This is a genomic window from Streptomyces sp. NPDC016851, from assembly GCF_055562795.1.
In genome coordinates this window covers 1-57,671 of the sequence record NZ_JBVHEP010000015.1, presented here as the reverse complement: position 1 = coordinate 57,671, position 57,671 = coordinate 1, and the positions used below count along the sequence as shown (strand labels likewise).

Genomic DNA, 57,671 nt, shown 5'->3' with positions numbered 1-57,671 from the left:
TACCCGAGGTAATACATCCCATGACGAGCATCCCTGCCGTCGCTGTCCGGACCTCAACTCCCGCGCCATCAGGGATTGACCCCGCCTACACTCTCCTAATACATCCCACGTATTGGAGTCCTGGGCACCGGCTACGCCGGGGGCGTTCCGACGGGGAGCGGTTCGCTGGAGCGCAGGTGTTCCCTCAGCCACTGCTCGGTGTTGCTCACGTGGAGGAGCGCTGCGGCCTGGCTGAGGGCGGCGTCACGGGTGGACAGCGCGTTGAAGATCGCCTCGTGCTCGGCGAGAGTGCGGCCCGCGGCCTTGTCGTCGACCAGACCACGCCAGATGCGGGCGCGCAGGGTGCGGCCGGAGATCCCTTCCAGGAGGGTGAGGAGGCTCTCGTTGCCCGTGGCCGAGACCACGGCGCGGTGGAAGGCGGCGTCGTGGGCGTTGAGCTGTTCGACGTCGTCGCGGGCCTCGCGCATGGCGTCCAGGTGCCGCTTCACCTCGGCCAGTTGGGTGTCGGAGATCCGGGTCGCGGCCAGCGCCGTGGCGACCGGTTCCAGGAGCCGCCGTACCTCCATGAGGTCCTGCAGGGCGACCGAGTCGCCCTGCAGCAGTTCCACCGCGCCTCCGAGGCCCTCCAGCAGCAGGCTCGGCTGCAGGCTGGTCACATACGTGCCGTCGCCCCGTCGGACCTCCAGGACCCGGGCGACGGCCAGCGCCTTGACGGCTTCGCGGGCGAGGTTGCGGGAGAGGCCCAACTGGACGGCCAGGTCCGGCTCCGGAGGGAGCTTGGAGCCGGGAGGCAGGGCACCGGTCCGGATCAGTTCACGGATCTGCTCGATGGCCTTGTCCGTCAGAGACACCGCTCGCCCCTCCCCCCACCGTGCCCATGAGCACGTCCGACCTGATCAGCGTGACGCTGATGATACTGGGGCGCGGGTGCGAGGCGGCGATCGCCCAGACATGAAGCACTGCGAGACATGCCATGTCTGGTGATCGTAACACTCGCCACATCACCGCAAATCAGTCAACTCACCTTAGGCAATGGCCACTTTCATCCCTGCGCACTGGTTGACATCCCATGGCGGCATGACCGACCTTCATGCGTGGCCCTGCGTTCCCCCTGCCCCTTCCGCATCAGGGATGTGTCCATGTCGAGCTCGATCAACAGACGCCAGTTCGTGGCCTCCGCAACCGGCGTGGCCGCGGCGGCCGTTGCCGGAGATGTGTGGGCTGCCGGTGCGGCCGAGGCGGCGCCCCGCGCCTACACGCCCGACTGGGAATCGGTCGACCGGCACCCGCCGGCCCCGGAGTGGTTCCAGGACGCGAAGTTCGGGATCTACTTCCACTGGGGTGCCTTCAGCGTCCCCGCCTTCGACAACGAGTGGTACCCGCGCAGCATGTACCAGGCCGGGAGCTCGCCCAACAAGCACCACACCGCGACCTACGGCCGGCCGGCGGCGTGGCCGTACCACAACTTCATCGACGGAGCGAAGGACCTGGCGGGCAACGCCGTGAAGTTCGCGCCGAAGCTGAAGTCGGCCGGCGGGAAGTTCGACCCCGAGGAGTGGGTGCAGTTGTTCGTCGACGCGGGTGCCAGGTTCGCCGGTCCGGTCGCCGAGCACCACGACGGCTTCTCCATGTGGGACAGCCAGGTCAACGAGTGGAACTCGGTGAAGAAGGGCCCCGGTCTCGACCTGCTGCGGCTGTTCTCCACGGCCATCCGCGCCAGGGGCCTGAAGCTGCTGGTGGCCATGCACCACGCGTACAACTTCACCGGCTTCTACGAGTACGCCCCCGCCCAGACGGATCCCGGCCTCAAGAAGCTCTACGGGCAGCTGGGACCGGTCGCACAGAACCAGCTCTGGTTCGACAAGCTCAAGGAGGTCATCGACCGCGCCCGGCCCGACATCCTGTGGCAGGACTTCAACCTGGACGAGGTCGACGAGAAGCAGCGTCTGAACTTCCTGGCCTACTACTACAACCAGGCGGACAGCTGGGGCCGTGAAGTCGTCGCCACCTACAAGGACGGCATGAACGGCAAGGGCGCGGTCTTCGACTACGAACGCGGCGGCCCGGCCGATCTCACCACCCCGTACTGGCTGACCGACGACAGCATCTCCAGCAGCAGCTGGTGCTACACCCAGGGCATCGGCTACTACACCACCCAGCAGATGCTGCACTCGTTCATCGACCGGGTCAGCAAGAACGGCAACGTGCTGCTGAACATCGCGCCGATGGCCGACGGCACCATCCCCCGGGCGCAGCAGGACATCCTGCTCGGTATCGGGGACCACCTGAAGCGCTTCGGCGAGTCGGTGTACGCGACCCGCGCCTGGACGGCGTACGGCGAGGGCCCGACGAAGATGGGCGGCGGTTCGTTCACCACCCCGCACGCCGGTACCGCGCAGGACATCCGCTTCACCCGCAACAAGGCGAACGACGTCCTGTACGCCACGGTCCTGGGCTGGCCCGGCAGCTCTCTGACGATCAAGACTCTCGGCTCGGACCGGATCAACCTCTCCTCGCTGACCTCGGTGAAGCTCCTCGGCGCCACCGCCGGCACCTACATCGACCTGCCCACGCCGGCCCAGAGTGTCTCCGGCCTCAAGGTCACCCTGCCGTCCTCGGCGCCGTACCGCGCCGACGCCTACGTCCTCAAGCTCACCTTCTCCGGCACGATCCCCGGCCTGCGGCCGCTCGCCGGAGCCGTCGCCTTCACGGACGTCCGTTACACCGGCGGCTCCGCCGTCCTCACGGTCGGCGACTACACCGCGGCCGACCTGTCCGCCGCGGGAGCGGGCCCGCGCACCCTCTCCTCCCTCCGGCCGGCACCGGGTTACCAGGTGGTCGGCTACTCCGAGGACGACTTCACCGGCACCTCCTGGACCTTCGCCGCCGACAACCCCGACCTCAGGGACACCGGCAACAACGACCAGATCACCTCGCTGCGGGTCCAGTTCAACCCGGCGACGTACTTCCGGATCACCAACGCCACGAACGGCCTCGCCCTGGACAGCGGGGGCGACGTCGCCTCCGGCTCCGACCTCAAGCAGTGGATCTGGGACGGAAGTTCGAACCTGCAGTGGCATGCGGAGGCTGTCGGAGGCGGCTATTACAGGCTGGTCAACCGCACGAACGGCATGGTCGCCGACGGCTGGGGCGCCACCGCCGACGGCTCCTCCGCCCGGCAGGCCCCCTGGAACGGCGGGACCAACCAGCAGTGGACCCTCACCCACCGGGGCGGTGACCGCTATTCGATCGCCAACCGCACCACCGGCCTGGTCCTCGACGGCGGCGGCAACGTCCCCTCGGGGTCCCTCACCAAGCAGTGGACCTACGGCAACAGCACCAACCTGCTGTGGACCTTCACCGCGCTGTAGCCCGCAGCGCGGCATGGCATGCATATGACAATCGAGGCCGGAAGGCATACGGGGCCCGCCCCGGCCGGAGCGCCGGGGCGCACAAGCCGACCTACGCTGGAAGCTGCGGCTGGAAACCGGTCCTGACGGGCCCAGGGTGTCCGGACGGAGGCGAGGCGCGTGGACATGGCCGACGAGCAGGACGTCCGCGCCGCCGCGCTCGTGGTGGACCCGGACGGTGTGGTGAGCGGCTGGAGCGAGAGCGGGCGGCTGCTGCTGGGCTGGACTGCCGAGGACGCCGTCGGGCGCCCCGTGACCGACCTGCTGGCCGCTCCCCCGCCGCCCGGTTTCCCCGAGAGCTGTGGCAGCGGCCCCGACCACACGGCGCTCATCCCCCTGCGCCACCGGGACGGCTCCACGGTGGACGCCCTGGTGTCGGCTCACCCGCTGTCCGGCGCCGACGGCCGGGCGCTGGGCCATGCGGTGACCGTCCAGCGCTGGGAGCGCCGCCCGGTGATCGCCGACCTGGCCTTCGAGCAGAGCCCCTTCGCTCTGGGCGTCTACGACCCTGAGCTGCGGTTTCTGTGGATCAACGCCTCCTCGGGCCGGGTGATCGCACACTCCGAGGAGCAAGTGCTCGGCAAGAAGTACCGCGAGCTGTTTCCCGAATTCGACCGCGAGCTGTTTCCCGAGAGGGACGACAAGCCCTACACCGACCAGCTCGCCGAGGTGGCGAGGACGGGCAAGCCCGCGCGTCTCATCACCGTCTTCCGGCCGCTCGGCAGCAACTACGCCAACGCCTGGGCGACCAGCATCTGGCCCGTCCGGGATGCCGAGGGCAGGGTCCGCGCGGTCGCCAACTGGGGATTCGACATGAGCGCGGAGTACTGGGCCAGGCAGCGCCTGCTCATGCTCAACGAGGCCAGCCGCGGCATCGGCCTGACGCTCGACGTGATCGGCACCGCCCAGGAACTGGCCGGGACCTCCGTGCCGGGATTCGTCGACTCCGTCACCGTGGATCTCTTCGACGAGGTGCTGCGCGGAGAGGAACCGCCTCTCTCCCCCGCTTCCGCCTCCGGCGAAGCCGTCACGCTCAGCCGCGCCGCCCACCACAGGGCGAAGGGTGACACCGACCGGGCTCCCGGGCCCCCGATGCCGGTCAGTCACGCTTCCGGTTCCGTCGCCGTCCGCTGCATGGCCACCGGCAGGTCCACGGTCCAGCTCGCCGTCGAACCGGGCGAGGGCGGCGAATGGGCCTTCGGGCCCGGGCTCGCCGCCGACCCGGCCCACTGGCCGCCGGGCAATCCGTTGATCGACGATTCGATCGCCGCGGAGGGGCTGACCGGCCGGATCACCGTGCCGCTCCGGGCCCGCGGCGCGCTGCTCGGCGTGGTCGCGTTCTCCCGCAGCAACCGGCCCGAGGCCTTCACCGCCGACGACCTGATCCTCGCCGAAGAGCTGACCGCCAAGGCGGCCGTCGCCATCGACAACGCCCGCCGGTACTCGCGCGAGCGCACGACCGCACTGACGCTGCAGCGCAGTCTGCTGCTGCAGCAGCTGCCCAGCCAGGAGGCGCTCGAGGTGGCCTCCCGCTACCTGCCCGCCGGGACCGGCGCGGAGGTGGGTGGTGACTGGTTCGACGTCATTCCGCTCTCCGGCGCGCGGGTCGCCCTGGTCGTCGGCGATGTGGTCGGTCACGGTCTGCACGCCTCGGCCAGCATGGGCCGGCTACGCACGGCGGTCCGCACGCTCGCCGACGTGGACCTGCCGCCGGACGAGTTGCTGACCCACCTGGACGACCTGGTGATCCACCTCGCCAGCGACCTCCAGCCCGTCGGCCATTTCCAGCCGACCGGCGAGTTCGGGGCCACCTGCCTGTACACCGTCTACGACCCGGTCTCCCGGCGCTTCACGATGGCGAGCGCCGGGCATCCGCTGCCCCTGATCATCTCCCCGGACGGCACCTGGACCCCGGCGCCCGCGCAGCCGGGCCCACCGCTCGGCATCGGCGGGCTGCCGTTCGAGTCCGCCGAACTCGAGCTGCCCGAGGGCAGCCTGCTCGCCCTCTACACCGACGGACTGGTGGAGAGCCGTGAGCGCGACGTCGACGAGGGGGTCGCCGAACTGCTGCGGGTCCTGAACCATGCGGTCACCTCGCTGGAGGGCCTCTGCGACACGGTGATGGACGCCCTGCTTCCCGAACGCCGCACCGACGACGCCGCCCTGCTGCTCGCTCGCACGCGCGCGCTGGATCCCCAGCATGTCGCCGACTGGGACGTCGAACCCGACCCCGAGCAGGTGCCCCGGGCCAGGAAGTTCGCCCTGGAGCAGCTGAACGCCTGGGGCCTGGAGGAGGCGTCGTTCGTCACCGAACTGGTGGTCAGCGAACTGGTCACCAACGCCATCAGGTACGGCGAACCCCCGATCATGCTTCGGCTGATCCGCGACTCCTCCCTGATCTGCGAGGTCTCCGACGCCAGCAACACCGCCCCGCATCTGCGCCGGGCGCGCGCCTTCGACGAGGGCGGCCGGGGCCTGCTGCTCGTCGCCCAGCTCACCCAGGGGTGGGGCACCCGGCACACCACCGACGGCAAGACGATCTGGTGCGCGCAGAGCCTCTAGCCGTTCCCGGACACGGCCGACGGCACGCGGCCGTCGAAGCGCTTCGACTCTGCGCCTGGCCCTTGCGGACGTCAATGGTCCGGCAGAACTAGGTGTTCTGCGGTAGCGGCCCTTGTTTCGGATGAAAATTGTCCGTTACCTTGCGCCTGGGAGTGAAGCGCTTCGACAGCCAGCCGCCGCCGAAAGGGCCGACATGTCCAGGGAACGTCAGCCGGGCCGTCTCCGTCTGGACGCCCGGCACGGCCGAGCTGAGCCTGACCCTGCCCACCGTGCCGTCCGCCGTGCTGCTCCGCATCACCCTCACGGACCCGGCCGCTCCCTGAACCGAACCACCCCACGCCCGCATCACGCATCGACGAGAGGACCATCGGGTGCCCCCTCTGCATCAGCCGGACGGACGCGTCGCCGGCCCCGTGAACCCCGTGATCCCCGGCTTCCACCCCGACCCCAGCGTCTGCCGCGTCGGCGACGACTACTACCTGGCCTGCTCCAGCTTCGAGTACTTCCCCGGGGTGCCCCTCTTCCACAGCCGGGACCTGGTGCACTGGACGCAGATCGGCAACGTGCTGGACCGGCCGGAGCAACTGCGTCTGCCGGCCTCCATGCCGTCCTCCGGCGGGATCTACGCCCCCACCCTGCGCCACCACGACGGCCGTTTCTGGCTGATCGTCACCAACTGCAGCGAGGGCGGCGGCAATCTGATCGTCACGGCCACCGACCCGGCCGGACCGTGGTCGGACCCCATCCGGGCGCCGGGTGTCCCCGGCATCGATCCCGACCTGGTCTGGGACGAGGACGGCACCTGCTGGTGCACGGTCGCCGGAGTCTCGCAGGTCCGCCTCGACCCGTCCACCGGGCAGACGTACGGAACACCGCACAAGCTGTGGTCCGGCGGTCCGGGCGCCAAGGCCCCGGAGGCGCCGCACCTGTACCGGATCGGCGACTACTGGTACCTGCTCATCGCCGAGGGCGGCACCGAACGCGGCCACGGTGTCTCGATCGCCCGCGGCCGAACGCCGGGCGGCCCGTTCGAGCCGTGTCCGGCCAACCCGGTCCTCACCCACCGCGGCACCGACCACCCCGTCCAGAACACCGGGCACGCCGACCTGGTCCAAGGCCCCGACGGCTCCTGGTGGATGGTGCTGCTCGGCGTACGGCCGGGCGGCGGCACGCCGGGCTGGCACGTGCTCGGCCGGGAGACCTTCCTGGCCCCCGTGACCTGGGTGGACGACTGGCCGGTCGTCGGCGAGGTCGCCCTGGACCTGCCCGAGCTCCCGTGGCCGCTCTCCCCGGGCCCTGCCGAGGAGCACCGGGACGACTTCGAGCTCGCCGAACTGCGGCCGTACTGGATCTCCCTGCGTGACCGGCCCGCCGAACTCTGCACCACCAAGGAGCGCCCCGGATGGCTGACGCTCCGCGCGCGGGGCGGCTCCCTTGACGAGCCCGACGTGGTGTTCACCGGCCGGCGCCAGCGACATCTGTCGTGCCGGGCGCGCACGCTGGTCGATGCCGCGGAGGGCAGCGGTGGCCTCGCCGTCCGGCTCGACGAGCGGCACCACTACGAGATCGAGGTGTCCGGCACGCGGGTGCGGGTGGTCGCGCGGGTCGGCTCCCTGCGCACGGTCGTGGCCGCACAGTCCGTGCCGACCGGGCCGGTGGTCCTCGCCGTCACGATCACGCAACCGCCGTCTCCGCACGGGCCGTGCACGGGGCCCGACGTCGTGTCCCTCGGCGTCGAGCAGCCCGACGGCACGTTCAGCGAACTCGCGACGCTCGACGGCCGCTACCTGTCGACCGAGGTCGCCGGCGGCTTCACCGGCCGGGTCATCGGCATGTACGCGGCGGCAGGCACCGTCCACTTCGACTGGTTCGACTACGAGCCCCTCGACGGCTGAACCAGGCCCCTCCCGCTCGGCACGTGAAGGAGACGAGCGGGCACCTCAGCGGTTCCTCACGCGCGGGTCCACTTCTGGTTGGCCTGGCCGTTGCAGGTCCACAGCACCAGCGGCGTTCCGTTGGAGGTGCCGGCCCGGTCGACGTCGAGGCACAGCCCGGCGTGGACGTTGCGGACCGACCCGTCGGAGCCGACCGTCCACTTCTGGTTGTTCTGGCCGTTGCAGGGCCAGGTGACGACCCGGGTGCCGTTGGCGGTGCCCTGGTTGCGGGCGTCCAGGCACTTGTCGCCGAAGACGCGGATCTCGCCGCCGGCCCATGTGGTCCACAGTTGGTTGGCGGCCGTGTGGCAGTCCCAGATCAGGACCGTGGCCCCGGCCGCGGTGGAGGCGTTGTCCACGTCCACGCAGCGGCCGGACGCGTTGCCGCGCAGCCGCGAGGTGGTGGCGGCCAGCGGGCTGCCCCCGCTCACCCGGAACACGGCCACCCCGTGCGCGGGGACGTTCGCCGAGATCTGCCCGGACGTGCTCGACGTGCCGCCGGTCCACAGGTCGGTGAGGGTGAACGACCCGCCGGACAGGCCGACTTGCGCGGCCGTGGTCGTGACCGTCGCCGTGCCGCCGCCCCGGTTGAACAGGCCCACCGCGACCGAGCCGTCGGACAGGGGTTTGGCGAACACCTCGGTGTTGCCGTCGTCGCGCACTCTGCGTCCGCCCGCTCCCAGCGGGTCCTGGTTCACCGCCAGCAGACGCGGGTTGCGCAGGATCGCGCTCACGTCGGCGGACATGGTGCGGATGTCGTTGCCGGCCATGAGCGGTGCGCTCAGCAGCGCCCACAGGGCGAAGTGCGAGCGGGACTCGGTCAGGGACAGGCCGGGACGGCCGACGACCAGCATGTCGGGGTCGTTCCAGTGCCCCGGGCCCGACTGCGCCGCCAGGGGCGCGGTGACGTCCAGGACGTTGCCGACGCCCATCGGATAGCTGTTGGTGTTGCCGTTCTGCCAGATGTCGAGCAGGTCCTCGGTCGTCCGCCACAGGTCGGCGACCTCGCCCCAGTTGTAGGTGGAGCCGGTGATGGCGTGGAAGCTGTTGGGGTTGATGCTGTAGACGATCGGCCGGCCGGTGGCGCGCAGGGCGTCGCGCATCAGCTTGAAGCGCGCGACCTGCTCGTCACGGGTGCCCTCGGAGGAGCACCAGTCGTACTTGAGGTAGTCGACGCCCCACGAGGCGAACGTGTTGGCGTCCTGGACCTCGTGCCCTCTGCTGCCCGTCGCCCCGGGATAGGCGCCGGTGGTCTGCGCGCAGGTGCGTTCGCCCGGCACCTGGTAGATGCCGAACTTCAGGCCCTTGCTGTGGATGTAGTCCCCGAGCGCCTTCATCCCGCTGGGGAACTTGGTCGGGTTGGCCCGCAGGTTGCCCGCCGCGTCTCGCTGCGGGTCGAACCAGCAGTCGTCGACCACCACGTACCGGTAGCCGGCCTCCCGCATGCCCGAGGACACCATCGCGTCGGCGGCCTGGCGGACCTGGGCCTCGGTGATCCCGCAGCCGAAGCTGTTCCAGCTGTTCCAGCCCAGCGGTGGGGTGAGGGCGGGGCTGCCGGGCGCGGCCGAGGCGGTGGAGTGAGCGGAGGCCGTCACGGACGCGGTGATCGTCAGCGCGACGGCCGCGAGGAGACGGGGCAGTCGTCTGCCTGATCGTCTGGGCACGGTGGGCTCCTTTTGTCGGCAGGCCGACACAAGACAGGGGATGACTGGTGCGATGGTGCCGGACCTTGGCAGGCACATGACATTTTCAGTCATTCGAAATTTCGGCCTGCTTTCGGTTCGTCGATCCCACGGATACTAGGGAGGTAGCCGAGCATGTCAACTCCCCCGACCGTTCGCGACCCCAGGTTCGCCGAAAGCTTTCGGGATCACCTACGAATGATGCGAAACGTATTGACGGGAGCTCTGAACCCCCTAGCATCCAGGATGCTCACCAGTCGACAGCCATTCGCCATCTCGAACACCACAGAGGGAGCGACACATGGAAATGTCATGCCCTCGTCACATCATGGGGCGCCGCCGGGCGCTGGCCGCCGGCACCGGCCTGGTCGCCGGTGCCTTCCTGCCGCTGGCCGGAGCCTCCCGGACCGCCGCGGCCGCCCCCGCGTACACGAACCCGGTCATCTGGCAGGACTTCGCGGACATCGACGTCATCCGCGTCGGCGCCACCTACTACGCCTCCGCCTCGACGATGCACTACTCGCCGGGCGCTCCCGTCCTGCGCTCGTACGACCTGGTGAACTGGGAGATCGCAGGTCACTCGGTGCCCGTCCTCGACTTCGGCGCCAAGTACGACCTGAGCGGTGCCCGTGGCTATGTCAGAGGGATCTGGGCGTCCTCGCTGGCCTACCGGCCGAGCAACAGGACCTTCTACTGGCTCGGCCAGATCGACTTCGCCAGGACGTACGTCTACACCGCCACCGACGTCGAAGGCCCGTGGAGCCGGCTCACGACGATCAGCACGCCCTACTACGACGCGGGGCTGCTCGTCGACACCGACGACACCCTCTACGTGGCGTACGGGAACACCACCATCAGCGTGGCCCAGCTCTCGCACGACGGCCGCAGCCAGGTCCGCACGCAGCAGGTGTTCACCACGCCGTCCAGTGTCGGCACGCTGGAAGGGGCGCGCTTCTACAAGATCAACGGCCAGTACTACATCTTCCTGACCCGCCCCGCGAACGGGCAGTACATCCTGAAGTCGTCGGGCGGCCCCTTCGGTCCGTACACGATGCGGCAGGTGCTCCTCGACCTGCGCGGGCCGATCCCGGGCGGTGGCGTCCCGCACCAGGGCGGGCTGGTCCAGACGCAGAGCGGCGCCTGGTACTACATGGCCTTCGTGGACGCCTACCCCGGCGGCCGGATGCCCGCCCTGGCGCCGGTCACCTGGACTCCGGACGGCTGGCCCGTCGTGCAGCTGGTGAACGGCGCCTGGGGCACCTCGTATCCCAGCCCGGCCGTGCCCACTCCACCCCGCCAGGTCACCCCCATGACCGGCGTCGACACCTTCGACGGCACGCGACTCAAGCCGAGATGGGAGTGGAACCACAACCCCGACAACACCAAGTGGTCCGTCGGCAACGGGCTGACCCTGCGGACCGCGACCGTCACCAACGACCTGTACTGGGCGCGCAACACCCTCACACACCGCATCCAGGGCCCCACCTCCACGGCGACGGCCCTGCTCGACTTCTCGGCCATGCGGGACGGCGACCGGGCCGGGCTCGCGCTGCTGCGTGACTCCTCAGCCTGGATCGGGGTCAAGCGCGACGGCGGCGCGACGCGGGTGGTGATGGTCAACGGGCTGACCATGGACGGCAACTGGAACACCACCGGCACCGGCACCGAGGTCGCGAGCGCGCCCGTCTCCGGCGGCCGGATCTGGCTGCGTGCGAGCGCGGACATCCGCCCCGGCGCGGCCCGCCCCGGCACCTTCTCCTACAGCACCGACGGCACGAACTTCACCCGCCTCGGGCCCGCCTTCTCCCTGGGCAACGACTGGCGGTTCTTCATGGGCTACCGATTCGCCCTCTTCAACCACGCCACCCGGGCGCTCGGCGGCGCGGTCCGCGTCTCGCGGTTCGAACTGTCGACGCCCTGATCCGATCCCACGCACCGCACCGCACCACCCAACCCCCCACCGATCACGAGGAGAAGCATGAACCCGCTGAAACGGCTCGGCCGGCGTCGAGCGTCGGTGTTGTCCCTGCTGGCCTTGGGCGCCCTGGTGACGCCCGGTGCCGCGACCGCCGCGCCCGACGCATCCAGCGCACCCAGCACGTCCGACGCCGTCCGGGCCTCCACGCTCGGGGCCCAAGCAGCCCAGTCCGGACGGTACTTCGGGGCGGCTGTGGCGGCCGGGCGGCTCGGTGACGGCACGTACACCGGCATCCTGGGCCGCGAGTTCAACTCGGTCACGCCCGAGAACGAGATGAAGTGGGACGCGACCGAGCGGTCCCGCGGACAGTTCACCTTCGGCGCCGCCGACCAGATCGTGAACGGCGCGTCGGCCCGCGGTCAGCGCGTGCGGGGCCACACGCTGGTGTGGCACTCCCAGCTGCCCGACTGGGTCAAGGGCATCAGGGACGCGAACACGCTGCGCGGCGTGATGAACAACCACATCACCACGGTGATGAACCGCTACAAGGGCCGGATCCACTCCTGGGACGTGGTCAACGAGGCCTTCGCCGACGGCGGCAGCGGCCAGCTGCGCGGCTCGGTCTTCCGGGACGTCCTGGGCACCGGCTTCCTCGAGCAGGCCTTCCGCACCGCGCGGTCGGCCGACCCGGCGGCCAAGCTCTGCTACAACGACTACAGCATCGAGAACTGGAACGACGCCAAGACCCAGGGCGTCTACCGCATGGTCCGCGACTTCAAGGCCCGCGGCGTGCCCATCGACTGCGTCGGCCTCCAGGCCCACTTCGGCGCCGGCGGTCCCCCCGGCAGCTTCCAGACGACGCTGGCGAACTTCGCCGCGCTCGGCGTGGACGTCCAGATCACCGAGCTGGACATCGCGCAGGCGTCGCCGAACGCGTACGCGAACACGGTGCGGGCCTGCATGAACGTGCGGCGCTGCACCGGCATCACCGTCTGGGGCATCCGCGACAGCGACTCCTGGCGCAGCGGGGAGAACCCGTTGCTGTTCGACCGCAACGGCAACAAGAAACCGGCCTACCAGGCAACGCTCAACGCGCTGGGCGGATCGGTCACGGCGAGGTGATCCGCGCCGGCAACGACCAGACGCTCACGATCCCGGCCTGAAAGCTGCAGTACCTGTGCCAGGGCAAGGATCCCAACGCCGGCGGAGGTGCGCGAACTTGTTCGCGCCAAGGGATCCCATGTGTTGACGCATGAAGGAGTCCGGCACCGGAAGGTCACGGTGCCGGCGGGTCGCGCAGCAGGTCTTCTCCGTCTGAGCACCACGGAAGGGACACTCTCCCCATGTGGGAACCAGTCATGATGCGGGAACCAGTCATGCGTCTTGTCATGTGTCTTGTCGAAGGGATGGTGCGATCGTGAGCCGGATCCTGGTGACCGGTTCCGCGGACGGCCTGGGACGTGCCGCGGCCGACGCGCTGTTGTCCGCGGGTCACGAGGTGGTCGTGCACGCCCGGAACCAGCAGCGCGCGGCGGGACTCGACACGCTGGTCGACCGTGGGGCCCACCTCGTGGTGGGCGACTTCGCGGAGCGGGACGCCGTACGGCGCATCGCCACGGAGCTGAACGACGCCAAGCCGCTCGACGCCGTCATCCACAACGCCGGCGTGTGGAGCGGACCGGCGGTCATGCCGGTCAACATCATCGCGCCCTACCTGCTGACGGCCCTGCTGCGCGGACCGCGCCGGCTGGTGTACCTCAGCAGCAGCTCGCATTTCGGCGGGCGCCCCTCGCTCGACGGTGTCGACTGGCGGGGCAGGAGCGCGGGCTCGTACGCCGACAGCAAGCTGTTCGTCACGGCGCTCGCCGCTGCGGTGGCTCGCCTGCGCCCAGAGGTGTTGAGCAATGCGGTCGATCCGGGCTGGGTGCCGACGAAGATGGGCGGACCGGGCGCACCGGACGATCTGGAGCTCGGCCATCGGACTCAGGAGTGGCTCGCCTCCAGCGACGAACCTCAGGCGCTGACGAGCGGCGGCTACTGGTACCACGGCGAGCGGCTGCAACCGCACCGCGCCGTCCACGACGAGGCGTTCCAGGACCTCCTGCTGCGGACGCTGGCCGAGGAAACGGGCACCGCGCTCTGAGCCCTTGCCGGCCGGCGGCGACGCGGTTCACTTCAGCCAGGAGTCGACCAGCGTCTTGTTCTCACCGATCCACTCCTTCGCTGCTTCCTGCTCATGGCCCGGGCCCTTCTTCTGCAGCAGCAGTTCGAGGCTGCCCAGCTGGGCCGAGGTGAGCTTGAAGTTCCCCAGCCAGCCGGCGAGTTCCGGGTGGTCGGCGGCGAAGCCCTTGGGGGCGATGGCCTGGACCTTGTCGGGGTCGCCGTACGCGCCCTCCGGGTCCTTGAGGACCTTCAGCGGCAGCTTGGCGTACGCCCAGTGCGGCCGCCACAGGGTGACCACGATCGGCTTCTTCTTCGCGACGGCTTTCTGCAGCGCGGAGAGCATGGCGGAGCTGCTGCTCTCGGTGAGCTGGTAGTCGTCCTCGAGACCGTAGGCGGGCATCACGCTCTCCCGCGTGAGCCGCATCAGACCGGAGCCCGCCTCGATGCCGACGATCTGACCGCCCAACTCGGAGGCGTGCGTCTTGAGATCGGCGATCGAGTTGACGTCCTTGAGGTAGGTGGGGACGGTCAGATTGAGGTCGGCCGGCTGGTACCAGGTGGAGGTGACCTCCAGTTTGGAGCCGAGCTTCTTCCAGTACGACTCGTGGGTGCTGGGCAGCCAGGCGTCGAGGTAGAGGTCGACCTGTTTGTTCGCGACGCCGGTGAAGGTGCTGGCGATGTCCAGTGACTGAACGTCGACCTTGTAACCGCGCTCTTCGAGGATCTCCTTCCAGAGGTACGTGGCGGAGGTGCCCTCGTCCCAGCCCTCGACGACGGCGATCTTCACCGTTTTGGAGTCGCCGCTCCCCCCGCCGGAGCCGGAGTCCACGCTGGCCGTGTTTCCGCTGCACGCGGTCGTGACCAGGGTGAGTACGGCGGCGATACAGCCGATGAGGAGCGTGCCGCGGGAACGGCGTGTGGTGCGGTTCATGAGCGGTTTCCTGTTCTGAGACGGTCTTCACGCCGAAGTGGCGACGGCGGGTTCGGGGACGGGGACGGGCTCGGAGGTGGCGTCGGCGGCCGGGGTGGGCCGGGTCCGGTTCCTGCGTCGCCGGCTTCGCTTCGGCGTGGCCAGGGCGCCGGTGACGCGGTCGAGGAAGATGGCGAGGAAGACGACGGCCAGTCCGCCCTGGAAGCCGACGCCCACGTCGAGTTGGCTGATGCCGCGGACGACGACGGTGCCGAGGCCGGCGGCGCCGACCATGCCGGCGATGACCACCATGGACAGGGCGAGCATGATCACCTGGTTGACGCCGGCCATGATCGAGGGCAGGGCGAGCGGGAGCTGGACCTCGCGCAGGATCTGACGGGGCTTGGCGCCGAAGGCGTGCGCGGCCTCGACGACTTCCTTGTCGACCTGCCGGATGCCCAGTTCGGTGAGGCGGACGGCGGGCGGGACGGCGAAGACGGTGGTCGCGACGACTCCGGGGACGAGGCCGATGCCGAAGAAGAAGACCGCCGGGATGAGATAGACGAACACCGGCAGGGTCTGCATGAAGTCGAGCACCGGCCGGACGACGGCGCTGGCCAGGCGGCCCCGGGCGGCCCAGACGCCTATGGGCACCCCGATGGCCACGGCGAGGACCGACGCGACCGTGACGACCGCGAGGGACTGCATCGCCTCGGTCCACAGGCCCATGCCCTGGATGAGCAGGAAGGCGACGACGGTGAAGGCGGCGAAGCCCCACTTGCCGGCGAGGAACGCGAGCACCGTGAACACCGCTGTCACGACGAGCGGATGCGGTGCGGTGAGGACGAAGAGCACGGCGTTGACCAGCTCGGTCATCACCGTGGAGATGGCGTCGAAGACACCGCCCAGGTGCCGCGTGAGCCAGTCGACGGCGGAACTGACCGGCGTACCCAGGTCGATGGTGAACAGGGGATCAGGCATGGGCCGCCTCCTTCCGGGGGTCGGTCGCGTCCGGTTTCCGGGGGTCGGACAGCGCCGTGAGGAGTGCGGCACGGGGGACGACGCCGAGGAGCCGGCCGTCGTCGTCGGTGACGGCAAGGGGTACGGCGTGCCGTCCGACGCGCGGGCACAGGTCGACGAGCAGGGTGTCGGGGCCGGTCCGCTCGTACTCCTCGGCCAGGCAGTCGCGCACGGACGTACGACCCTCCCGGACCGCCTGGGCGAGCAGGCCGTCGCGTGCCACACCGGCGATGCGTCCGTCGGATTCCTGTACGTAGACGCCCGCGGCCTCGATGTTCGACAGCCTCCTCAGGACGTCCCGGGGATCGTCGTCCGCGCGCGCCGTCATCAGCGGCTCCCGCATGATGGCGCTCGCGGTCAGCACGCGTGAACGGTCGACGTCGGAGACGAAGTCACGGACGTAGTCGTCGGCGGGCGAATGGAGGATGTCGGTCGCGGTTCCGAGCTGTACGACCTGCCCGTCCCGCATCACCATGATCCGGTCGCCCAGCCGCATCGCCTCGTTGAGGTCGTGGGTGACGAAGACGACCGTGCGGCGCAGGTCCCGTTGCAGGGTCAGCAGGAGGTCCTGCATGTCGCGGCGGATCAGCGGGTCGAGTGCGCTGAACGGCTCGTCCATGAGCAGGATCCCGGCGTCCGTGGCCAGCGCACGGGCCAGGCCCACACGCTGCCGCTGGCCGCCGGACAGTTCACCGGGGTAGGCATCGCCCCGGTCACCGAGGCCGACGGTCCTGAGCGCCCAGTCGGCGCGATCGAGTTGCTCGGACTCGGCGACTGCGCGGAGCCGGATGCCGTAGGCGGCGTTCTCGCGGACCGTGCGGTGCGGGAACAGCGCGAAGTGCTGGAAGACCATGTTGACCTTGCGGTTGCGCAGCTCCCGGAGGTCCGCGTCGCCCATCGTCAGCACGTCGCGGCCGTCGATGCGCAGTTCACCGGAGGTCGGCTCCACCAGCCGGTTGAGCATACGGAGCAGGGTCGACTTGCCGGAACCCGACAGCCCCATGATCACGAAGAGCTCTCCCTGCGCGACGTCGAACGTCACTCCGTCGACCGCGCGCACTCCGTCGGATGCCGAGCCGTACACCTTTTCCAGCCGGGATGCCTCAATCACCGTGCCCCACCTCCGGGGTCCGCTCGGGGCGGAAGGTCGAGGGTGTTTCGCAATACGAAACGAATGTGCAATGCGGTACGAACCATGTCCCCGCGTCGGGTGACCCGTCAAGGCCCCCGGAGGAAGGAAACGGCGAATTAACCCCGGCCGACCGTCGCCGGAAGGCGCGCCATGCGCCCGTGACACCGGGGAGCGACCGGGGGGCCAGGGGCTCGCCGGCAGCGTCCGCCGCTCGACTACTCTTCCGCCATGACCAGCAACGGCAGCCGCCCACGTGATCACTCGGTGCAGTCCGTCGACCGGGCGGTGTCGATCCTGCAGGTGCTGGCCACGCGGGGCCCCAGCGGCGTGACCGAGATCGCCGAGGAACTGGCCATCCACAAGTCGACCGTGTTCCGGCTGCTGGCGACCCTGGAGTCGCGGGGCATGGTCGAGCAGGACACCGAACGCGGGCGGTACCGCATCGGATACACGATGGTCGAGCTCGCGGCCGGGGCGGGCAAGGTGAACGACCTGTCCGCGCTGAGCCACCCCATCTGCCAGGAGCTGGCCGCGGCCGTGGGCGACACGGTGAACGTGGCGGTCCAGGACGGCGACGACGTGGTCAGCGTCGACCAGGCGATCGGCGCGTCGATCATGAGCATCGACTGGGTCGGCAAGCGCTCCCCGATGCACGCCACCTCGGCAGGCAAGCTCTTCATGGCGCACATGACCCCCGACGAGGTCGCGGAGATCTTCGCGAAGGGGCCGGAGAAGTACACCCCGCACACCATCGTCGACCCGGCGTCCCTCGCGGCGGAGCTGGAAGCGGTCCGCGAGCGGGGCTACGCCACCACCAGCGAGGAGCACGAGATCGGACTGGCCGCGATCGCCGCCCCGATCCGCGCCCTGGACGGCAAGGTCATCGCGGCCGTGACCCTGTCGGGCCCGACCTTCCGCATCAACGAGTCCACCATCCCCCGCCTCGCGGAACAGCTCGTGAAGGCCGGCGCGAAGATCTCCTGGCGCCGGGGGTACGTGAAGCGCGGCTGAGCGCGCGGCAGGGAGCGAGCCCAAAGAGGCCCTTGACGGCTGGGGATTTCCAGCTTCACCATCTGTCTCGTATAGCGATCCCGTTTTGCAATGCGAAACACGCTCTCTGAGGAGCTGCTGTGCCCTCACTCACCCTGGATCCCCTGCTCCAGCCCTTCCAGCTCAAGCACCTCACCCTGCGCAACCGCGTCGTCAGCACCTCTCATGAACCGGCGTTCGGTGAGGACGGCATGCCCAAGGACCGCTACCGCGCCTACCACCTGGAGAAGGCGCGGGGCGGGGTCGGCCTGACGATGATCGGCGGCTCGGCGGTGGTCTCCTCCGACAGCCCGCCCGCCTTCGGCAATCTGCTCCTGTACCGCGACGAGATCGTGCCGTGGCTGCGCCGGCTCGCCGACGACGTGCACGAGGCCGGCACCGCGGTCATGTGCCAGGTCACCCATCTCGGCCGCCGCACCAGCAACTTCACCGGCGACTGGCTCCCGGTGGTGTCCGCCTCACCACTGCGCGAACCCGCGCACCGCTCCTTCCCGAAGGCCGCCGAGGCCTGGGACCTGGACCGGATCGTCGCCGACTACGCCGCCGCGGCGCTCCGTTGCCGGGAGGGCGGCCTCGACGGCATCGAACTGATGGCGTACGGCCACTTCCTGGACAGCTTCCTGTCCCCCGCGACCAACCACCGCGACGACGAGTGGGGCGGCGGTCTGGAGAACCGCATGGCGTTCCCGCGCCGGGTGATCAGGGCCGTCCGCGACGCCGTCGGCCCGGACTTCGTCGTCGGCATCCGCATGTCGCTCGACGAGGCGCACCCCGGCGGCCTCCCCGGTCTCACCTTCGACGAGGCACTCACCGCCGCCGGGCAGTACGCCGCCGACGGCATCGACTTCATCAGCGCCATCCACGGCTCCCTCGAGAGCGACGCGTCCCTGGCGAAGACCATCCCGCCCATCGGCACCCCGCTCGGCCCGTACCTGGACTTCACCGGCGAGATCAAGCGCCGGCTCTCCGTCCCCGTGATGCACGCGGCGCGCATCGCCGACGTCGCCACCGCGCGGCACGCCCTGCGCGAAGGGCTGCTCGACCTGGTCGGCATGACCCGCGCGCAGATCGCCGACCCGCACCTCGTCGCCAAGGTCGAGGCCGGCCAGGAGGACCGCATCCGGCCCTGTGTCGGGGCGAGTTACTGCCTCGACGCGATCTACGACTCCGGCGACACCAAGTGCATCCACAATCCGGCCGCCGGCCGCGAACTCCACGTGCCGCACCTCGTCTCCCCCACGATCGGCCGTCGCAGGAAGGCCGTTGTCGTCGGTGCCGGCCCGGCCGGCCTGGAAGCGGCCCGCGTACTGGGTGAACGCGGCCACGACGTCGTCCTGTTCGAGGCGAGCGACCAGCCCGGCGGGCAGGTCAGGCTCGCCGCTTCGAACCCGCGCCGAGGCGATCTGATCCAGATCGTCGACTGGCGCCTCGCCGAGTGCAAACACCTCGGCGTCGACCTGCGCCCGGGAACGTACGCCGAGGCCGACGACGTCCTCGCCGAACACCCCGACCTCGTGATCATCGCCACCGGAGGCACACCCAACCGCGGTTTCCTCGCCGAGGGCGAGGGCCTCGTCTCCGACACCTGGGACGTGATGACGGGCTCGCTGCGGCGCCCGCAGGGCGAGATCCTGCTCTACGACGACCACGGCGGCTACCCGGCCATGGACGCCGTGGAGGTCCTCACGGCAGCCGGCGTCTGGATCGAGTACGTCACCCCGGAGCGCACCCTCGCCCCCGACGTCGGCAGCATGAACTCCCCTGCCTATCTGCGGGCATTCATCGCGCACGACGTCATCACCACACTCGCCCAGCGGCTGCGCTCCGTGCGCCGCACCGCGGACGGACGTCTCGCCGCGACCCTCTACAGCGAGTACACCGAGGCCGAGACCGAGCGGATCGTGGACCACGTGATCGTGGAGCACGGGACCCTGCCGAACGACGAGCTGTACGTCGAGCTGCTGCCCGGATCGACCAACCTCGGCGAGGTCGACCACCGTGCCCTCCTGGCGCACGAGGAGCAGTCGGTCGTCCGCAACGAGGCGGGCCGCTACCAGCTGTTCCGCATCGGCGACGCCGTCGCCGGCCGCAACATCCACGCCGCCGTCTACGACGCGCTGCGGCTGTGCCTGCCGGTCTGAACGCCCCGCCCCACGTCAGCCTCTGAACCTTGTCGGAGATGAGATGAATCCAGTGACACCCGCCGCCGAGGTACGCTCCCCGGCCGACCTCATTGCCCGGCGTCCACGCGGACGGAGCCTCGAAGCCCCGTTCTACGTCGGTGAGGAGTTCTTCGGCCTCGACATCGAGGCCGTCTTCGCCCGGCACTGGCTCTTCGTCGCCGCCGAGGCGGAGCTTCCCGAGCCCGGCGACTACGTCACCGTCACCCTCGGGCCGTACTCGGTCATCGTCGTCCGCGACGACGACGAGGGCGTACGGGCCTTTCACAACGTCTGCCGCCACCGCGGCGCGCGCATCCTGAACGAGGAGCGCGGCTCGGTGGGCAACATCGTCTGCGGGTACCACCGGTGGACGTACGCCGTCGACGGCCGGCTGCTGCACGCCGAGTCCCAGGCGCCCGGCTTCGACCCGACATGCTTCTCACTGCGGTCCGTGCACGCGCGCACGGTGGCCGGGCTGGTCTTCATCTGCCTGGCCGAAGAACCGCCCGGCGACTTCGACGAGGTCGCCGCCCGCGTCGAGCCGTATCTCGCACCGCACAACCTGGCAGCGGCGAAGGTCGCCACACAGATCGACCTCGTGGAGAACGGCAACTGGAAGCTGACCATGGAGAACAACCGGGAGTGCTACCACTGCGTCGGCGGACACCCCGAACTCCAGGCCTGTTACTTCCCCACCTACGGCTACCAGGAGCAGGACGTACCCCCTGCGCTGCGCCCCGCCTACGAGCGCTTCCAGCGGGCCGACGCCGACGCCCGCAGGACCTACGAGTCCCTCGGCCTCCCCTACGCCGCGATCGAAGAACTGGACACCCGCACCACGGGGTTCCGCATCCAGCGCGAGCCTCTCGACCTGGCCGGAGAGTCCTACACCCCGGACGGCACAGCGGCGTGCAAGCGCCTGCTGGCGGACTTCCCCACGGCCCGCCTGGGCCGGCTGTCCCTGCATCTGCAGCCCAACGCCTGGTTCCATCTCATGGCCGACCACGCGGTCACGTTCACCGCGATCCCGCTCGCCCCGGACCGCACGCTCGTCCGCACCACCTGGCTCGTGCACGCCGACGCCGTCGAGGGGACCGACTACGACCTCGGCACGCTGACGAAGGTGTGGAAGGCCACGAACGACCAGGACGCGGTGTTCGTCGCCCGTGCCCACCAGGGCATCAGCAGCCCGGCCTACCTGCCGGGCCCGTACGGCCCGACGGAGGAACAGGTCGAGGCGTTCGTCAACTGGTACGTGACCCGGCTCGAAGCACACCTGGCACACCTGGAGCGGCAGCGATGACCGAGACCGAAGAACTGCTGGTGTGCCGACAGGTGCACCCGCTCACCCACGACGTCACCACGTTCGTGTTCGAATACGCCGAGCCCCGGCTGTTCCGGCACGAGCCGGGCCAGTTCCTGACGCTGGCCCTCGACATCGACGGCCGGCCGGTCCAGCGCTGCTACACCATCTCCTCACCGCCCACCCGCCCCTTCCTGCTGTCGATCACGGTCAAGCGCGTGCCGGGCGGACTCGTGTCGAACTGGCTGCACGACCACTTGAAGCCCGGCGACACCGTGCGGGCGCACGGCCCGCTCGGCGAGTTCTCCACGGCCCGGTATCCGGCGCCCAAGTACCTCTTCCTGTCCGGGGGTGTGGGAGTGACTCCGTCGATGGCGATGACCAGGACCCTGTACGACCTGGCCGACCCCGCCGACGTGGTCTTCGTCCACAGCGCCCGGACCCCGTCGGACATCGTCTTCCGCCACGAGCTCGACCTCATCGCCGCGACGGCGCCGAACATCCGGGTGGTCCACATCTGCGAGGAGGACCGCCCGTACGCCCCCTGGGGCGGATACCGCGGCCGGCTGACGATCGAGACGCTCCGGCAGATCGCGCCCGACTTCCTGGGACGGGAGGTCTTCACCTGCGGGCCCGCCCCCTACATGGCCGCCGTACGCCACATGGTGTCCGACGCGGGCCTCGACATGGACCGTTACCACGAGGAGAGCTTCACCTTCGAGACGCCGGCCACGGCGGCCGACGCCTCGCTCGCCGCCGACACGAGTGCCGGTTTCAAGGTCGAGTTCACCCGCAGCGGACGCACCATCGAGTGCGACGCCGACACCTCGCTCCTCGCCGCCGCGTCCCGGGCCGGCCTCAGCCTGCCGGCCTCCTGCGCCCAGGGCATGTGCGGCACCTGCAAGACGACCCTGCTGTCCGGCTCCGTCGACATGCAGCACAACGGAGGCATCCGGCCGCGAGAGATCACCCAGAACAAGATCCTGCTCTGCTGCTCGAAACCGCTGGAGGACCTCGCGATCGACGCGTGAGGCCAGGCAGGGCGACGGGCCGCGCAGCCGTACGCCACATCGGGCCCCTCTTGCCTCCGACGGGACGGCACCGTACGCTCACCGCTCGTACCGACCAGCCGGTATGTCAGGCCCACGTGACCGTCGAAGGAGCCGCCGGAGATGAGCAGAATCAACCACCAGGTGCGTCTGGCCGCACGCCCCGTGGGCGAGCCGCGGCCCACCGACTGGGAGCACGTCGAGGAGCCGGCCGCGGAGCCGGGCGACGGGGAATTCCTGGTGCAGGTGCTCTGCCTGTCGATCGACCCGGCGATGCGCGGCTGGATGAACGCGGGGCGGTCCTACATCCGTCCGGTGGAGATCGGCGAGGTGATGCGCGCCGGCGCGGTGGGAAGGGTGATCGCCTCCCGGCATTCCGGCTTCGCGGTCGGTGACCATGTGTCGGGCACGTTCGGCGTGCAGGAGTACTGCGTCTCGGACGGCCGCGACGTGACCAAGGTCGACCCGGAGGCCGCCCCTCTGCCGACTTATCTCGGCACTCTCGGCATGTCGGGTCTGACGGCCTACTTCGGCCTGATCGACATCGGGCGCCCCGAGCCCGGCCAGACCGTCGTCGTCTCCGGAGCGGCGGGGGCGGTCGGCAGTGTCGTCGGGCAGGTCGCCAAGATCCTGGGCTGCCGGGTCATCGGCATCGCCGGTGGCGAGGCCAAGTGCCGCCTGGTGGTCGACGAGTTCGGCTTCGACGCGGCGATCGACTACCAGAAGGAGGACGTCCGCAAGGCGCTGGGCGAGCACGCCCCGGGCGGCGTCGACGTGTACTTCGACAACGTCGGCGGTGACGTGCTGGACGCCGTGCTGCTGCGGCTGGCGCGCGGTGCCCGGATCGTCGTGTGCGGCGCGATCTCCCAGTACAACAGCACGACGCCGCAAGGCCCCGCCAACTACCTGTCGCTGCTGGTGAACCGCGCCTCCATGACGGGCATGGTGGTGTTCGACTACGCCGACCGGTACGCCGAAGGCGTCGCTCAACTGGCCGCATGGCGTGCGGAGGGCCGACTGAAGTCCCTGGAGGACGTGGTGTCCGGCGGCGTGGCGGCGTTCCCCGACACCCTGATGCGGCTCTTCCGTGGTGAGAACCACGGCAAGCTGGTGCTGAAGATCGCGGACTGACCGGGCAGAGGGGAGGGAGAGAACCGGTGAAAGCACTGAGCTACCACGGCCGTCATGACATCCGCTACGGGGATGTCCCGGACCCGGCCGTCGCCAACCCCACCGATGCGGTCGTCCAGGTCACCACGGCCGGTATCTGCGGCAGCGACCTGCACATCTACCACGGCAACCCGTTCAGCCCGGAGCTGGGCTACACGCCGGGACACGAGTGCGTCGGTGTGGTGGCCGACACCGGCGACCAGGTCACCCGGTTCAAGCCCGGCGACCGGGTCCTGGTGCCCGCCTCGGTCGGCTGTGCGGCATGCCGGTCGTGCGCGGCCGGATTCACCGCCCGGTGCGAGCGCGCCAAGTCCAGCACGGAACTCTGCTACGGGGTGAGCCCGCAGCTTCAGGGCAGTCAGGCCCAGGCCCTCGCGGTGCCGTACGCCGATGTCAATCTGGTGCACCTGCCCGAGGACATCTCCGACGAAGCCGCGGTCGTCCTGACGGACAACGCGCCCACGGCCTGGTACGGCTGCCGCCGTGCGCGCATCCAGCCCGGGGAGACGGTCCTGGTCGTCGGCCTGGGCCCGGTCGGCCTCATGGCCGCCCAGGGTGCCTTCGCGATGGGTGCCGCGCGGGTGCTGGGCGCGGACCTGGTCCCGGAACGCCGCGCTTTCGCCGCCACCTTGGGTGTCGAGCCGGTCGAGGGCGAGGACACGCGGACGGCCATCCGGGAGATGACGGGCGGGCGCGGGCCGGACGCCGTGGTGGAGGCCGTGGGCTCGGACGCCACCATCGAGCTCGCCCTGAAGGCCGTCCGGCAAGCAGGCCGGGTCAGCGTCATCGGAGTGAGCCAGAGCAAGGCGTTCCCCTTCCACATGGGGCTGGCGCAGGTCAAGGAACTGGAGTTCGCCATCGGGCTGTGCTCCGTGCACTACGAACTCCCTCCCCTGATCGCCCTCACCCGTGCCGGCCGCATCAAGCCCGAGGTGGTGGTCTCCCACCGCTACGCCCTCTCCGAAGGTCCGGCGGCGTACGAACTGTTCGCGGACCGCTCCGACGGCGTGCGCAAGATCCTCCTCGATCCCACCGGCTGACCCCGTTCACGAGGGAGGACGGACGGTCAGACGGGCGTACCGGTCAGCGGTTGTTCGGTCCACACGGTCTTGCCGTCGCGGGAGTAGCGGGTGCCCCAGCGTTCGGTCATCTGGGCCACCAGGAACAGCCCGCGCCCGCCCTCGTCGGTCGTACGGGCGCGGCGCAGGTGTGGTGAGGTGTGGCTCGTGTCGCTGACCTCGCACACCAGACGCTGCTCACGGATCAGCCGTAGGGTCGCGGGCCCGCCGGCGTAGCGGTAGACGTTGGTGACCAGTTCGCTGGCGATCAACTCGGTGGTGAACGCCAAGTGCTCCAGACCCCACTCGGCCAGCTTGGCCGAGGCCAACGCCCGGGCCCGGCCGGCGCTGGCGGGCTCCGGCGGCAGTCGCCAGGAGGCGACACTGTCGGGTGGCAGCACGCGGGTGCGGGCGATCAGCAGGACGACGTCGTCGCTGGGGCGCGAGGGCACCAGCGCGTCGACCACCGATTGGCAGGTGCGCTCCAGCGCGCCCGCCGGGCGGGCCAGCGCCGCACACAGCTTCGTCAGGCCGGCATCGGCGTCCATGTGGCGCTGGCCGATGATTCCGTTGGTGTAGAGGCTGAGCAGGCTTCCCTCGGCCAGTTCGATGTCCCGGGCCTCGAACGGCAGGCCGCCCAGGCCGAGGGGTGGGCCGGCGGGCAGGTCGAGCAGAGCCACCTGCCCGTCCGGAGCGGTCACCGCCGGCGGCGGATGACCGGCGCGGGCCATGGAGCAGCGTCCGGACACCGGGTCGTACACGGCGTACAGGCACGTGGCACCGACGACCTGCTCGCCCAGGGGCCGCTCGCCGACTGCTTCCTGTTCGGCCGCCAGCAGGTTGACCAGGTCGTCCAGGCGGGAGAGCACCTCGTCCGGTTCCAGGTCGAGGCTGGCGAGCGTGTGGACGGCGGTGCGCAGCCGGCCCATGGTGGCGGCGGCGTGGATGCCACGTCCCACCACGTCGCCGACGACGAGGGCGACCCGGGCCCCGGACAGGGGAATGACGTCGAACCAGTCACCGCCCAGCCCCGGGCCCGCGCCGGCCGGCAGGTACCGCAGGGCCACCTCGACGGCCGACTGGTCCGGCACCGCCCGGGGCAGCAGGCTGCTCTGCAGTGCGAACGCGGTCTGCTGCTGCTGGGTGAAACGCCGGGCGTTGTCGATGGCGACGGCGGCCCGCGAGGCGAGTTCCTGAGCGAGGGTGAGGTCGTCCGTCTCGAAGGCGTCGGGGCGGCGCGAGCGCCACAGGGTCAGCACGCCGAGCACCAGGCCACGCGCGGCAAGAGGTACCACGATCAGGGAATGGGCGCCCAGGTCCGGAGCCTGCGCCCCCTGACGGCCGGCCGCCGAGACCCAGTCGGGCGGGAGAACCGGCTCCAGGACGGGCCGTCCCTGGGCCAGGCATCCGGCCTGCGGTGTGCCGGGCCCGAACTCCACGGGCTCGCCCTCGGGGTGGGGCGGACCGGGTTGCTGGGCACCGACGCTGCAGGTCCCCAGCCGGACCACAGGCCCTGCCACGGCGCGCGTCGGCTCCTCACCGCGCGTCACCGTCTGAAGCAGGTCCACCGACGCGTGGTCGGCGAGGTGGGGCACCATCACCTCGGCCAGTTCCCGGGCGGTCTCGGCCACGTCGAGCGTGGTTCCGATACGGCTGCCCACCTGGTCGAGGAGCGCGAGCCGGCGCTGGGCCCGATGGCGTTCGGTGATGTCCTCGATCATCTCGGCCACGCCGAGGACGCGGCCGGAGGGATCCTCCATCCGGAAGGACGAGACCAACGCGACCCGCTCTCGTGCCGGATCCTGCTCCAGGCGGACGAACTGCTCGGAGTAGACCAGGGGTCTTCCGGTCTGCATCACCTGGCGCACCCGGTCCACGGCCTTGCGCGCGTCGTCGGCGAGGAGCAGCCGGCCGGTGGACAGCCCCCGGAAGTCCGCTGCCGGGACGCCGCTGAACCGTTCGATGGCCCGGTTGACCCGGAGGATCCTCTGGTCGGGGCCGTGGATGACCAAGCCGATCGGGCACTGGCGGTACAACCCGTCGAGGACCGCCCGGTCCCTCTGCCATTCGAGGACGTCACCCGCGGGTGCCCCCGCGAGAAACCACTCACGGCCCCCGCCACCGCGGGACAGCTCATGGGCCCTGAGCCCCAGCTCCACGAGCTGCCCGTCGCGGTGGCGCAGGGTGAGCACCCCGAACCAGCCACCGGCTCTCCTGCACTTCGCCGCGGCCTCGGTGACCGCCGGCAGGTCACGAGGATCGACGAGGACCTCGAACGCCGGACGACCGATCACGACCGTGTCCGGATGGCCCAGCAGCTCCTGAGCCCGCCGGCTCCATCCGACCACGACGCCCCGGTCGTCGAGCACCGCCAGGGCGGCGAGGTGCGGGGCGAACGGGTCGTCGTGGCTTTCGCTGAGCTCCGTCATCGGCTTCTCCACCGCTGGACACCACCGTGTGCTCGGTCGCCGATGTCTCCTGCTGACCTTGTCAGCCTATTGAAACCCGCTCACTTCGCCAGCGGGCCGAACTCCTTCCGGGTGTCCACCGGCTTGCCGAACAGCTGCCACCGCTCGCCCTCGAACCGCATCAGCTGCATCGTCTCGATCGGGAAGGCGTCATCGGGCCCGGTGGAGAGGGTGACACCGGGGAGCAGCATGTCCACCTCGACGTCCTTGAGGTTGCGCACCGCGTCCCGCAGCCCCTCCCTGGTCGGGCACTTCATCGCGTCCAGCGCCTTGTGCAGGCTGGAGGCGGCGGCCCAGCCGTAGGCGTTGAACTGGTTGGCCGGGTCGGAGCCGGGCGCGTGCTCGCGCAGCGCTTCGCGGTACGTCTTCATCTCCGCGTCGTCCGCCCACTGCGGGTCGGCGGGGTCCTTGAAGTAGGTCGCCGAGACCACGCCCTGGACGTTCTTGAACCCGACCGGCTTCAGCACGGTGGCGGACGAGGACACGTTGTTGACGATGTGCAGCGGGTTCCACTTGGTGTTCCTGGCATCGGCGGCGAGGGCCTGGCTGCCGAACTTCGGCGTGGTGATGTCGAGCAGCACATCCGCCCTGGACCGGGCGAGGCTCGTCATCTGCGCCGAGACGGAGGGGTCGGTGACCTCGTAGCTCTCCTCGGCGACCACCTTGATGCCGCTGCCGGCGACGGCCTTCTCGAACCCGCCGAGCAGGTCCTTGCCGAAGTCGTCGTTCTGGTAGAGGACGGCGACCTTGGCCTTCGGCTTCTCCTCCTTGAGGTACTTGGCGTACACGCGTGCCTCGGCGATGTAGTTGGGCTGCCAGCCGGTGGTCCACGGGTGCTTGTCGTCCGTGCCCCAGACGGAGGCGCCGGTGGCGACGAATGGCTGCGGCACCTTCCGCTTGTCGAGGTAGTCCCACACGGCGGCCGTGGACGGGGTGCCCAGGGTCTGGAAGACGGCGAAGACCTTCTCCTGCTCGACGAGTCTGCGGGCCTCCTCGACCGCCTTGGGCGGCTGGTAGCCGTCGTCGCGGACGATGAACTCGACCGTGCGGCCGTCGATGCCGCCCTTGTCGTTGACGTGCTTGAAGTAGGCGCTTATGCCCTTGCTGATCGTGCCGTACGCGGAGGCCGGTCCCGACAGCGGGTAGATGCCGCCCAGCTTGATGCTCTTGTCGGTGATGCCGGTGGTCTGCTGGCCCCGGCACGCGCCGTCGGCGGCGGCGCCCTTGTCGTCCTGCCCGCGCTGGCTGGTGCAGGCGGTGGCGAGGAACAGGGCGGCGGACGCGGCCGCGGCCGCCCGCACTGTGGTCGTCTTGCGCATGTGATTCATTCCTTTTCCGTGCGGGGCGGTGCGCCCACGGGTTCGGCATCGGCGGCGGCGGGGGCCGCCGGGGTGGCAGGTGCGGAGGGTTCGGAGCCGGACGTCCGGTCGTCTTCGGTGGCGGGGGTGGCGGTGCGGGTGAATCGACGGGCGGCGGTGCCCCGGACACGGCCCGCCAGACCGGCCAGTCCCGTCGGCGCCACGAACATCACCGCGATGATCAGCAGACCGAACACCACACCGGGTGCCGCCTCGCTGATGTCCTGGGCGACGCTCGGCACGTACATCACGAAGGCCGCTCCCAGCAGCGGTCCGTACAGCGAGGCGAGCCCTCCGACCACCAGGCCGGCCAGCAGGGTGATGGACAGGACGAAGCTGAACGAGTCGGGTGAGACGAAGCCGATCACCCAGGTGTAGACGCACCCGGAGACACCCGCGAACAGCGCGCTCCACGCGAAGGCGAGCGTCTTGTGCAGCGACAGCCGTACGCCCATGACCTCCGCGGCGCTCTCGTTGTCCCGCACGGCGAGCAGCGCCCGGCCGATCCGGGACCGCAGCAGGTTGCGGGCGAGCAGCAGGGAAACCGCGGTGACGGTGAGGACGACGAAGTAGGTCCACTGGTCCTCGGCCAGCCCGCTCCACGTGGGCGGCTGCATCTTGTCCACGGTCAGGCCCATCGAGCCGCCCGTGACCGGTTCGAGCCGTTTGAGCAACGGCGGCAGGAACACCGCGAAGGCAAGGGTGACCAGGGCCAGGTACAGCCCGCGCAGCCGCAGGGCGGGCACCCCGAAACCGAGGCCCAGCAGGAAGCATCCGGCGGCGGCGACCGGCAGCGTGGCCAGGTGGCCGGTGTCGTACCGGTCGAGCATGACCGCCGCCGTGTAGGCCCCGGCCGCGAAGAACGCGCCGTGCCCGAGCGAGATCTGCCCGCCGAATCCGACCAGCAGGTTCAGTCCGGCCAGTGCCACGGCGTACAGCAGCACCATGGTCAGCTGGAAGACCTGGAAGGGGGCGAAGTAGAACGGTGCGCACACGGCCACCGCCGCCACGAGCAGCGCGGTGAGCGCGGCCCGCAGACGCCGGGCGCGGTCGGTGCCGAGTGGTGCGGCGATCGTGCTCATGCGCGCTCCACCGCCGCCCGTCCGAACAGGCCCTGGGGCCGCACCAGCAGCACCGCCAGGATGATCACCAGGGGTACGCCCACCTTCAGATCGGCTCCGACCACGTCCACGTACGCCCCGGCCAGCGTCTCCGCGACGCCCACGCACAGGCCGCCGACGACCGCGCCGACCGGGCTGTCGAAGCCTCCGAGAGTGGCCGCGGCGAACGCGTAGATCAGCACCCCGCCCATCATGTTGGGCTCGAGGAACAGCAGCGGCGCGACCAGCACGCCCGACACGGAGCCGACCGTCGCGGCCAGCCCCCAGCCGAGCATCAGCACGCGGCCCACCCTGATGCCCGACAGCCGGGCGGAGGCGGGGTTGCAGGCGACCGCCCGCATCACCAGGCCGCTGGAGGTGTGCTGGAACAGCAGGTACAGCAGCCCCATCACGGCGGCGACGACCGCGATGATCCCGAGCGTCGACCAGTCCACGCGCACCCCGGCCAGGTCGATCCCGCCGTCGGGGAACGGCTGCGGGAAGTCCTTCACGGTGAACGACCAGATCAGACCGGCCATCGCGTTGACGAAGATGAACAGGCCCACCGTGACGATGACCATCGTCAGCTCGGGCGCGTTGCGCACGGGACGGATGACGATGCGCTCGACCAGCATGCCGCCGGCGAAGGACACGGCCAGGGTGACCGGGAGCGCGAGCCAGAAGGACATCCCGGACGCCACGAGCTGCCACGCCACGTACGTGGAGATCATGGCGAGCTCGCCCTGCGCGAAGTTCACGATCCCGGTGAAGCGGTGGATCAGCACCAGGGCCAGCGCCAGGCTGGCATAGACAGCGCCGGAGCCGACCCCTTCCACCACTTGCTGGAGCAGTTCGGTCACGGCGCTCCCCCGTCCTTTCCGGACCGGACGGAGACACCGAGGTACACCTCGGCGACCTGCCCGTCCTCGCGGATCTCCCGGGACGGCCCGGACAGGACCAGGCGGCCTGCCTCCAGTACGTGCGCCCGGTGCGCCACATCCAGCGCGAGCTGGGCGTTCTGCTCGACGACGACCACGGTGGTGCGTTCCTCCTCGTTGACGGCACGGACGATCTCGAACAGCTCCCGCGTGACCAGCGGCGCGAGCCCCAGCGACGGCTCGTCCAGGAGCAGCAGGGCGGGCCGCAGCATCAGTGCCCTGCCGATGGCGAGCATCTGCTGTTCGCCGCCGCTGAGACTGCCGGCGGCCTGGCGGGACCGCTGGCGCAGTGTGGGGAAGTAGTCGTAGATCCGTTCCAGGTCGGCCGCCACGGCCGCGCGTTCGGCGCTGCCCCGCCGCCACCGCCCGGTGCGCACGTGGGCGCCGATGCGCAGGTTCTCCTCAACGGTCAGGTCGTTGAAGGTGCCCCGGCCCTCGGGTACGTGGGCCACGCCGAGACGGGCGGTCTGCTCGGGCGAGCGGCCCAGCAGCTCCGTGCCGTCCAGCGTCACCGAGCCGCGTCCGCGGACCATGCCGCACAGGGCCCGCAGTGCTGTCGTCTTGCCCGCGCCGTTGGGCCCGAGGATCGCGCACACCTCGCCGCGCGCGACGGAGAAGTCGAGCCCTTGGAGCACGCGGGCCTGGCCGTATCCGGCATGCAGGCCGGCGACCTTCAGGAAGTCCGGCTCCGCATGTGCCTGCCCGGCTTCGGGGCCGTCGGTGGCGGGTTCCGTCATGCCGCCACCCCCAGGTACGCCTCGATGACCGCCGGGTCGCGCTGGATCTCCTCCGGCGAGCCCTCGGCGATCTTGCGCCCGAAGTCGAGGCAGATGACCTTGTCGCACAGGCCCATCACGAAGCCCATGTGGTGTTCGACCACCACGAGCGTGAGGTCGAAGTCCTCGCGCACCGACCGGACCAGATCCGCGAACTGGCCGACCTCGCCGTGACTGAGCCCGTTGACGGGTTCGTCGAGCAACAGCAGCCGGGGGCGTACCGCGAGCGCCCGGGCGAGTTCGACGCGTTTGAGCGTGCCGAACGGCAGCCCGGAGGCGGGGTGGTCGGCGACCTCCGCCAGGCCGAGGCGCCGGAGCAACTCGTCCGCCTGGTCACGTAGTTCCCTCTCCTCCCGCCGGACGCGGGGCAGCCGGAGCGCCGCGGCGAGGTGTCCCGTGCGCCCCCGGCTGTGGGCCCCGACCATGACGTTCTCCCGGACCGTGAGCAGCGGGAACAGACCCAGGTTCTGGAAGGTGCGGGCGATGCCGCGCCCGGCCACGGAGTGCGGCGGGAGGGCGAGCAGGTCCTCGTCCTCGAACCGCACCGTCCCCGCATCGGGGGTGCAGCGCCTGGTGAGGCAGTTGAACAAGGTGGTCTTGCCGGCTCCGTTCGGTCCGATGAGCCCCACGGCGGTGCCCGGCTCGACGGTGAACGCGACACCGTCCAGTGCCGTGATCCCGCCGAAGCGCACGCTGATACCGTCGACCGCGAGCATGAGTGACGCCCCTTCCGAGGTGCTGGGGGGGGTGGGCGAGCGTCACAGTAGGTGGGGGCCTTCCGAGCGCACATTGGGTACGAGCACCCAACTTCGTGGCCACCGACTTGTGCGCCGCGCCCAGCTCCCCCGGTATGTCGCCCGCCGAGCCTGTTGACGGGACACGAGGAGGGCGGCGACGATCGGCGCCATGTCACGCGGCCCCGCCCTGGGCGCCCCCGCACCCTCCGACCCGCTCAGCCGTGAGCGGCACCGGATCCTTCACGCCGTCCAGGACCGGCTCGAGGACGTGGCGAGTTCCGCCGTCGCGGTGATGCGCACGGAGATCCCGTCGTACGCGCTGCAGGACGAGCGGTTCTTCGACGACGTACGGGACCAGGTCCTCACCCACTACCGGATGCAGCTGGCGGCGCTGGCCGGCGACCGGGACATCGCCCCCGAGGACCTGGTCTTCAGCCGCGCGGCGGCCATGCGCAGAGCACGCGCGGGGTTCGCCCTCGAGGACTGGATCAGTGCCTTCCGGGTCGGCCGGCAGGTGCTGTGGGACGTGCTGCTGGACTGCGCGGGCACGTCCGCCGAGGCACAGCAGGCCGCGCTGTCCCTCGTCACACCGCTGATGCGGTACGTCGACTTCGCCAGCACCCATGCCGCGCAGGCCTATGTCGAGTACCAGCAGCACGTGGTCGCCGACGCGGACCGCGAGCGCCGGGACCTCCTGGACCAACTCCTGGCCGGCGCGGCACCGACGCGCGGTCCGCTGCTCGCCGCGGCGCAGGCGTACGGCATCGGGCCGCACTCGCCGATGATGGCGGTGGTGGCGGTGTGCGTCGGCGACACCCGCACCGGCGACGTCACCTCGGCCGAGCACGGCTACGCGACCAGCGCGTCGATCGGCATCGCCGGGCCCTGGGCCGGCCGGACCCTGGTCGTGGTGCGCCACGGCGAGGTGGTGGCCGTGCCGGTGGTCCGCACCGGCATGGACGCGGAGGACATCTGCACCCACTTCGAGGCGGTGCAGCGGCGGCTCGCGCGAGAGGGGACCATGCTCTCCATGGGCATCAGCACGGTCGCCGAGGGAGCCGGCGAACTGCCGCGCGCCTACGACGAGGCGCGGGCCGCCCTCGACCTCGTGCCGAGCGGGGGCGGGGTGGCGGCGCTGCCGCGCCTGTCCCCCTTCGACTACCTGGCGCTGCGCGCCGACGACCTCGCCCGCCAGCTGGTCGATCCCCGCGTGCGCGCGCTGCTGGAGGAGGACCGCAGACGGGGCGACACACTGGCGGCCACCGTACGGGCCTTCGCGGAGGCCGACCTCAACCTGCGGCTGGCCGCCGACCGGCTGCGGATACACCACAACACGGCGCACTACCGGTTGCGCCGGATCGAGGAACGCACGGGGCGCAATCCGCGCCGGATCGCCGACCTCCTGGAACTGCTGGTCGCCCTCGCCATCCGCGACGGGGCCGGGGAAGGCGGGGATCACCAGTGAGCGGCATCGCGGAGTCCGCGGGGACCGAGGAGGCACCCGGCGCGCAGAACCGAACGGTCCGGAGTGCGCTCCTGGACGCCGCCCTGGAGGTGTTCACCGAGCGCGGTTACGCCGACGCCGGTCTCGCCGAGATCGCGGCGCGCTCCGGCATCCCGGTGGGCAGCCTCTTCCAGCACTACGGCGGAAAGCGAGGGCTCTATCTCGCTCTGTGGGAGGAGTTCCGGGAGGCACAGGAGCGCCGGACGGCGGCCACGCTGGCCGCCGAGCGAGGCCGTGGCGTGGACGACCCCATCGCCCTGTTCGTGGCGGGAGCCAGGGCGTACCTGGAGGGCGCCTGGGACAACCGGCGGTTCGGCAGACTCCTCGTGGAGGACGACGGCCCCACCGGCTTCGACGCGCTGCGCCGCCAGTGGGACCGCGCGTGGGTACGGCGCAACGCCCGGCTCCTGCAGGTGGACGAGAAGCGACGGGCCGGCCGGGTCCGGGTGAGAGTGCTCACCACGGTGATCGGCGGTGCGGCTCGCGAACTGGGCGACTGCGGGGACGAGACGGAGGCCCTGGAGGTCGTGGACGAGGTGTGCGGCATCCTGATCCACCTGTCGGCACCGCCTGGCTGAAACGCGTGGCGCTGCGTGCTCTTGACAGTCCTCGACCCAGCCGAAAGGGTACCGACCAGTCGGTACGAAGTGCTGGAGCGATCGTCCCGTTCGTCGACTCTCCCAAGAGGTGACCTGATGCAGACTGCCCGCGCAGCCTGGCGCCGTCTCGAGCCCCTCCACGGCATGATCTACTTCGTTCCCGAGGCAAGGCGACGGTACGCGGATCTCGGTCTGAGCGGTCGCGCCGGGTACTTCATCTCCAGGAGCGCCGCGTTCGGCCGGGCATCCGCCGAGCTGGTCATCTCGACCTTCTACAACTTCAACCCCGATGTCGTACGGCAGGCGGTCGACGGGGCCTGGGACGCGACGACGCCGCAGCAGGTGCTGGACGCGCGATACGCCGCGGCGGGCGAAGCCCTGCGGCGGGCGGGAATCCACGAGTTGCCCGGCCTGGACGAGGTGCTGGCGCTGACGCGCCGGGCTGCCGAGGCGGCCTGCGAACACCCGCAGGGCCGCCCGCTGTTCGCGGCGCATGCCGCACTGCCGTGGCCGGAAGAGCCGGTGCTGCAACTGTGGCATGCCCAGACCCTGCTCCGGGAGTTCCGGGGAGACGGCCATGTCGCATGCCTGCTGAACGAGGGTGTCGGAGGCCTGGAGGCGCTGATCCTGCACGCCGCGACCGGCGAGGTCCCCGTCGACTTCCTCAAGGCGAGCCGTGCATGGCCCGAGGAGCAGTGGGCCGGCACCCAGGAACACCTGCGCGAGCGCGGCCTCCTGGACGGCGACTCCCTCAGCCCGGAAGGCGTACTCCTGCGCCGGCACATCGAGGACCGCACCGACCGCCTGGCACTTCCCGCCTACGCCGCCCTTGGTGAGGCAGGCTGTGAGCGCCTCGCCGAACTCGCGACCCCCTTCGGCCGTGCCGTCGTCGAAGCCGGCCTGCTCCATCGGGGCTGACCGGGTCCTCACCTGATTGACGCTTGCTTCACCAGCCGCGCCGGTGCGGTGACTCTGCCGCTCAGGGGATCCGGCCGTCCTGAACTGTGCGCGGCCTGCCAGCAACCCACCAGCGCCCCTCCTCCTGCGGTCACCACCCCGAATTCCTGAGGAGCGTTTGTGGACCGCTCCCCGCTTCGGGCGGGCCGCCCGAAGCGGGGATTCACGGTGGTGGCGGCCGTGTCGCGGTGGGAGTCCGGGGCGCTCTGCGGCGCGAGGCGTCCCCTCCCGTTCGTCAGACCCGCGGTCTTCGCCTCGACTGGCGATGGGCGACTCCACCGGCCGTGCCGACGTGCCGCCGTCAGGGCTTGACCGGCTTCACCTTCCTGTTGACGCCGTCCACGCGCACGGTGACCTTCCTGCGGTTGCGCGCCCGGTCGGCCACGATCTCGTAGGACGTCACCTTCCCGTCCCGCCACTCACAGCTCACCTCGTAGCCGCCACGGGCGCGGAGCCCGGTGAAGGAGCCCTTTGCCTTCCAGTCGTCCGGCAGGGCGGGCAGCAGGTGGATGACGCCGTCGTGGCTCTGCAGGAGCATCTCGGCCACGGCGCCCGAGATGCCGAAGTTGCCGTCCATCTGGAAGGGCGGGTGGTCGCAGAACATGTTGGGCAGCGTGTTGTAGGTCAGCAGTCCGCGCAGCATGATCCGGGCGCGCTCCCCGTCACCGAGGCGGGCGAAGAGGGCCGCCCGCCAGGGCCAGGTCCACGAGCGGCGGCTGTCGCCCGACACCGTCGCGGCCGTGAACGGGACGCCTTTCTTCTCGCCGCACCGCGCCTTGAGCGAAACGAGGGCGGCGGCCGCGAAGTCGGGTGTCCTCGGGGTGATCTGGCGGCCCGGGTAGACCGCGAAGAGGTGTGAAGTGTGGCGGTGGATGTCGGTCGGGCTGTCGATGTCCTCCTGCCACTCCTGCAGTTGCCCCCACCGGCCGATCTTGTTCGGCGCGAGGCGTGCCTGCAGGTCCGCGACCTTGGCCCGGTAAACGGGATCCGCGTCGAGCGCCGCCTCGCAGTCGAGGTAGTTCTGGAACAGGTCCCAGATGATCTGCTGGTCGTACATGACGCCGTCCTCGCGCGGCCCGTGCTCGGGGGACCAGCCGTTCGGCGCGACGAGGAGTCCGTCCTCGCGCTCCTTGAGGTGGTCCTCCCAGAACTCGCAGATCTCCTTGATCATCGGGTGGGCGACGGTGCGGAGGTAGACCAGGTCCTGGGTGAACGCCCAGTGCTCGTACAGGTGTTGTGCGTACCAGGCGCTGGCGACGGTGTTCCACTCCCATGCGTTGCCACCGAAGACGCTCTGACTGGTGCGGGCGGTCCAGCCGCGCGTGTCCTTTCCGAAGGCGTTGCGGGTCGCCACGCGGCTGGGCACCGCCACCTGTTCGATGAACTTGACGAGTGCCTCATGGCACTCCGGCAGGTTCGTCGTCTCGGCTCCCCAGTAGTTCATCTGGACATTGATGTTGGTGTGGTAATCGGAGGCCCACGCCGGCTGGTTGCTGTCGTTCCACAGGCCCTGGAGGTTGGCGGGCAGGCCGTTCGGGCGCGAGGAACTGATGAGCAGGTAGCGGCCGTAGTGGAACATCGACTGTTCGAGTGCGGGGTCCTGGCCGCCCGCCGCGTAGCGCGCCAGCCGGGCGTCGGCCGGCAGGGTGGCGACGGCGGCGGCGGAGGTGCCCCAGGAGACCGAGACGCGGTTCATGAGGGCGCGCGTCTCGGCGATGTGAGTGTCGCGCAGTTCGTCGTAGGACCGGGTGGCCGCCTTGTCGAGTGTCGCGGCCGTGACCGGTTGCGGATCGGCTCCTCGCCATCCGGCGGCGGCGTCGAGCTTGTAGTCGGTGCGGGCGTCCAGAAGCAGGGTCAGGGTCGTGCAGTTGCTGAACCGGAGCACTGATCCGTCGGCGCGCAGATCGCCGTCGGTGTGCACGGCCTGGACGGTGCAGGCGTGCTTGAGGCCGTTGCCCATGACACCGCTGAAGGCGATCCGGCGGGCGTCGGCGTCGACGGTCGTCGGCGCTTCGTCCTGTGCGGACGTCAGCGAGATCGTTCCGGACAGGTCCCGGGCGGTGTCCGAGGTGTACCGGAAGACCATGACGTCCGCGGACCGGCTGGCGAAAGCCTCCCTCAGGACCCGGCGTCCCGGCGCGCCGAAGCAGGTGACGTGAATCCCCTTCATGAAGTCGAGTGCGCGCTGGTAGTCGACGACCGTGCGCTGCGTGCGTGTGTCGAAGTTTTCGCCCTCCAGGGCGACTTCGGCGATCTGGAAGCCGCTGGACGACTCGCCGGGGGTGAACGTGAGCCGGTAGGCGCGGTAGGCGGTGCTGTTGGTGACCCGGAAGGTCCGGGTCACGCCGCGGCCGGCGAAGGGCGCTCCAGGGTTCTGGGTGTCGAGGGTGACCCAGGTACTTCCGTCCCGCGACGCCTCCAGTGCCCATCGCTGGGGGTCGTCCTGCGGGTGGTCGGGGGCGGCCGTCAGCGCGTACGAGGTGACGACCACCGCGCGGGGCAGGTCGGCCTGCCAGACGACCGCCGGTGCGGGGGCGTCGACCCGCCAGACCGAGGCCGGATCGCGGTCCACCGAACTGGAGATGTCCGTGAGCCCTGATTTGGCCCCGGCACCGGACCCCTCGGAGTGCCCGCTCGGAGACGACAGATACACCGAGCTGGCCGCGCCAAGATCGACGCCGGACAGACCGATCTCGCTCACCTGGAAGTGACTGACCCCTGCCTTGGGGACGAAGTCGAAACGGTAGAACCGGTAGGCCGCGGTGTCGGCGCAGGTGAACTCCTTCGTCTGGAGACGTCTTTCGAAGGGCGTCCCCGGAGTGCGGCTGTCCAGCGTGGTCCAGGTGACGCCGTCGGCGGAGCCGGAGAACGTCCACTGCTGCGGGTCGCGCTGCGGCACGTCGTCGGCGCTCGTCAGGCGGTAGGACGCGACCGCGACGGGGGCGGGGAGCTCGACCTGCCACTGCACCTTCGAACCGGGTCCCTCGATGCACCACTTGGTGCCCGGGTTGCCGTCGTAGGTCTTGTCGACGCCCTCGGACGAGGAGGTGCGGTACGGTCCCCCGGGGGCCGTGACCTTCGCGCGGGGAGCGAAGGTGATGACGACGTCACCGAAGTTCCGGTACGAGCCGAAGCCGGTCATGCCGGTGTCGAAGGCGCTGTCCGGCTGGCCCGCGAGGGCGTTGTCGTAGTTGTTGACGCCGCCCCACAGACTCTGCTCGTTGAACTGGACGCGTTCCTCGTAGGGATCGGCGAAGAGCATGGCGCCGAGCCGGCCGTTGCCGATCGGCAGGGCCTGCGACTGCCAGTCCACGGCGGGGACCGAGTACCTCAGCGCCTTGCGCGACAGAGTCGGCCAGTGGAGGGCCGCCGATGCGTCGGTTCCTGCGGCAACGGCCTGCCCGGCAGGGGTGGTGCCGGGCAGCTGAGTGACCAGAGGTGCGAAGGCGAGCGCACCGCCGAACTTGAGGATGCTTCGACGCTGAGGTTCGGATTCATGGCTCACAGACACATCTCCCTGACCCATTCATCGGCTCTTTGACAGAGGGAGTACCAGCGGCATCGCCATACATGACGAGCGCGGTCATCCTTCCGGGAAGATAGATCGGATGTCCAGAGGCATGCGTCACCGGCTCACCCGCCTGCGATGGCCATCCGGTGCCTGATCGACCACCTCGGCGGTCGCCTACCCGTCTCCTGAGGTACCGTCAGCCCGCCGGATTCGAGACCCTTGGCTCTGACCAGCGGGGACAGTGAAGTTCCGCTGGAGTACTAGGACCGGCCACCCCGAGGTTTGCGGCTGGTGGGGGCCTGGCGGGATCCGGCGCCGCGTTTCGGAGTCCGGCTCTTGGCCGAGCGGCTCCGGTTCTCACTCTTGGCTGCCCGCTCTTTCCCCGGCAGGGACCGGCCGGCATCCCAGTGCGAAGGCCGCTCGAGCCCTGGCGGCAACTTGGTGGCGGCATCGCCCCTGGCGGCGTTCACCTGGGGCTGGGTAAGGAAGATGCTTCCAGTGAGGTCTGCACCGCTCAGATCGGCGTCCCTGAAGTCCGCACCGATCACGTCGGCTGCCCTCAGGTCGGCCTGCCTCAGGTCAGCCGCGATGAGGTACGCCCCTCGAAGGTTGGCACCCCGCAGGTCGGCGCCGCGCAGCTTGGCACCCATGAGGTCGGCTCCCCGATGGTTGGCCTTACGCCCTCGAACCTGTCCGCGCACCAGCTCGCTGGTCTTCAACAGCAGTTCGTTGACCTCGCCGCGGACCGCCGCCACGTCCACGCCCACGAGCTCCATGTGGCTGCCCTGCGTGAGACCCTCAACCCTGTCCAGCTCCTTGGCCAGTTCGGCGTGGAGACTGCGGGCCGACGGCAGGGTGAGTGCTTCCGTGAGGTACCAGAGCAGCTCCTGGAGGTGCCGCATGACAGCGAACACGTCGAACATCTGCCGAGCGGTATCGGGGGCGCTGCGCCAGTCCCGACCACCGAAGGTGACCTGGGAGACCTTCTGACCGGCGCCGAAGCAGTCGAAGACGGTGCAGCCGGAAAAGCCCTTCTCGCGGAGGCGGGCGTGGATGCCGCAGCCGAAGTCCTGCTGCAGGTTGGGACACGGACTCCCGGCGTCCTTGTTGATCGCGAAGTCGGCCGACGCTGCGAAGGGGAGCGCCACGCAGCACAGCCCGAAACAGTTCGAGCAATCGGCCCGCAGGTTGGAGCGGCCGTCCTCACCAGAGGCGGCCTGGGGCTTCTGGGACACCGAGCGTGATCTCCTATCGAAAAGACTCCTCAAGCATTGTACCGCATCGCGCGAAGTACCGAGAATTCGTAAATACTCAGTGATTCACTGATGTTTCTTCAGGGGAATTTTCAATTCCAGGCCAGGAATTGTATTGGCGCAGCCCGTAAAGCAGTGGCTTTGGTTCGGTCAGCTCGGTGATGCGGAAAACCTCGCCGAAGACGATGCGCTGCTCCCCGACTGCGACAGTGTGGGTGATCCGGCAGTCGGCCACCGTGTGGGCCGCCTCGGTGAGGTGAGGGCCGCCACTCCCTTCAGGGAGGTTCCATGTCGTCAGCCGGAAGCGTTCGGCGGCCCCGGAGGAGAACAGTTCGGCGGTCTGCCGCCCTTGGGTGTGCAGGAGGTTGACCGCGAAGAGCCCACTGCGCAGGGCTGCCCGCAGAGTCGGGCTCTCGGCTCGTATGCCGACCAACAGTGTCGGCGGGTCCATGGTGACGCTGCACAGCGCGGAGCAGGTCATGCCCCACGGAGCACCGTCGGCGTCGCTCGCCGTGACGATGGACACGCCACTGGGGAAGCTGGCCATCAGCCCGCGGAAGCGCGGCGGAGTGACGTCGTGGGCGGACAGGGCGACAGGTTTCAAGATGATTCACCGCTCGATGGGTTGACAGCCGGCACCGGTCGCAGCCGCTTGTCGGCATGGCGGTCGACGGCCCACAGCAGGGGGCCGCTGAGGCCAGTGGTGATCAAGGCCATCACGATCAGCGCCAGGAAGAGGCCAGGAGACAGGATTCCGGCGCTGTAGCCGGCCTGCAGGACCGCGATCTCCGTGAGGCCTCGTGTGTTCATCAGGGCAGCCAGCCGCAGACTCGCCAGGTGGGACTGCTCACCGATCCGCGCACCCGCGTAGCTCCCCGCGAGCTTGGAGACGATGGCGAGGACGGTGGCGATCACGATCGCCTCCCAGTGGAGGACTGTCTGCGGGCCGGCTGTCAGCGAGATGCCGGTCAGGGTGAACATGACCGGCAGGAGGAGGCGGCCGGCTCGCCCCAGGTCGTGGCTGATGCGCTCCCACGGCCCCTCGCCGGGCAGGACTAATCCCACCAGGACCGCCCCGAAGATGTCGGTGAGGCCCAGCCGCGCGGTGGTCTGCGACGCCGCGTAGGCCGCCACCGCGACCAGGGCCATGGTCACGTACCGGTGCCGGTGTGCGAACGCGCCGACCCGGTCCGTACGGACCACCCGGCGTGCCGCCAGCGCCACGGCAATCCCGCACAGCAGGACGGCGACGGCTTTGAGCGCGCCTTCCTGCCCGGTGGCGAGAGCCACCGCGACGGCCAGCATGACCCAGGTGACGGCGTCCATGGCCACGGCGGAAGCCATGGCGAGCCGACCGAGGTCGGTGTTCTCCATCCGCCGGTCGCGCACGATGCCGGCCAGCACCGGAACCGCCGTCACCGCCAGCGAGACGGCGAGCATCAGCACCAGGGCGGACGGAGGCGCCGTTCCCCGGAGTTCGGGGCCCCCGGCTGCGAGCACCCAGGCCGCCAGGAGGGTGCCACCCACCATGGCCGGCAGCGCCGAGCCGGCCGACAGCCAGGCCACGGCACGGGCGGAGAGGCGGTCGGCGCCCAGCTTGATCCCGTGGGTCGCGCTCACCAGGAAGAGCGCGAGACCGACGTGACCCACCTGGTTCAGCGCCTCCCGTCCCGCGGCGCCGGGCGCCCCCCAGCCGCACTGGGAGATCACCAGGCCGCCCAGCAGCAGGCAGACGGTGATCTCCAGGACGATCTCAGGCTGTTTGAGTCTCCTGGCCGTCCAGCGTCCCACTGACGCCGTGATCAGCGTGGCGCCCAGGATCAGTGCCGTCAGGCCGATCATGTGCGTGTCCAACCGATTCTCCTTGGGGCCCTTCCGTACAGTCCGGACCGGTCAGTGCATCTGGGCGAGGTACTCGTAGTGACTGGGAAGCCGCTTCGCCAGGTCCTGGGCCTGGTCCTCGACCAGCTGGAACTCCTTGGCCGCCCGCGCGCCGTCCATCAGGGCCAGGGAGGGTGCGGGAGTGAGCGGGATTCCGCCCAGGCCGAGGAGCATCGACAGGTAGGAGTAGGACTCGAAGCCGTGGTAGTGCGGGTAGACGGTCTCCTGCGTGGGCAGCTTCGACTTCCACCGTTCGATCCGCTCGGCCAGCCCGTCGGGCATGGGCCGGGTCTTGGCGTCCTGCCAGTAGGCGTTGTCGGCGCGCGCCGCCGCCCGGTAGTGCAGGACCAGGAACTCCCGTACGCCGTCGATGGCGTTGGCCACCGTGCGGTTGTAGGAGTCACGCAGCCCCGGGTCCCAGGTGGCGTCGGGGAAGTGCTTGACCAGTTCCTCGATGCCCTGCTGAATGAAGAAGATGCCGGTGGACTCCAGGGGCTCGACAAATCCGCTGGAGAGACCGATGGCGACGCAGTTGTTGACCCAGGAGTTCCGGCTGCGTCCGATGCGCATACGGATGTGGTTGGCCTCCAGGTCCGCGGCCTCCGGGCCGACGAACTCCCGCAGTGTGCGCTCGGCTTCCTCCGGTGTCGTGTAGTCGCTGGCATACACGTATCCGGTGCCGATCCGGTCGAACAGCGGAATGGTCCAGATCCAGCCGGCGTCCTGCGCGGTGGCGGTCGTACAGGGCCGCATTCCCCGCTTTTCCATGTCGGCCGGCACGCGAAGCGCGACCGCGCTGTCGTTGGGCAGGGTGTCCTGGAAAGAGATGAACGGTTCCTCAAGGGTCTTGTTGAGGAGCAGACCACGGAAACCGGTGCAGTCGACGAAGAGGTCGCCGGAGATCTCGCCGTGCTCGCGCGTGACCAGATGACTGATCCAGCCCCGCTCGTCCCGGACGACGTCGACGACGTCGTCCTCGACGTGCTGGGCGCCCCGCACGGTGGCGTACTCCGTCAGGAAGTCCGCCAGCAGGGACGCGTCGAAGTGATACGCGTACGGGAACTGGGTGTTCTGCTCGGAGAGCGTGCTGCGGTCCTCCCGCGCGTCAGACCGCTCCAGGAACTCCTGTTCGAATAGAGTGCCGTCCATGTGGCGGGGCGAGCGCATGGCGTCGCAGATCGACGCCATGAGGAACACGTCCCGGTCGAAGCGCTCGTCGGGACGCTGGTGCAGCCACCAGTCGGTCAGCGGGAAACCGTCGACCACGCGCAGCCGCTCGAAGGGGTGGTAGAAGTAGTGCCCCTTCTCACGCCAGTTCTCGAACCGAATGCCCAGCTTGTACGTGGCATTGCACTTGGGCATCCATTCCTGCTCCTTGAGCCCGAGGTAGTTGAAGAAGTGCCGGACGGTGCTGAACGTCGCTTCGCCGACACCGATCGTCTTGATGCGCTTGGATTCGACGACGGTGACGGAGATGCTGTCGCCGAAGGCCGCCCGCAGATATGCGGCCGTCATCCAACCAGCCGTACCGCCGCCGACGATTACTGCTTTCTTGAGCATGGAAGCTCCTCTGGTGTGACCCCGAATGGGGATTTGTCACTGATCACGGGAAAAGCGGCAGCTAGGCGCTGATCAGGCGGGAAACGAATTCCGGCCCGCAATCCGCCAGATAGAAATGACCGCCGGGGAAGACGCGGAATTGGAAGGATCCTCGTGTGGCCAGCGACCAGGCACGAGCGTTCTCGACATCGACGTCCGGGTCACTGCTGCCGACAAAGCAGGTGATGGGCGAGCCCGTCGTCCTGACGGGCTGCGGCCGGTACGCCTCGAGCAGACGGAAGTCCGCCCGTATGGAAGGCAGCGCCATCTCTCGGAGGCTGGGGTCGTCGAGCGGTCCGGCGTCACCGCCGTTGATCCTGACGATCTCGTCCATGAGCGCCGCGTCGTCGTAGCCCCGCAGCCTTCGCCGTGCGGGGATGTGCGGCGCTTCCATCGCGGAGACGAACAGCTTCACGGGCGTGAACCCGTGGTCCCGTTCCAGACGGCGGGCGACTTCGAAGGCCACCGCGGCCCCCATGCTGTGCCCGAACAGGACGAGGGGACGGTCGAGGAAGGGGGACAGGGCGGCCGCGCTCCTGGCGGCGAGCACGTGCATCTCCTCCACACAGGGCTCGGAGATGCGCTCCTGACGTCCGGGGTACTGGATGCCGAGCAACTCGACGTCGGACGGCAGACCGTCCAGCCACGGCATGAAGAAGCTGGCGGCTCCGCCGGCGTGTGGAAAACACGCCAGACGTAACCGTGCGTCGACTTGTGTGCCGTACCGGCGTATCCAGGGCCCCGCTATACCCGGTGTGATACTGCGCACTTACTTCCCCCCGTTGTGCTTTCGCGCTCCGATTCTACATTCCCATCGCCCGGCCGGGATGCCAGGTGACGGGATCCGCAGCCGGTTCAATGCTCCGCACCTGTCCCCGCTCCGCCCAGACACTCGTCCAGTCGGTTCAACAGCGCTTTCAGAGAAGCGGAGTTGTTGCCGAACTGGTTGATCACGGAGGCGGCGCGGAATGTGCCGCCGTGACCGTGCTTGAGGAAGTTGGCGAGGGAACCGGTCGCGCTCAGGTCGACGAAGAAGTATTTATCCGGAGTGTCGAAGGCGGTCGTCATCAGCTCGTCGAACCGGACTCGTTCACGGATCACGTCCCACAGGTAATGCTCCCAGCGCGCTCGTGCATCGACGCCCAACTGACCTGCGCAGGAGGAGGAGTAGACGGGCAGTCGGGGGGTGCGGACCGTGACGGTCCTGCCGAGGTCCAGGCAGCCCGCCCGGATTTCGTCGAGGAAGGCCGAGTGGAATGCCTGACGCACCGGCAGCAGCACCGCGATCACGCCCTCCTCGTCCAGCGCGGCCCGCACCTCGGCCAGCCGCACCGCCTCTCCGCTGACGACGAAGTTGCCGGCGAAGTTGACCCCGGCCAGCGTCACGCCGTGGAACAGCTCGCGCCGCTCCTCGAACAGGGCGGGGGACGCGAGGACGCTGAGCATCCCGCCGGGGCGTGTCCGGTGCAGCAGCCGTGCCTGCCGCATGACGAGGTCGAGGCCGTCCTCGAACGACATGACGCCCGCGACGGTGGCAGCGATGTACTCGCCCATGCTGTGCCCGAGAACCGCATCGGGGCTCAGGCCCTCGTCGAGGAGGGTCTGGGTCAGGCTGTAGCCGATGCTGAAGAGCGCCGCGTGGGAACCGAGGATGTCGTCGAACTCCCTGCCCTTGCGGGTGTCGTCGTGGATGACGTCCACGAGCGAGGTGCCGTGGGCGCTTTCGTACACCGAGCTGCACCGGTCCAGGGCGTTCCGGAAGGCCGGGTGGGTGTCGTACAGTTCCCGGCCCATCCGGTGGTACTGGCTGCCCTGCCCGGCGTACATGAAGACCAGTTCGGTGCGCGGGCCGGTGGTGCCGGCCACGGGCCGGGGATCGGGGTCCTGGGTCTTCAGGGGTTCGTCGAGGATGGCGGTGGTCAGCTTGGTCAGCACGTTGCCGGGGCCCACCTCGTGGAAGTCCCGGTGTCCCTGCCCGATCAGCCACGAGACGGACTCGTACCACCGCACCGGGCTGGAGATCTGCCGCACCAGCAGATCCCGGTAGTCCGTGTCCGGGTAGAGGCGTGCCGTGCAGTTGGCGACGACCGGGATCCTGAGCCTCCCGAAGTCGAATCCGGCCAGGAACTCGGCGAACTCCTCCTCCACGTCCCGCATGCACCGCGAGTGGAAGGCGGCGCTGACGTTGAGGGGCACGAACACCGCGCCCGCCTCCGTGTACGCCGCCCGGACCTCCGGCGCGAGGAGTTCGTCGTGGACGCCGGAAAGGACGCACTGCGTGCCCGAGTTGATGTTGGCGAGGTCGATGTTGCGGTGGGGCAGGTCCGCGAGGACCTCACGGACGCGTTCCTGGTCCAGCTTGAGCACCGCGGCCATCGCGCCCTTCGGTGCCCGGCTCATCAGTTCGCCGCGCTTCGCCACCAGCCGCAGTCCGGTGGCGAAGTCGAAGGCACCGGCGGCGAACAGCGCACAGTACTCCCCCAGACTGTGCCCGGCGACGGCTGCGGGCTCGCCCTCGGTGGCGACGCGGTCGAGGTGGTGCAGCACGTTCACCACATAGAGGGCCGGCTGCGTGTACTCGGTTCGGTGCAGCACCCGGTCGGGATCACGCAGGCACAGCTCTTCGATCGAGTAGCCGAGGCACGCGTCGGCCTCGGCCACCAGGTCGGGGAACTTCTCGAACAGGCCGGCCCCCATGCCCTTGCGCTGCGAGCCCTGCCCGGGAAAGACGTGTACAGACTTCATGTGCTCACTCACCAGTCGCAGGTCGGTCGTTCGGCGCGGTCGGCACACCGGTCCGGGGGACGCCGTACTCCCCCAGCCGCCGTGCGAGCAGCGCTGCGGTCTCCCGCATGAGGTGCTCGGCGACGGCGTCGACGTGCCGGGCGCGCCACGGCTCCAGGCCGGTGCCCTGCACCCAGGAGTTGAACGCGCCCATCGCGGGGCCGCAGTGGATCTGGTAGTCCACGCGCCGGTCGGCGCTGCCGGTCAGCGCCAGCCGGGTGGTGTGGGCGAAGTACCAGCGGAAGACGTGCGCCATCTTCTGCTTCGGGTTCCGCTCGATCGCCGCCAGCCGTTCCGGGAAGCGCCGCTCCAGGTGGGCACGCGTCTCCTCCCACACGGCGTCGAGGGAGCGTCTGAAGTACTTCGCCTCCAGGGTCGTGCGCGTGGCGTCGTCGATCTCCTCGAGGGAGTCGTGGCGCAGGTACAGGTCGTACAGCTTCTTCGCACGTGCCGGAAAGAACAGCCCCTTCTTGACGGCCTGGACCTTCGCCCCCACCTCGAACATGTCGCCGGCGGGAGCGTAGTCCGTGTCGTGCACGGTCAGGTCCTGCAGGATGTCCTTGACGGCCTCGCTGGTGCCGGCCTCGACCGTGCACTGGTTGACGGAGCCGGTCGCGATGAACTCGGCGCCCAGCATGAACGCCGCCAGGGCCGCCTCGGGGGTGCCGATCCCTCCGGCCGCCCCGATCCGGATGGCCTCGGCGTAGTGCTCCTCGTCGGTCACGCGGTCGCGCAGTGCCCGCATCGCGGGGATCAGCACGGCGGCGTTGCCGCCGTCGGTGTGCCCGGCCGAGTCGGCCTCGACGCAGATGTCCTGCGCCAGCGGGATCCGCGCGCCGAGCTCGGCCTGCTCCCTTGTCACCAGGCCGCTTCGGAGCAGCTCCCGCACCAGTTCGGCCGGTGCGGGGCGCATGAACTGCTCGGCGACCTCGGCACGCGAGACCTTCGCGATGACGCGGTGGTCCCGCCGTACACCACCGTCGTCGTCCCTGTTCAGACCGGTCAGGTGGTAGCGCACCAGCGGCAGCGACGGCCTGATGTAGGCGGAGGCCTCCACGCACCGGACGTCGTGCTGCAGGAACAGTTCGACCGTCCGCATCTCCAGCCCGGGCTCGTTCGGGCTGTTGAGGAGGTTCATGCCGAACGGCCGTCCCTCCCCCAGGCCCTTCCTGATCCGGATGATCGCGTCGTCGACGGCGTCGAGCCGCAGACCGCCGGTGCCGAAGAACGCGAGCATGCCCGCGTTGCCCATGGCGGTCACGAGGTCCACCGAGGCGATGCCCTTGTACATCGCGCCGGCGAGGTAGTTGTACTTGACGCCGTGCGTCTGCCGGAAGAGGGGATTCCCCAGGTCTTGCGGGGACACGGTCGGCCTTTCGTCGTTCCTCGGTCGAGGTGCGCCGCCGCGTGCCTCGAGGTTCACGGCCGGCGGCGCCGGGTCCTGCTCCCAGGGGAACAGGCCCTGCTCGGAGTAGCGGCGGATCGCCCGTACGTTCCCGGGGTCCTGGAACGCCTGCCGGTTGGCGGCGAGTGCGGTGCCCTTGGTGCCTTCCGCGATCGGCGCCAGCTCCCGCAGGTACGCCTTGTAGCGGCGTACCGCGTCCTTGGACAGGCGCCCGAGCCGCTGCAGATGACCGCGCAGCAGAGCCTGGCTGTCGGTCGTCGCGAAGGCGTCGACCAGTCCCCACTCGGCGGCGCGCGCCCCGTCCACGGGGTGGGTCGTGCCGGCGAGGTAGTGCGCCCGCTGGAAGCCGACCCGGCGGATCAGGAACGGCAGCACGATCGCCGGGAGGAGCCCGAACAGCAGCTCCGACAGGCCGAACGACGCCTCGCCGTCGGCGATCACCACATCGCTCGCCGCCACGAGCCCGAGCCCGCCGGCGTTCGCCCTGCCCCGGACGTGGGCGATGGTGAAGCAGTCCCCGTACGCCATCCGGTCGAAGAGCTCGAACATGGCCTCGGGGTCGAACGCCGTGTCCCGGCCCTGCCGGGCCGCCTCGCTGATCGCCGTGAAGTCGGCGCCGGAGCAGAACGATCCGGGCAGCCCCTCCAGCACGACGACGGTCGTCGGCGACGCCGACGCCCGGGCGAGGACGTCGCTCAGTTCGGCGACCATGGCCGCGTTGATCGCGTTGTCCGCCTCGGGCCGATGCAACTGCACGAAGCAGGTGGTGCCCTGCTCGCGCACCCGCAGCGTGGAGTAGGTCATCCGGTCCATTCGTACTCCCGGTGGAACTCCTTGATCGCCCGGAGGATCAGACGGGGGCGCGTGTCGCCGTCCCGGCGGGTCCGCGGCAGCAGGTCCAGGTTCACCTCGGCGTTGCGCGTGCCGAAGCGGACGAAGCCGCCCTCGCCGAGCAGGCGGTCGTACGCGTCGAGCGGGAGCGAGTAGCGGGCGTCGAGGTGCGCCCCGATGTCCATCTCCCTCAGTCGCGCGGCTCCGTCGGGGATCACCACGCCGCTGTAGAACTCCGAGCAGCATCCCGACCCGTAGGAGAACAACCCCACACGCCGGGCGGAGTCGAAGTCGCCGGCGCAGATGGCGCCTGCCAGCGACAGGAAGACCGTGGCGCCCATGACGTTGCCGACGCGCCGGCAGTACGTCAGTCCCGGCACGACCCGTCGTTCGAAGTCCTCGGCGATCTCCGGCGTCCGTGCCTTGGCGACCTTGCGCATCATCGTGCGGTGCGCGCCCTTGACCATCCCGCCGAACGGCGTGTGGAAGGCGAGGTAGTCGAAGGTCCTGCGGTAGTCGGCGCCCTCCACCCGCTGGGCGTACGCCAGGTACGACTTCTCGCAGCAGTCCAGGTACGACATCAGCGACAGGTCGACGTCTCCGGCCTCGCTGTCGGGGGCGGGGCGGCAGGTGTCCATGACCTCGTAGCCGTAGTAGCCGCTGGCGCCCACGTCGAGCTGGAAGATGTGCGGCACGTCGCTGACCAGCATGGCGACTGCGCCGGCGCCGCCGCTCGGCTCGGCGTAGGCCCAGTCCTGCGCGGCCACGTCGGCGCCCTCGTCGAGGCTGTAGCGCGAGATGTCCGTCGCGATCACCAGGGCCTTGGCGCCCGGCGAGGTCTGTGACAGGACGAAGTTGCAGGCCATGTGCAGTCCTGCGGTGCCCGCGTAGCAGGCCTGCTTGAGTTCGAACATCCGGCAGTTGCGGTTGAGGCCGAGCACGTCGTGGAGATAGGTGCTGGCCGACTTGGAGAAGTCGATGCCGGACTCCGTGCACGTGATCAGCAGTTCGATGCTGTCCCGTTCGGCAGGGCTGAGCCGGTCCAGGATCGGGCGGGCCGCGTTGGCGCCCAGGGTCACCGGATCCTCGAAGGGCAGCGCGACGGCCTTCTCCTCCATCAGCAGGTTGTTCAGCCGGGGGATGTCCAGTCCCCGGTGCTCTGCCAGTCGTTGGACGTCGAGCACGGCCGAGCCGCCGAACACGTTCATCGCTTCGATACCGACGCGGGACATGACTTACGGACCTACGCTTTCTGTGAATCGCACCGGCTCATGCACAGAGCCGTGTTGACGCCGCCGAACCCCAGGCTCAGGCTCAGGCAGTGGCGGACCTCGGCCTCGACGGGCGCGTCCCGCACCCAGCGCAGCGAGCCGTCGATCGGCTCGTCGAGGTTGCGCGTCGGATGCAGTCGGCCGTGCCGCATCTGCAGCAGGGCGGCGACCGCCTCCACGGCGCCGGCCGCCGACAGCCCGTGGCCGGTGACCGACTTCGTGGCGTTGACCGCGGCTCCGGTGAGCCCGCAGGCCTTGAGCGCCTCCACCTCGATCCGGTCGCCCAGGGTCGAGCCGGACCCGTGCGGGTTCACGTAGTCGATGTCGGCGGCGGCCAGCCCCGCCCGCCGGAGGGCCTGCCGGATCGCGCCGGTCTCGCCGTCGAGGGAGGGGTCGGGGTTGCGGTTGCCGTCCAGGAGGACCGACCAGCCCGTCAGCCGGGCGTAGGGGCGGTCGTCCCGGTCCGGGCGGGTCCCGCGCCGTTCGACGACCAGTGCGGCGCATGCCTCGCCGAACACGAAGCCGCCGCTTCGCCGGTCGAACGGCCGGCAGGCCAGCTCGGGGGCGTCGGCGCACTCCTGGGGCGCCATGGCACCCATGGACTGCAGGGCCAGGCATTCCCAGTAGGACAGGTCCATCAGGGCGCCTACGGCGACGCAGACGTCCACCCGGCCCGAGGCCACCGCCTCGGCCGCCTCGATGATCGCGAGCTGGCCGCTGGCCGAGGCGCCGCCCACCGTGTGGGCGAAGCCCCGGATGCCGAAGGCCGTACTGCACAGGCCGCACAGGTCCGTGTCGAGGAAGGACAGCCCGTAGGCGGGCCGCAGGAACGCCGGCCGGTCACGGTGGCGGTCGTGCGCCAGCACCTGTTCTCGCTGCTGCACGTTGCTGCCGCCGATGACCAGGCCGATGCGCGTGCCGTCGACCGCGTCCAGCCCCGCCTCCGTCCACGCCTCGTCCAGCGTGGCCAGCGCGACGCGTGCCGTGAGGGACGCGGTGCGCAGGTCGCGGGCGGGCAGCCGGTCGGTGGTGGGCACCGAGGGGATCTCGGCGCCCACGAACCGCGTGTCGCGCTGCCGGCCGGGGCGTCGCATGATGCCGAAGCGGTGCTCCCCGGCGAACAGCGCCCGCGCGAAGTCCGCCTTCCCCTGGCCGACGGCCGTGGTGACGCCGAGTCCGGTGACCACGACGTCTGTCCGGCCTCGTGCGTCACTTGGCATGCAGCGACGCCTTCTCGCACAGGAGCCGGGCCAGTTCGCCCAGGTTCTGCGGCCCGAACGTGTCGACCAGGGGGATGTCCAGGTCCATCCGCTCCAGCACGGTCACGATGATCTCGGCGCGGTCCATCGAGTTGGCGCCGAGCCCGCCGAGCGAGTCGGACTCCTGGAAGTCGTGGTCCTGCAACTCGGGCAGGATCTCGCGGACGGACTCGGCGATCAGGGCCAGTACTTCTTCTTCTCGCATGTTCACCACTGGGATTCGTCGATGGTCGGTCAGGTGGAGCGGACGGTGTCGCCGCGTCGTGTCGGATGGGTCGGGTGGATCCGTCGGCTCAGATCCGGAGAGCGCCGCCGCGCGTGGCGTCGCGCAGCCGGGCCAGGGAGGCCTCCGGATCCACGACGATCTTCAGCAGCAGCCGTTCGTAGCGGGCCGCCAGTTCCTCGATCGTCTCCCTCGCGAACAGGTCCGTGCTGTACTCGAGCTGGCCCTGCAGCCCTGCGGGTGTCTCCCGCAGCACCAGATTCAGGTCGAACTTCGCCACTTCGGTCTGGCCCGGCAGGGGCAGGAACGCGACGTCGGAGCGGTCGGCCCCGGACGGGGCGGGCCCGGCCGCGGGCACCAGGTTGAACATCACCTGGAACAGCGGCGAGTACGCGGGATCCGGCTCCGGTGCCAGGGCCCGTACCAGGGCGCCGAATGGGACGTCCTTGTTCTGGTGCGCTTCGGCCGTGACCTGCTGGGCCTGGGACAGGACCTTGGTGAAGGCCTGGTCCGCGGTGATGTCGAGCCGCATCGCCAGCACGTTGATGAAGTAGCCGATGAGCCGCTCCAGTTCGGGCCGCGGCCGGTTGGTCACGGGGGATCCGATCAGCAGCTCGCGGTCCTCGGTGTAATCGCCCAGCAGCACCGCGAACGCCGACAGAAGCGTCAGGTAGAGCGTGGCGTCGCGTTCCTGCCCGAGGCGGTGCAGCTGCCCGAGCAGTTCCGGGGGGACGCCCACCGGCACCGCGGATCCCCGGTACGACTTCACCGGGCACCGGCGGTAGTCCGTGCGGAGCGACACGCACGGCGGAAGGCCGGCGAGCTGTCGCCGCCAGTAGGCCTCCTGGCGCTCCAGTTCCGCGGCGTCGACCACGCGCTGCTGCCAGCGCGCGAAGTCGGCGTACTGGAGTGCGGGCGCCTCGAGGGACGGCTCGGCTCCGCCGCTGAACGCCTCGTACAGCGCGTGCAGTTCGGACAGGAAGATCGCATTCGACCATCCGTCGAAGACGCCCCACGGGCGGGTGACGGTGAGGACGTGCTCGTGGTCCGACAGCCGCAGCAGATGGACGCGGATCATGTAGCGGTCGTCGGGACGGAACGGCCGGGCCCGTTCGGCCCGGAGCAGCTCGGCCGCGGCCGTGTCGCCGCGTACCTGTTCGACGTGCACGGCGAAGTCGGCGGCGTCGTTCACCCGCTGCACGAAGGTGCCGTTCTTGCGCTGATAGCCGGTGCGCAGGACGGCGTGCCGGGCGACGAGTTCCTCGAAGCTCCGGATCAGGGCGCGCCGGTCCAGCCTGCCGATGATCCGGTGCGCCATCTGCACGTTGTCGTACGCGGAGCCGAGGTGCTCGTGCGCGTTCAGGAACCACAGTTCCTGCTGCTGGAAGGCGAGCGGCGCCTCCGCGGCGTTCTCCGCGTCCGTGCCCTCGCCCGTGGCCGACAGCAGCGGTTCGGTGTCCTGTGCCTCGGGTCCGCGCTCCAGCGCGGCAGCCATCTCCTCGACGGTGGCGCCGCCGAGGATGGCCTGCAGGGGCAGTTCCCTTCCGGTCTCCTGCTTGACCCTGATGGTCAGCCGGGTGGCCAGCAGGGAGTGGCCGCCCAGCTGGAAGAAGCTGTCGCGCAGGCCGACCCGCTTCAGGCCGAGGACGTCCTGGATGAGATCGCACAGGACCCGCTCCGCCTCGGTGCGCGGCGCGACGTACGTCTCCTCCTGCAGGTCGCCCTCGTCCGGGGCGGGCAGCGCCCTCTTGTCGACCTTGCCGTTGGGTGTGATCGGCAGCGCCTCCAGGGCGACGAAGACGCTCGGCACCATGTACTCCGGCACCTTGCCCGCCAGGTGCTCCTTCAGGACCCGGGCCAGGGCCTGGCTCGTCCGGCCGATCTGCGGGAAGTTCGCCGGATACGACTGCCGGTAGGGGGTACGTGCCCGCACCCGGGGCGGCTCGGACTTGCCGAAGACCAGGTCAAGTCCGTCGAGACGGTCCTGCGACCAGGTCGCCGACGCGTGGTAGCCCAGGTCCTCCGCGTGCCGCAGCACCGCCTCCAGCTCGCGTATCCGTTCGGTGGCGGCCTCGGACAGGCGGGAGCCGCCGGCGAGCGGTGCCAGCTGCTGCCCGGCCGGCCACTGGGCCAGTCCCGTGGACACCCGCACGTCGTCCTCGACGCGCGGATTGGCCAACCCGGACACGCCGAACCGCTCGTGCTCCGCGCTGTCCAGGAGCGCGCGCAGCTCCGCCGGGTCCTCGGCCTCGAACCACGGCAGGGTGGTGTCGGCTGCTTCGGCGGCCGGTCCCTTGGTCAGGACGACGTCGTAGCGGTAGCTGAGCATCTCGTTGTCGCCCAGTCCGCGTTTCACCATCAGGTCGACCGCACCGACCTCGGGGAATCGGTCGGTGAGGGCGGCGAAGAAACTGGGGCTGACCAGCAGTTCGGTCTCCTGCTGCCGACGGCGCTGCACGCTGCCGGCCAGTGCTCCGACGGTGACCGGGCCCGTGATCCGGCTGCGCTCGACCGCGCACAGGTGGGCGGCGAACAGGTCCAGGTTCCGGACGTCGCCGATCAGGATCCGGCCCCCCTCGTCGAGGAGCGACAGCAGCCGCTCGATCGTCTCCTCCAGGTACACCCGGTTCGGGAAGTACTGCACGACGGAGTTGACGACGATCGTGTCGAACCGCTCCCCGTCCGGCACCGTGACCGACAGGGCGTCGCCCCGGTCCAGGGTGACGTGCGACCAGCCGCGCCGCGCCACGCCCTGCCGGACCTGGTCGAGGGCCGCCGCGGAGATGTCGACGGCGTGGACGGACTCGCACGCCCCGGCGTACCGGTGGAGCAGCAGGCCGCTGCCGCAGCCGACCTCCAGCAGACGCCGGGGCCCGAGGGCCCGGATCCGCCGGACCGTGTCGTCGATCCACTCCTGCATCTCGGGCTCGGGGATGGGTTCGCCGGTGTAGCTGCTGTTCCAGCCGACCAGGTTCAGTTCGTCCCCGGTGCCTTCGCCTCCGGCGTACTGCTCCTCGAAGAGGTGCTGCCACTGTTCCAGGCGCTCCGCGTTCTGCTCCCGGGCGAGGGTGTCGAGCCACTGGTCCGCCGGTCGCACGTAGGCGAGGAGCTTCCTGGTCTCGCCGACGGACTGCGTGGTCACCACGGACCCCTGTACGCCGGGGTGGGCGAGCAGGGCGTTCTCGATCTCGCCGAGCTCCACGCGGAAGCCGCGGACCTTCACCTGGTCGTCGATGCGGCCGATGAATTCCAGGGTGCCGTCCGGCAGCCAGCGTGCCAGGTCGCCGGTCCGGTACAGCCGTGCCTTCGGGTCGTCCGCGAAGGGGTCGGGGACGAACTTCTCCGCGGTCAGTACGGGATCGTCGAGATAGCCACGGGACACGCCGATGCCGCCGACGCAGAGTTCGCCGACCACACCGCACGGCACCGGTCGCAGGTCCCGGTCGGTGACGTAGGCGGTCGACTGGGCGATGGGCCTGCCGATCGGCACGACCGCGTCCTCGGCGAGGTCGCGCGGGATCGCGTGGCAGGTGGAGGTGATGCTGTTCTCGGTGGGCCCGTACGCGTTGAGGATCGTCAGCTGCGGGTTGGCCGCGTAGAGCCTGCGCACGTCCTTGGCGGAGAAGGCCTCGCTGCCGACCCACACGAGCTCCAGCGGCAGCCGCCGGCCCTTGGACGCCTCGGCGAACGCGGGCAGGAGCGCGGCCGGCAGGCACATCATCGTGGCCCCGGTCCGCTCGACGCACTCCAGCAGCTGTACGACGTCCTTGGGCGTGCCGTCGTACTGCACCAGACGCCCGCCCGACAGCAGCGGCGCCAGCACCTCCTGGGATCCGGCGTCGAAGGAAATGGACAGGTGTTGCAGCACCGCCATGTCCTCGCTCGGGGGGACGTAGCCCGGATCGCACAGCATGCGGACCACGCCGCGCTGCTCCACGAGCACGCCCTTGGGGCGGCCGGTGGATCCGGAGGTGAAGATCACGTAGGCCAGGTGATCGGGCGTCAGCCCCAGTTCGGCGCGGGACAGGTCGCTCTCCGGCCGGTCGGCCAACACCTGGGTCCGGTCCCCGCCGGGCACTCGGTGTGCCTCACCGGTGTCGAGGTGGACGACCTGGCGCACGCCGTCGAGCAGCGAGACCGGCACGTGCGACTGGCTGAGCACGAGTTCCACGCCCGAACTGGCGACCAGGGTGCGGATCCTCTCCTCCGGATAGGTCGGGTCGATCGGTACGTACGCGCCGCCCGCCTTGAGGATCCCCAGCAGGCCGATCACCATCTCCGGCGACCGCTCCACGCACAGACCGACGAGCGTGTCGGGGCCGACTCCCTCGTCCCTCAGGTGGTGTGCCACTCGGTTGGCCCGGGCGTTGAGCTGTGCGTACGTCAGTCGCCGGCCGCCGTGCTCGACTGCGATCGCCTCCGGCCGCCGCCGCACCTGCTCCTCGAACAGCTCGAACAGGCAGCTGTCGTCCGGATAGGGGCGGGTGGTGTCGTTCCACTCGACGAGGAGGCGGTGGTGTTCCTCGGAGGGCACGACATCGACGTCGAGGGCCGGGGTGGTCGTCCCGTCGTCGTCCGCGAGCGCGCAGACGAGTCCGGCCACCGCGGTCTCCACGTAGTCCAGCAGTGCCTCGGGCGCCACCGACTCGTCGACCTGCGCGTTCATGGAGAGTTCCGCGCCGACGTCGTCGATCGAGACGCCGACCGGGTAGTTGGTGCGGTCGACCGACCCCAGCCAGCGGACGCCCAGTTCCTCGAGAGAGGCCGGGCCGCCCTGCCCCTTGCTCGGCCCGAAGAACCGGAAGTTGATCATCGAGCTGAACAGCGGCGCGTCGCTGTCCAGGCCGCTGCACCGCTGCGCCACGATCAGCGAGGTCTGCTCGTGGTCGAGCAGCCGCGCGAGTCCGGTGTCGACCTCGGCCACCAACTCCTGGACGCTCTTGCCGCGCAGCCGTACGCGCAGCGGAAGGGTGTTGATGAAGTTGCCCAGCATCCGCTCGACGCCCGGCACCCCCTGCAGCCGCCCGGACAGGACGGTACCGAAGACCACGTCGTCGCGGCCGCTGCTCGCCGCCACCACGAGCGCCCAAGCGGCGTGGAAGAGGGTCGCGGGGCTGGTGCGCAGGCGCTGGGCCTGGGCGCGGATCTCGCGGGTCAGGTCGGCGGGCAGCGAGCGGCGCAGGTCACGGACCCCGCGGCCGTCACCGTAGACGTCGGTCAGCTGGAACGGCGTCGTCGACTCGGTGACGTCGCTCAGCTCACCGCGGAAGTGGGCCTCGGCGTCGTTCTCCGCCAGCTGGCGCAGGGTGTGGGCGACGAAGTCCCGGTAGGGCGCCGGGGGCGCCGGCCGCTCGGTGCCGCCCGACATGTGGACGGCCAGTTCGTCGAGGATCAGGCGCAGCGAGGTCGCGTCCTCGATCAGGTGGTGCATGCTCAGCAGCAGGAACCGCCGGGTCGAGTGCGGGTCGGCGGCGACGGCCAGCCGCAGCAGCGGGGCCTGGTCGAGCGGTATGCCGCCCGGCCGCTGGATGAAGGCGCGTGCCTGCTGCTCGGCGTCCTCGTCCGGATCGAGCTCGATCCGCTCCACTTGGAGGGTGATGTGCCGGCAGACGACCTGGGCCGGTTCGCGCAGCCCATCGGTGATCACGGCGGTGCGCAGGACGTCGTGGCGGTCGACGAGCGCCTGCATCGCGGCCACGAACCGGTCGCAGGCGCCCTCGTCCTCGGCGACCAGCAGGACCGGTATGACGTAGGGGTCGTTGCCGGGGTCCACCAGGTGGTGGAACAGGATCCCTTCCTGGGAGGGCACGAGCGGGTAGATGTCCTGCACGTTCGCCGCGCCGCCGGGCGTCCTCGCCACGACCGACGCGATCTCGTCCTCGGTCAGGTCGGCCAGCGGGAGCATGCCGGGGGTGATCCGCTCACTGCCCGCCGGGATGAGATTGGCCGGGACGGTGTAGTCGGGGCGGGGGGCGGTGTCGTCGATCTCCGCCGCCAGCCCGGCCAGCGTCGGCGTGGTGAACACGCTGCGGACGGCGACGTCGAGCCCGCGTTCCTTGAGCCGCGCCACCAGGACGGTGAGGAGCAGCGAATGGCCGCCCAGCGCGAAGAAGTTGTCGTCGGCGCTGATGCGCGCCTCGTCGAAGCCCAGCAGCTCGGCCCATACGGCCGCCAGGACCCGTTCGGTCGCGGTGCGCGGGGCGACGTACTGGCGCTGGACGTAGGCCTCGATCCCGGGGGCCGGCAGGGCCCGGCGGTCGAGCTTGCCGTTGGCGGTGAGGGGCAGGCTGTCGAGGACGATGTAGGCGCTGGGGACCATGTACTCCGGCAGCGAGCGCTCCAGGTGCCGGCTGAGTTCGGCACGCAGGTCCCCCGCCTCGGGCCCGTCCTCCCGGACCACGTACGCCACCAGTTGCTTGTCGCCCGGCTGGTCCTCGCGGACCAGCACCGCGCAGGCTCGGACGGCGGCATGGCGGTTGAGTGTGGTCTCGATCTCGCCGAGTTCGATGCGGAATCCACGGATCTTGACCTGGTCGTCGTTGCGGCCCACATACTCCAGCGAACCGTCCGCCAGCCACCGCACCAGATCACCCGTACGGTACATCCGCGCCTCAGCCCCACCACGGAACCGATCCGGAAGGAACCGCTCCGCCGTCAGCTCCGGCCGGTTCAAATACCCCCGCGCCACACCCGC

The 57,671-nt window shown here is 70.1% G+C and carries 37 protein-coding genes and 2 pseudogenes; 16 read left to right on the top strand and 23 right to left on the bottom strand.

Annotated features, from left to right (window positions below; translation table 11 throughout):
- Nucleotides 1–131 precede the first annotated feature (131 nt).
- A complete protein-coding gene (locus ACZ3I3_RS23710) occupies nucleotides 132–851 on the bottom strand; it encodes a FadR/GntR family transcriptional regulator (protein WP_467368113.1) in 720 nt (239 codons plus the stop codon).
- A 288-nt stretch (nucleotides 852–1,139) separates the two neighbouring features.
- On the opposite strand from ACZ3I3_RS23710, the gene ACZ3I3_RS23705 reads away from it, so the two are divergent.
- The 4 genes from ACZ3I3_RS23705 (at nucleotide 1,140) to ACZ3I3_RS23690 (ending at nucleotide 7,867) form a co-directional block, all read left to right on the top strand.
- Nucleotides 1,140–3,371 carry an alpha-L-fucosidase gene (locus tag ACZ3I3_RS23705; RefSeq protein ID WP_467368111.1) on the top strand — a complete coding sequence of 744 codons (2,232 nt, stop codon included), beginning with the start codon at nucleotides 1,140–1,142 and terminating at the stop codon, nucleotides 3,369–3,371.
- Between the two features lie 165 nt (nucleotides 3,372–3,536).
- Nucleotides 3,537–5,972 (top strand): SpoIIE family protein phosphatase, encoded by a 2,436-nt coding sequence (locus ACZ3I3_RS23700; protein ID WP_467368109.1) that lies wholly within the window; start codon nucleotides 3,537–3,539, stop codon nucleotides 5,970–5,972.
- Nucleotides 5,973–6,124: 152 nt separating this feature from the next.
- Complete coding sequence (locus ACZ3I3_RS23695) at nucleotides 6,125–6,295, top strand: hypothetical protein (RefSeq protein WP_467368107.1); 171 nt, start codon at nucleotides 6,125–6,127, stop codon at nucleotides 6,293–6,295.
- Between the two features lie 48 nt (nucleotides 6,296–6,343).
- The gene (locus tag ACZ3I3_RS23690; protein ID WP_467368105.1) at nucleotides 6,344–7,867 is read left to right on the top strand and encodes a glycoside hydrolase family 43 protein; all 1,524 of its coding nucleotides are present in this window, start codon (nucleotides 6,344–6,346) and stop codon (nucleotides 7,865–7,867) included.
- Nucleotides 7,868–7,923: 56 nt separating this feature from the next.
- Here ACZ3I3_RS23690 and ACZ3I3_RS23685 read toward each other — a convergent pair whose 3' ends face one another.
- Entirely contained in the window at nucleotides 7,924–9,570 is a 1,647-nt protein-coding gene (locus tag ACZ3I3_RS23685; protein WP_467368103.1) for a glycoside hydrolase family 27 protein, read from the bottom strand.
- Nucleotides 9,571–9,916: 346 nt separating this feature from the next.
- On the opposite strand from ACZ3I3_RS23685, the gene ACZ3I3_RS23680 reads away from it, so the two are divergent.
- The 3 genes and pseudogenes from ACZ3I3_RS23680 to ACZ3I3_RS23670 all read left to right on the top strand — a co-directional run bounded on the left by ACZ3I3_RS23680 (nucleotide 9,917) and on the right by ACZ3I3_RS23670 (nucleotide 13,649).
- Nucleotides 9,917–11,509: a glycoside hydrolase family 43 protein gene (locus ACZ3I3_RS23680; protein ID WP_467368101.1), complete on the top strand. Its 1,593-nt coding sequence runs from the start codon at nucleotides 9,917–9,919 to the stop codon at nucleotides 11,507–11,509.
- 57 nt (nucleotides 11,510–11,566) lie between these two features.
- Nucleotides 11,567–12,622, top strand: a pseudogene (locus tag ACZ3I3_RS23675) (glycoside hydrolase family 10 protein); the annotation flags it as partial.
- A gap of 301 nt (nucleotides 12,623–12,923) precedes the next feature.
- Nucleotides 12,924–13,649, top strand: coding sequence for an SDR family NAD(P)-dependent oxidoreductase (locus ACZ3I3_RS23670; protein WP_467368099.1), 726 nt, complete (start codon nucleotides 12,924–12,926; stop codon nucleotides 13,647–13,649).
- Between the two features lie 27 nt (nucleotides 13,650–13,676).
- Here ACZ3I3_RS23670 and ACZ3I3_RS23665 read toward each other — a convergent pair whose 3' ends face one another.
- Genes ACZ3I3_RS23665 through ACZ3I3_RS23655 form a run of 3 tightly spaced genes read right to left on the bottom strand, consistent with a single transcriptional unit; the run spans nucleotide 13,677 to nucleotide 16,710 of the window.
- Nucleotides 13,677–14,600, bottom strand: a complete 924-nt coding sequence (locus ACZ3I3_RS23665) for a glycine betaine ABC transporter substrate-binding protein (RefSeq protein ID WP_467368097.1) — start codon at nucleotides 14,598–14,600, stop codon at nucleotides 13,677–13,679.
- Between the two features lie 27 nt (nucleotides 14,601–14,627).
- The gene (locus ACZ3I3_RS23660) at nucleotides 14,628–15,560 is read right to left on the bottom strand and encodes an ABC transporter permease (RefSeq protein ID WP_467368095.1); all 933 of its coding nucleotides are present in this window, start codon (nucleotides 15,558–15,560) and stop codon (nucleotides 14,628–14,630) included.
- The gene (locus ACZ3I3_RS23655; RefSeq protein ID WP_467368093.1) at nucleotides 15,553–16,710 is read right to left on the bottom strand and encodes a quaternary amine ABC transporter ATP-binding protein; all 1,158 of its coding nucleotides are present in this window, start codon (nucleotides 16,708–16,710) and stop codon (nucleotides 15,553–15,555) included. The genes ACZ3I3_RS23660 and ACZ3I3_RS23655 overlap by 8 nt, the downstream gene beginning before the upstream one ends.
- Nucleotides 16,711–16,959: 249 nt before the next feature.
- On the opposite strand from ACZ3I3_RS23655, the gene ACZ3I3_RS23650 reads away from it, so the two are divergent.
- The 6 genes from ACZ3I3_RS23650 (at nucleotide 16,960) to ACZ3I3_RS23625 (ending at nucleotide 24,505) form a co-directional block, all read left to right on the top strand.
- Nucleotides 16,960–17,742, top strand: coding sequence for an IclR family transcriptional regulator (locus ACZ3I3_RS23650; protein ID WP_467368092.1), 783 nt, complete (start codon nucleotides 16,960–16,962; stop codon nucleotides 17,740–17,742).
- 119 nt (nucleotides 17,743–17,861) lie between these two features.
- Entirely contained in the window at nucleotides 17,862–19,922 is a 2,061-nt protein-coding gene (locus tag ACZ3I3_RS23645; protein ID WP_467368090.1) for an oxidoreductase, read from the top strand.
- A 43-nt stretch (nucleotides 19,923–19,965) separates the two neighbouring features.
- Nucleotides 19,966–21,246 (top strand): aromatic ring-hydroxylating oxygenase subunit alpha, encoded by a 1,281-nt coding sequence (locus tag ACZ3I3_RS23640; protein ID WP_467368088.1) that lies wholly within the window; start codon nucleotides 19,966–19,968, stop codon nucleotides 21,244–21,246.
- Nucleotides 21,243–22,277, top strand: coding sequence for an FAD-binding oxidoreductase (locus tag ACZ3I3_RS23635; RefSeq protein ID WP_467368086.1), 1,035 nt, complete (start codon nucleotides 21,243–21,245; stop codon nucleotides 22,275–22,277). Before ACZ3I3_RS23640 ends, ACZ3I3_RS23635 begins: the two co-directional genes overlap by 4 nt.
- A 141-nt stretch (nucleotides 22,278–22,418) precedes the next feature.
- Entirely contained in the window at nucleotides 22,419–23,426 is a 1,008-nt protein-coding gene (locus ACZ3I3_RS23630; RefSeq protein WP_467368084.1) for an NADP-dependent oxidoreductase, read from the top strand.
- 26 nt (nucleotides 23,427–23,452) lie between these two features.
- Entirely contained in the window at nucleotides 23,453–24,505 is a 1,053-nt protein-coding gene (locus tag ACZ3I3_RS23625; RefSeq protein ID WP_467368082.1) for an alcohol dehydrogenase catalytic domain-containing protein, read from the top strand.
- 26 nt (nucleotides 24,506–24,531) lie between these two features.
- Here the strand turns inward: ACZ3I3_RS23625 and ACZ3I3_RS23620 are convergent, their stop codons facing one another.
- The 6 genes from ACZ3I3_RS23620 to ACZ3I3_RS23595 form a co-directional block, all read right to left on the bottom strand.
- Nucleotides 24,532–26,952, bottom strand: coding sequence for a SpoIIE family protein phosphatase (locus tag ACZ3I3_RS23620; protein ID WP_467368080.1), 2,421 nt, complete (start codon nucleotides 26,950–26,952; stop codon nucleotides 24,532–24,534).
- 80 nt (nucleotides 26,953–27,032) lie between these two features.
- On the bottom strand, nucleotides 27,033–28,310 hold the full coding sequence (locus ACZ3I3_RS23615) for an ABC transporter substrate-binding protein (protein ID WP_467368078.1): 1,278 nt from the start codon (nucleotides 28,308–28,310) through the stop codon (nucleotides 27,033–27,035).
- Nucleotides 28,311–28,315: 5 nt separating this feature from the next.
- Complete coding sequence (locus tag ACZ3I3_RS23610; protein WP_467368076.1) at nucleotides 28,316–29,431, bottom strand: branched-chain amino acid ABC transporter permease; 1,116 nt, start codon at nucleotides 29,429–29,431, stop codon at nucleotides 28,316–28,318.
- Nucleotides 29,428–30,309: a branched-chain amino acid ABC transporter permease gene (locus tag ACZ3I3_RS23605; RefSeq protein WP_399405205.1), complete on the bottom strand. Its 882-nt coding sequence runs from the start codon at nucleotides 30,307–30,309 to the stop codon at nucleotides 29,428–29,430. The genes ACZ3I3_RS23610 and ACZ3I3_RS23605 overlap by 4 nt, the downstream gene beginning before the upstream one ends.
- Complete coding sequence (locus tag ACZ3I3_RS23600; RefSeq protein WP_467368074.1) at nucleotides 30,306–31,124, bottom strand: ABC transporter ATP-binding protein; 819 nt, start codon at nucleotides 31,122–31,124, stop codon at nucleotides 30,306–30,308. The genes ACZ3I3_RS23605 and ACZ3I3_RS23600 overlap by 4 nt, the downstream gene beginning before the upstream one ends.
- Nucleotides 31,121–31,879 carry an ABC transporter ATP-binding protein gene (locus ACZ3I3_RS23595; protein WP_467368072.1) on the bottom strand — a complete coding sequence of 253 codons (759 nt, stop codon included), beginning with the start codon at nucleotides 31,877–31,879 and terminating at the stop codon, nucleotides 31,121–31,123. Before ACZ3I3_RS23595 ends, ACZ3I3_RS23600 begins: the two co-directional genes overlap by 4 nt.
- A gap of 190 nt (nucleotides 31,880–32,069) precedes the next feature.
- Between ACZ3I3_RS23595 and ACZ3I3_RS23590 the strand changes: the two genes are divergently transcribed.
- The 3 genes from ACZ3I3_RS23590 to ACZ3I3_RS23580 all read left to right on the top strand — a co-directional run bounded on the left by ACZ3I3_RS23590 (nucleotide 32,070) and on the right by ACZ3I3_RS23580 (nucleotide 34,921).
- Entirely contained in the window at nucleotides 32,070–33,365 is a 1,296-nt protein-coding gene (locus tag ACZ3I3_RS23590; protein WP_467368070.1) for a PucR family transcriptional regulator, read from the top strand.
- Nucleotides 33,362–33,982 carry a TetR/AcrR family transcriptional regulator gene (locus tag ACZ3I3_RS23585; RefSeq protein WP_467368068.1) on the top strand — a complete coding sequence of 207 codons (621 nt, stop codon included), beginning with the start codon at nucleotides 33,362–33,364 and terminating at the stop codon, nucleotides 33,980–33,982. The genes ACZ3I3_RS23590 and ACZ3I3_RS23585 overlap by 4 nt, the downstream gene beginning before the upstream one ends.
- Nucleotides 33,983–34,099: 117 nt before the next feature.
- Nucleotides 34,100–34,921, top strand: a complete 822-nt coding sequence (locus ACZ3I3_RS23580) for an SCO6745 family protein (protein WP_467368066.1) — start codon at nucleotides 34,100–34,102, stop codon at nucleotides 34,919–34,921.
- Nucleotides 34,922–35,261: 340 nt separating this feature from the next.
- Here the strand turns inward: ACZ3I3_RS23580 and ACZ3I3_RS23575 are convergent, their stop codons facing one another.
- The 12 genes and pseudogenes from ACZ3I3_RS23575 to ACZ3I3_RS23520 form a co-directional block, all read right to left on the bottom strand.
- Nucleotides 35,262–38,465: a glycosyl hydrolase family 95 catalytic domain-containing protein gene (locus tag ACZ3I3_RS23575; RefSeq protein WP_467368064.1), complete on the bottom strand. Its 3,204-nt coding sequence runs from the start codon at nucleotides 38,463–38,465 to the stop codon at nucleotides 35,262–35,264.
- Nucleotides 38,466–38,875: 410 nt separating this feature from the next.
- Nucleotides 38,876–39,706, bottom strand: a pseudogene (locus tag ACZ3I3_RS23570) (pentapeptide repeat-containing protein); the annotation flags it as partial.
- Nucleotides 39,707–39,782: 76 nt separating this feature from the next.
- Nucleotides 39,783–40,328 (bottom strand): flavin reductase family protein, encoded by a 546-nt coding sequence (locus ACZ3I3_RS23565; protein WP_467368062.1) that lies wholly within the window; start codon nucleotides 40,326–40,328, stop codon nucleotides 39,783–39,785.
- A complete protein-coding gene (locus ACZ3I3_RS23560; protein ID WP_467368060.1) occupies nucleotides 40,325–41,578 on the bottom strand; it encodes a cation:proton antiporter in 1,254 nt (417 codons plus the stop codon). The genes ACZ3I3_RS23565 and ACZ3I3_RS23560 overlap by 4 nt, the downstream gene beginning before the upstream one ends.
- Nucleotides 41,579–41,617: 39 nt before the next feature.
- The gene (locus tag ACZ3I3_RS23555) at nucleotides 41,618–43,165 is read right to left on the bottom strand and encodes a tryptophan halogenase family protein (RefSeq protein ID WP_467368058.1); all 1,548 of its coding nucleotides are present in this window, start codon (nucleotides 43,163–43,165) and stop codon (nucleotides 41,618–41,620) included.
- Nucleotides 43,166–43,226: 61 nt separating this feature from the next.
- Nucleotides 43,227–43,973: a thioesterase II family protein gene (locus tag ACZ3I3_RS23550; RefSeq protein WP_467368056.1), complete on the bottom strand. Its 747-nt coding sequence runs from the start codon at nucleotides 43,971–43,973 to the stop codon at nucleotides 43,227–43,229.
- An 86-nt stretch (nucleotides 43,974–44,059) separates the two neighbouring features.
- On the bottom strand, nucleotides 44,060–45,949 hold the full coding sequence (gene fabD / locus ACZ3I3_RS23545; RefSeq protein ID WP_467368055.1) for an ACP S-malonyltransferase: 1,890 nt from the start codon (nucleotides 45,947–45,949) through the stop codon (nucleotides 44,060–44,062).
- Nucleotides 45,950–45,953: 4 nt separating this feature from the next.
- Nucleotides 45,954–48,206, bottom strand: coding sequence for an enoyl-CoA hydratase/isomerase (locus ACZ3I3_RS23540; protein ID WP_467368054.1), 2,253 nt, complete (start codon nucleotides 48,204–48,206; stop codon nucleotides 45,954–45,956).
- On the bottom strand, nucleotides 48,194–49,456 hold the full coding sequence (locus ACZ3I3_RS23535) for a hydroxymethylglutaryl-CoA synthase family protein (RefSeq protein WP_467368053.1): 1,263 nt from the start codon (nucleotides 49,454–49,456) through the stop codon (nucleotides 48,194–48,196). The genes ACZ3I3_RS23540 and ACZ3I3_RS23535 overlap by 13 nt, the downstream gene beginning before the upstream one ends.
- Before the next feature lie 11 nt (nucleotides 49,457–49,467).
- Nucleotides 49,468–50,715 (bottom strand): beta-ketoacyl synthase N-terminal-like domain-containing protein, encoded by a 1,248-nt coding sequence (locus ACZ3I3_RS23530; RefSeq protein ID WP_467368052.1) that lies wholly within the window; start codon nucleotides 50,713–50,715, stop codon nucleotides 49,468–49,470.
- Nucleotides 50,705–50,959 (bottom strand): acyl carrier protein, encoded by a 255-nt coding sequence (locus ACZ3I3_RS23525; RefSeq protein ID WP_467368051.1) that lies wholly within the window; start codon nucleotides 50,957–50,959, stop codon nucleotides 50,705–50,707. The genes ACZ3I3_RS23530 and ACZ3I3_RS23525 overlap by 11 nt, the downstream gene beginning before the upstream one ends.
- 88 nt (nucleotides 50,960–51,047) lie before the next feature.
- Nucleotides 51,048–57,581: an amino acid adenylation domain-containing protein gene (locus tag ACZ3I3_RS23520; RefSeq protein WP_467368050.1), complete on the bottom strand. Its 6,534-nt coding sequence runs from the start codon at nucleotides 57,579–57,581 to the stop codon at nucleotides 51,048–51,050.
- Nucleotides 57,582–57,671 lie beyond the last annotated feature (90 nt).

Excerpts from the sequence above, each read along its gene's own strand:
- ACZ3I3_RS23705 (WP_467368111.1), top strand. The coding sequence starts at position 1,140 with ATGTCGAGCTCGATCAACAGACGCCAGTTCGTGGCCTCCGCAACCGGC.
- ACZ3I3_RS23700 (WP_467368109.1), top strand. The coding sequence starts at position 3,537 with ATGGCCGACGAGCAGGACGTCCGCGCCGCCGCGCTCGTGGTGGACCCG.
- ACZ3I3_RS23680 (WP_467368101.1), top strand. The coding sequence starts at position 9,917 with ATGGGGCGCCGCCGGGCGCTGGCCGCCGGCACCGGCCTGGTCGCCGGT.
- ACZ3I3_RS23665 (WP_467368097.1), bottom strand. The coding sequence starts at position 14,600 with ATGAACCGCACCACACGCCGTTCCCGCGGCACGCTCCTCATCGGCTGT.
- ACZ3I3_RS23660 (WP_467368095.1), bottom strand. The coding sequence starts at position 15,560 with ATGCCTGATCCCCTGTTCACCATCGACCTGGGTACGCCGGTCAGTTCC.
- ACZ3I3_RS23650 (WP_467368092.1), top strand. The coding sequence starts at position 16,960 with ATGACCAGCAACGGCAGCCGCCCACGTGATCACTCGGTGCAGTCCGTC.
- ACZ3I3_RS23640 (WP_467368088.1), top strand. The coding sequence starts at position 19,966 with ATGAATCCAGTGACACCCGCCGCCGAGGTACGCTCCCCGGCCGACCTC.
- ACZ3I3_RS23635 (WP_467368086.1), top strand. The coding sequence starts at position 21,243 with ATGACCGAGACCGAAGAACTGCTGGTGTGCCGACAGGTGCACCCGCTC.
- ACZ3I3_RS23630 (WP_467368084.1), top strand. The coding sequence starts at position 22,419 with ATGAGCAGAATCAACCACCAGGTGCGTCTGGCCGCACGCCCCGTGGGC.
- ACZ3I3_RS23620 (WP_467368080.1), bottom strand. The coding sequence starts at position 26,952 with ATGACGGAGCTCAGCGAAAGCCACGACGACCCGTTCGCCCCGCACCTC.
- ACZ3I3_RS23615 (WP_467368078.1), bottom strand. The coding sequence starts at position 28,310 with ATGCGCAAGACGACCACAGTGCGGGCGGCCGCGGCCGCGTCCGCCGCC.
- ACZ3I3_RS23610 (WP_467368076.1), bottom strand. The coding sequence starts at position 29,431 with ATGAGCACGATCGCCGCACCACTCGGCACCGACCGCGCCCGGCGTCTG.
- ACZ3I3_RS23600 (WP_467368074.1), bottom strand. The coding sequence starts at position 31,124 with ATGACGGAACCCGCCACCGACGGCCCCGAAGCCGGGCAGGCACATGCG.
- ACZ3I3_RS23595 (WP_467368072.1), bottom strand. The coding sequence starts at position 31,879 with ATGCTCGCGGTCGACGGTATCAGCGTGCGCTTCGGCGGGATCACGGCA.
- ACZ3I3_RS23590 (WP_467368070.1), top strand. The coding sequence starts at position 32,070 with ATGTCACGCGGCCCCGCCCTGGGCGCCCCCGCACCCTCCGACCCGCTC.
- ACZ3I3_RS23580 (WP_467368066.1), top strand. The coding sequence starts at position 34,100 with ATGCAGACTGCCCGCGCAGCCTGGCGCCGTCTCGAGCCCCTCCACGGC.
- ACZ3I3_RS23555 (WP_467368058.1), bottom strand. The coding sequence starts at position 43,165 with ATGCTCAAGAAAGCAGTAATCGTCGGCGGCGGTACGGCTGGTTGGATG.
- fabD (WP_467368055.1), bottom strand. The coding sequence starts at position 45,949 with ATGAAGTCTGTACACGTCTTTCCCGGGCAGGGCTCGCAGCGCAAGGGC.
- ACZ3I3_RS23540 (WP_467368054.1), bottom strand. The coding sequence starts at position 48,206 with ATGGACCGGATGACCTACTCCACGCTGCGGGTGCGCGAGCAGGGCACC.
- ACZ3I3_RS23535 (WP_467368053.1), bottom strand. The coding sequence starts at position 49,456 with ATGTCCCGCGTCGGTATCGAAGCGATGAACGTGTTCGGCGGCTCGGCC.
- ACZ3I3_RS23530 (WP_467368052.1), bottom strand. The coding sequence starts at position 50,715 with ATGCCAAGTGACGCACGAGGCCGGACAGACGTCGTGGTCACCGGACTC.
- ACZ3I3_RS23525 (WP_467368051.1), bottom strand. The coding sequence starts at position 50,959 with ATGCGAGAAGAAGAAGTACTGGCCCTGATCGCCGAGTCCGTCCGCGAG.
- ACZ3I3_RS23520 (WP_467368050.1), bottom strand. The coding sequence starts at position 57,581 with ATGTACCGTACGGGTGATCTGGTGCGGTGGCTGGCGGACGGTTCGCTG.